We start from the raw sequence: 57671 nt of genomic DNA, 5'->3' as shown, positions 1-57671 counted from the left end.
ATGAACAATGCTGCGACTTCTTTATTGTCTTTTTTCTGGATATACTGGTGGTTGAACCATTTTCCCTTTTCATAGTCGAACTTGGCACCGGCTTTGCTGCAACGGGTAAGATCGAAATAGTTGATCAGTTCGTCCATACTCATGATTTCCTGATCGTTACCGGGATTCCATCCTAACAGGGCCAGGAAGTTAACAACCGCTTCCGGCAGGTAACCGCTTTCACGGTAACCTGAAGAGATATCACCGGTTTTAGGGTCATGCCATTCCAACGGGAATACAGGAAATCCCAGACGGTCACCGTCACGCTTGCTCAGTTTACCGTTTCCTTCCGGTTTCAATAACAAGGCCAGGTGGGCAAACTGCGGCATCGTATCCGCCCAACCCAGATAACGGTACAGCAATACATGAAGGGGAGCGCTCGGCAACCACTCTTCGCCACGGATCACATGAGTGACTTCCATCAAGTGGTCATCGACAATGTTTGCCAGGTGGTATGTAGGCAACTGGTCAGCCGATTTATATAATACCTTATCATCCAGGATAGAAGAGTTGATTACCACTTCACCACGGATAATATCATTCACATGAATATCTTCGTTCGGCTCGATCTTGATACGGACAACATACTGGTTTCCGGCATCGATCAACGCCTTTGTCTCTTCAGCAGAAAGTGTCAGGGAGTTACGCATCTGCAAACGGGTAGAAGCATCATACTGGAAATTCGCAATTTCCTGACGTTTGGCATCCAGTTCGGCCGGTGTATCAAATGCAATATAAGCCAAACCGTCATTCAGCAACTGGTCGACATATTGTCTGTAAATAGCTTTTCGCTCGCTCTGACGATACGGACCGTATTCGCCACCAAAGTTCACACCTTCGTCGAATTTGATACCCAACCAGGTAAGCGCTTCAATAATATAAGCCTCCGCTCCCGGAACAAACCGTTGAGAGTCGGTATCTTCAATACGTAAGATCAAATCTCCGCCATTCTGTTTGGCAAATAAATAGTTGTATAAAGCTGTACGAACACCTCCGATATGCAGCGCCCCTGTCGGGCTGGGTGCAAAACGGACTCTAACTTTCCTTTGAGTCATAATTATTTCATTCTATAATAATGCGGCAAAAGTAGTCCTTTTTTTTCTCTTACTAAACTTTTTTATGTACATTTCGCCCTCAAATGAGAATCTTATGAAACTAAAAAACTATAGCATACATCCAGCCGTATATTTCATCGTGGCATCTTTGCTGATCGCCTACTTTTTTCCTCGCGAGGGAAAGTTCCGTTACCAGTTCTACGAAGGCAAGCCTGGAGGTACGGATTACTGACGGCACCAAGCGATTTTCCTATCTACAAGACTGATGCAGAAGTCGATGCCGAGAAAGATAGCGTTTTGAAAAACTTCGAACCGTATTTCCGTATGGATGCGACTGTCGAGAACACAGAAGTCGACAAATTGCGAGCCGCCTATGCCAATGGCCTGAACCGAAAAGCGACACCAGCCTATATGCATTATATCGAAAATAGTTTGATCAGCCTATATAAAAACGGGATTATCTCATCACAGGAACAGGAAAAACTGAAAATGGATAACTATGAGCGTGTCAATCTGCTGAAGAACAACATCGCCCACTCCCGGTATGCCAGTGACTTTTTCACCATAAAAACGGCTTATGAGTTTATCATAAACAATTGTCCGTCGCGTCTGGACAAATCGGTCCTGCAATCCTGCGATATAAATAACTATCTGAAGGAAAATATATCGTATGATGAAGCGATGTCGGAGAAAGTGAAAGACGATATGCTCCGGAGCGTATCCCTGGCAAACGGTATGGTACAGGCCGGAGAACGTATTGTAGACAGGGGAGAGATTATTGATAACCATACCTATAATGTACTGCGTTCATTGAAGATTGTGCACGAGACCAAGTCGGGCGGTGCACAACGCCAAAGCATTATTCTCGGAGGGCAGTTTGTATTGGTCTGCGGCATCATCTTCTGTTTCTGGTTATACCTGTGGTCTTTCCGGTTAAAGATATTGCACAACAGGCGGAATGCGCTTTTCCTTATTCTATGCATATTTGTCAGTTGCATATTAACGGAGTTATGCGTCACTTATGCGCTGTTCAATGTTTATATCCTGCCTTATGCGATCGTGCCTATTGTTGTCCGGACCTTCTTCGATTCGCGTACAGCCCTATTTACGCATCTGGTCATCGTGCTGATCTGTTCGCTGATGGTACCTTTCCCGCATGAGTTCCTGCTGTTGCAGATCATCGCCGGAATGGTGGTTACATTCAGTCTGAGAGACCTGTCGGAACGTTCGCAACTGATTCGCTGTGCATTCCTGATCTTTATGTCCTATACATTATGTTATATCAGCCTTGCCCTGTATCAGGAGGCAGACTTCAACAAGATCAACTGGTTGATGCTTCTATACTTCGGTATCAATTTCATCCTGCTGATGTTTACTTACATCCTGGTTTATATGCTGGAAAAAACATTCGGATATGTATCGAGCATCACGCTGGTGGAACTATCCAATATCAATACGCCTATTCTTAAAAAGTTGTCGGAAACATCTCCCGGAACATTCCAGCATTCCTTGCAGGTTTCTATCCTGGCATCGGAAGCCGCTGCAAAAATCGGGGCAAATGCCCAACTGGTCCGTACAGGAGCCATGTATCATGATATAGGAAAGATGGCAAACCCGGCTTTCTTCACCGAAAACCAAAGCAGCGTGAATCCGCACGGCCAACTGACTTTCGACCAGAGTGCCAAAGTAATCATAAATCATGTCACCGATGGAGTCAGGATTGCAGAAAAGGCATTGTTGCCCAAGGCCGTCGTTGATTTCATCCGTACACATCACGGATTAGGAAAGGCTAAATATTTCTATAATTCATTCAAAAACCAATATCCGGATAAAGAGATCGATGAAAAGGCGTTTACTTATCCGGGACCTAACCCGTTCTCGAAAGAGACTGCCGTGCTGATGATGGCAGACTCCGTTGAAGCCGCCTCCCGCAGCCTGAAAGAGCATACGGAAGAAAGCATCAGACAGTTGGTGGATAAAATTATTGACGGACAGATAGCAGACGGATTACTGAAAAGTGCCCCGCTGACGTTCCGGGATGTAGAGACGATCAAAAGCGTGTTTGTCGACAAGCTGAAAACAATGTTCCACACCCGTATCAGTTATCCCGACCTGAAGAAATAGTTTCAAGCAATCCTCCACAGGCGTCTTCCAGCAAATCGAGTACCAACTCAAAACCGGAGGCGCCCCCGTAATACGGGTCGGGGACATGATCATACAACTTATTACGGGAATATTCCGTCATCTGATGTATTTTAGCTACAGATTCCAGATCGGGAGCTTTCCGTTTCAGGTCATCTATATTCCGGTCGTCCATTCCGATGATCAGATCAAAATCATAAAAGTCAGTCGTACGAACCGGACGGGAAATAGAATCCAGCACATATCCCCGGCGGGAGGCATGCGCCCTCATCCGCTGATCGGCTCGTTCTCCCTCATGGTATCCCATGATACCTGCCGAATCGACTTCTATATAATTGTCAAGGCCGGCATCTTTTACCAGTTTCTTCATCACCGCCTCAGCCGACGGAGAACGACAAATATTTCCCAAACACACAAATAATAATCTTATCTTTTCCTGTTTCATTACAATGATAAATTAGTTGTTTAAGCCGGGTCCACATCATAATGCACCAGCAATTGCCTGAATGGCAAATAGCGTTGCATCTCTGAATGGACAGCCTCCAGTATTTCCCTGACAGGGGCAATGGCGGCGGCTATCTCTATTTTCAACACAATCTTCTTGATATGCAAAGTCTGCACACGTGTTACCGGAGGGGTGACAGGTCCCAGTACCCGTTCTCCGAGACGGGCATGCAGTTTCTCGGCATAGATCACCGACAGTTCCTGCAAAACCGACTCATTGCGGCTCCGGAGCACCAATACGATCAACCGATAATAAGGAGGATACCGGAACATGCTGCGCTCGCTCAACTGTAAACGAACCATTTCCTTATAAGCAAAATGTTGCACCATCCGTATCAGAGGATGTTCCGGCTGGGAAGTTTGCAAAACAACCATACCACGTTTATCCCTTCTCCCCGCTCGTCCGCTTACCTGCGCCATCAGTTGGAAAGCACGTTCGTGAGCTCGGAAATCGGGATAGTTCATCAGGTTATCGGCATTCAGGATTCCAACAATACTGACATTTCCAAAGTCCAACCCTTTCGACAACATCTGTGTTCCGATCAGTATCTGCGTCTTTCCTTTCTCGAAATCCGAAATAATACGTTCGTAAGCCGTACGGGTACGGGCGGTATCAAAATCCAGCCGCTCTACTTTGGCTGCCGGAAACTGGGAAGCAATCTCCTCTTCCACTTTCTCCGTACCGAATCCCATCATTTTCAACTCCGAACTCTGACATTCCGGACAATGGGGCGGTAACTGGATTGTATATCCGCAATAATGACAAACCAGTTGATTATGGTATTTATGGTAAGTCAGACTGACATCGCAATTCACACAATGAGGCACCCATCCGCAACTCTTACACTCGATCATCGGAGCAAACCCACGCCGGTTCTGAAACAGGATAGCCTGTTCACCACGTGCGATAGCGGCATTCACCTTTTCAACCAGCAAAGGAGAGAAAAGCGTATCCTTCATAATCTTTTTACGCTTCAGTTCCTTTATATCCGCCGTGATAATCTCCGGCATCAGACAGTCGCCGAAACGGGTTGTCAGTTCGACCAGTCCATATTTGCCGGTCGTTGCATTGAAATAGGAATCGATCGAAGGAGTAGCCGATCCCAGTAAAGTCTTTGCCCCATGCATCCCAGCCAATACGATCGCGGCATTACGGGCATGATAGCGTGGTGCCGGATCTTGCTGTTTGTAGGTGTTTTCGTGTTCCTCATCTACGATAATTAGTCCCAGATCCTTAAACGGGAGAAAGAGAGAGGAACGAACACCCAGTACGACCATGGGCTCGCCACCGTGAAGAAGTTTGTTCCAAACCTCCACACGTTCATTATCGGAAAATTTAGAATGATATACCAACAGTTTGTTTCCAAACAATTTAGCCAGCCGTTCCGTGATCTGGGTAGTGATGGCTATCTCCGGAAGCATATATAAAACCTGCCTGCCCATCTTCAGGACCTCGTCGATCAGTCGGACATAGATTTCCGTTTTTCCGCTCGAAGTAACGCCGTGAAGCAGGCAAACCTCTTTAGATGTAAATACATCGTGTATTTCGCCGTACGCTTTTTCCTGTGCCGGACTGAGCGGACTGAGCGATTGCAACCGGCATACCGGCACCTGCAAGCGTCCGACTTCTTTTTCATAGCTTTCCAAAACACCCCGCTTCAGCAGCCCGTCCAATATGGCAGCAGAACAGCCACTGTGTTCCAGCAACTCCTTTCTTGAAACCTCCTTACTCAACGACGGGTTTAAGGCATGACTCAAATCTAGAAAAGAGACCAGCAGAAGTTCCTGTTTCTTTGCCCGCTTAAAATCAGCAAAAACCTCTTGCAAACGCTCCTCGCTGGCATATTCCTGCGACAGCCGGATAAATGTCTGCATCTTCGGCACAAATCCGCGTTTCATCTCTTCGCTGACCTCGACAGCGCCGCGCACCATCAAGGAAGCCACAATCGGCACGACATTACGCAAACCGGTTCTTTTCTCCAGTTCGGATACGGTCAGTTTGAGTACGCCTTTAAAGGCATCCAATACAGCCTGCTCGTTGGGACGCAAAGGACCGTCAGCTACAAAATCGGCTTTATAGGTAACGGCTGTTTCACTTTCCAGCTTCAGCCCGGAAGGCAGGGCGGCTTTATAGACATCGCCCAGCTTACACATGTAGTAAGAGGAAATCCATTTCCAAAAACGAAGCTGCTGCCGGCGAAGCACAGGGGTTGCATCCAGCAGGGCATAAATTTCTTTCGTCTCAAAGTCTGTATCGGGCTTACGCTCGTGCACATCCATTACGATGGCCGTATAATAGCGTTTCTTGCCGAAATGAACGATTACCCGGCAACCGGGAATAACGGCTGTTTCCAGATCGGAAGGAATGCTATAAGTATAGCTATTTTCCAACGGCAGGGGTAGTATGACATCTGCATATTTCATTTACGAGGTCAAAAGTAACAAAAAAAGGGACATTAAAAAACTATTAGGGGACACAGACAACGCTGTCTGCATCCCCCAATACGAGCATATATTCCGGTTAGAACAAGATGGCAGCCGTAATAGACCATCCACGGTTCCTGGCATTCATATCATATTTTTCAGCACTGTAATTATCGGTCAGTCCCAAACCATAGTTTATACCGACCTGCAAATGACTGATCAGTTCCACTCCTGCTCCAAAATTAAGACCGGCACTAAAGTTCTTGGCCTTCACCTGTCCTACTACACTTCCGGGAATCTCCCAGAACTTATCGCCTCCTACACGGAAACCGATATACGGACCGGCAGCCAGATATCCTTTAATGATAGGCAGTCCGAACTTCCATTTCAAATTCACCGGAACATCGATATAATCTGTTTTCACATTCGTGGAAGTTCCTGCCTCCGACTTCACATCCATCCCTTTCTGTGAATAGAGGATCGCCGCATCCAATCCTATGCCTATCAACGGAATGGTTGTCTCGATCATCGGACCGATCTGAAACCCTGTCACATTATCCGCTTTCAGGATATCGGAATTCATATGAACGGATGATATGTTCACCCCACCTTTTATCCCAAACTTCAACTGGGACTTTGCCGGTACAGCTATGAATACCATCAAAATAACCAAAACTAAACCTGTAACCTTCTTCATATTGCCTGTTGTTAATTAATTATGCTTGCAAATAAACATACTTTTCGTAGAATAAACAAGTATAATATGAAAGGGTTTAATTTTATCATTCACCTTCGTTCCAGCCAGGATTCTGTGTCAATGCCGGATTCAAGGCAATCTCATCCGTCGGTACACAATACAAATAATATTTGTCCAACCAACCAAAACCGGAAGAAACAGGATCCTGATAACGATAGATAAACCCAGGTCCCGTACGAGGATCCGTTTCATTCTCTCCTACAGTCTGATATTTTTCCAAATAATCTGCCTTACCCGAAAGATCCGTGCAGGTTTCATCTATCCACATACCTTTCTGTTGACGGTTCACATACCATTTGGCACATTTCCAACGGCGAACATCATAAAAGCCAAAACCTTCTCCCATCAATTCAATCATACGTTCACGACGAATCTCCACAGAACCGGGGCTATCAACTTTCCAGAGTCGTCAGTACCACGTTTCGGATCAAAGCTTTCGTTAATTTCCGAAACCGTCATTCTTCCCACTCCGACACGTTCACGTAATTTATTTATGGTACGATCGGCTATTTGCTGGTCAAACTCGCCCAACTCATACTTACACTCTGCGTAATTCAACAGGATTTCCTCTATTTTAAATATCGGCAAATCCGGACTGTTTAAATTCGCAGATTGATTTCTATCCCAGTTGTTGTAACATTTCCATACGTAATAACCACTATTGCAAGTCTGATAAGCTCCGTTCGTACGGGTTGCATTGTTCAAATGGGGTGCCTCGTTCATGGGAGCATCTCCCCAGTTTTGAGTAGGAAGCCGCTTCATACCACGATTCAAATCACCTCCGAAAGGCAACGTCGCAGTAGAAACAGACTGACCGTGATTGGCTCCGAAAATATCGATAAACTCACGATCTTCCGGTTTATTGGTGAAAAACCAGTTCTTATCAGCCGGAATACCATCTTCCTGATAAGCACCCAACTCCGGATAAGCAGTAGCTTCCGTTTTTGAAAGTACCCTGAAAGGCGGCATTACGACATGCCACAAACGTGGATCACGATTACGGAATACGGCATGTATGCTTCGGTTCTCCGGTCCGAATTGATATTGTTTCGAATTAGATATTGTTTTACCATCCTGACACAAATACATATCCACCGTATATTGCGGCATTTCATAATTATGTGCAGCAATATGTTCATAATCGCTAAAACGGTGAGGATTCACTTCCCCTACAATCCGTTTATAAAAGATAACCCCAGGAACACCTTTCAAGTTCAGGCTTGTCCATAATTCTCCATAACCGGCTCCCGGAACAGGTTCTCCCTTATCATTCTTAGCCACACCCTGGTATAAAGAAGGGTAATCGGCCATCAACAACTCGGAATACTTCGCACAGGCCTGCAAATATTTCTCTGCATCTCCCAATCCATGATATTTACGCCATGTGCCTTCACGCAGGCCGAAACGTGATATCAATACACGGATACAATCCCGGTTTACCGAATTATCGCCATCTTTGGCGGAGCTTCCGATGTTTGCTTCTGCCCAAATCAACCGATCCAAAACCTTTGCAGCAACTTCGTCTCTCGACATCCGTGCCATAAAACGTTCTTCCGAATTATCCGTAATAATTTTATCGACCCAAGGGATATCCCCAAAACGGTCTATCAATTCCATATACCAGAAAGAATGGAAGAAAAAGCCTACTGCTTTCCAATGATCCATTTCTTCAGCAGAAAGCACGCCATCTTCCAAGTGAGAAAGCATAATATTTACACGACGGATATATTGAAAATCCCAACCATTACCGGATGCAGAGCGGGTGACATCCTGAAAAGCATAATTGTTATATCCGTTTTTCTGTCCTAAATAACCGGCCCAGAAATCTCCGCGGTATATCGATTTTGCCCCATAGCCGTTCACTGCCGTCCGAATGGTTACATCTGAGAACATTTCATAACATGGGTACATAAAATACCGATAATTATCATATGATAAAAAGGAGTTTCCTTCCGTTAAATCCGTTTTGGGATACTTTTCGAGAAAGTCATCGTTACACGCAGAAAATATAACTCCCAACATTACTAAAAATCCTATAACTAGTTTTTTCATTGTGATCGTATTTTATAAAATTAAAACGTAACATTCAAACCAAACGATATAGTACGATAAGCAGGATAACTCCAACTTAATGTTTCCGGGTCAAAGCCTTTAGGCAAAGAAGAGAAAGTCAACAAGTTTTCAACATTTGCAAAAAGTTTCAACTGCTGTACCAATATCGGAGTCAACCATTGTTTCGGGAACGTATAAGCCAATGATATGTTTTTCACTCTCAAATAAGCCCCGCTATTCAAATACTTGTCAGAGATACGTGTATTGGATCCCACCGAGTTAGCAACCGTATAATCATAGATACGTGGCAATTGGGCATTCGGATTCACCGGATTATAGTTTCCGCCGGCGGCATCAACCGGTTGCCAGTAATCTGTCTGATTATAATAAACGGGAAGATAAACAGCATCGGTCGGGCCTGCAGCACCAAACGGGAAGATAGCAGATCCCCCTAACCATACATCTCGTTTTCCGACTCCCTGCAATAAAATACTCAAATCAAACCCTGCGTAATTAACTCCCAAACTAGCTCCCAACTGATAGCGGGCACTGCTGTTTCCCAAAACCTTACGGTCTCCCGGGTCTTCCACAGTACCGGCACCGGCTGTAATCGTATTGACAGTACCGTCCGCATCACTCAGGTTTTTAAATTTAATGTCCCCCGGACGTAAGCGGCCATTGTAGCCTTCTATACCGGTCACACCTTCTTTCAATTTCCAGCTGACCGCATCCTCAAAATCATCTATCGTATAAAAGCCGTCCGTTTCATATCCCCAAATTTCACCCATGTACATGCCTTCACGATAGCGTTTTCCATCCTGCGCATCGTTTCTGTCATAGAACAAACCAGAGGTATTCTTATACTTAGTTACTTTCGTACGAGAATCGGATATGTTAAATCCGACAGAGTATCCTACCTTTCCTATCCGATCTCTCCAGGAAACAGCCACTTCCCAACCGTTAGTACGGATATCCGCCGTATTCTGATAAGGAGCAGAAGCCCCGACAATAGCCGGCAATTGTTCTCCGGGTGCCAACATCCCTGTTGTATTACGCTGGTACCAGTCAAATGTTCCACGTAAACGGCCATTCAACAAAGTCCAATCCAAACCGACATCCGTTGTTGCTACATCTTCCCAGGAAAAATTAGAACGGACCAAAGAAGGAACACCGATAACATTTACAGCTACATCATTATTCAACCATACATTCTTGTTTTCCAAAGTCATGGATGGAGTATACAGATAAGGTTTGATATTCTGGTTTCCAATAACGCCCCATGAAGCACGAATCTTCAATTCATCCAACCAACCTTGTGTACTTTCCATAAAAGCCTCCCGTGCGACCTGCCATCCCAAAGAGACCGAAGGGAAAAATCCGAAACGAGAATTTTTAGGAAATTTGGAAGAACCGTCATAACGTCCGTTCACCTCCACCAGATATTTATTCGCATAATTATAATTCAAGCGGAAAAAGGCACCGCGGATCGTATATTCCTGGTACTTGTCTACCAACTTTGTCAAAGTTTTATCGGTAGTACCTCCCAACGAAGGCACTTCAGGCACAGCTTGATTATATACGATAGACTGTACATCTTCGTAATAACTGGACTCCTGATTAAAACCAACCATTACATTCATGTTATGATCTTTAAAAGACTTCGAATAATTGGCATATATATTAAAGGCGTTATAATCCGTAAAATAATGTCGTTTCTCATAACTATCCTGATTAACGTTCCATCGAGGAGTCTCCTGAATATCTATAAATTTTTTCTTCGCATCATAGAATCATACAAAACATCATTCTTATCAAATGTATATTCAAATACTGCTTCCAAATCGGCAATAGGTTTAAATATCGATTTTAAGAAAATACGTGGATTAGCCGTAACCGTCTTCTTCTTATTATTATATAATATACTGTTTAACGGAGTGTTATAAGGTAAATTTTCCTTATCTGCCACACCATAAATATCACCGGATGTTCCATTAGGGGAATAAGATATCAAACGGGTCGTATACAAATTATCGCCGGAAGGCATTGATTTCGTTCCTTTAGCATACTTAATATCTACAACCTGCGTAAACCAACTCGTCACATCCGCAGACATATAAGCCCCGACATTAAGACGCTCATACTTATCGGCAGAAGTCACCAACGGGCCATCCTGGGAAGTATATCCTCCGGAAAAACGATAACGAACCTTATCCGTTCCGCCCGATGCCGACAAGTTATGATTCATAATAAAACTGGTTTCCATAAAAGCTTTATACGGATCTTGTTCATTCAAATAATATACATTTCCGTCATCCCCTTTATACAAGCCGTCATTTACGATATTAAAAGCGCCCGGATTGGCTTTATAGTCCTGCAAATATTGTTTCCATTTAGCTACATTTTGTTTGCCCGCCCAATAAGAATCGCTAAACCCTGCTTCCAGATACATTTTAAAATACTCGTCAAGCATGGCTTGTTCGGGTAAATTCATCGCTGTTTCAAAACCTATATTGTTATTATAGTTCAAATGAAACCGTTCACCCTTTTTCGGTTGCTTGGTGGTAATAATAATTACTCCGCCAGCGGCACGCGCACCGTAAATAGCTGTTGATGCTGCATCTTTCAAAACAGAAATAGCATCGATATCATTCGGATTGATCATATTCAGATCCCCTTCGACATTGTCGATCAAAACCAGAGGACGAATCACCTCGCCTGAGCCTAAAGAAAAGGCATCGCGAATCTGTATTTTTTTATTCGTTCCACCAGGTTCATGATTTCCCGAAACAAACAAACCGGGAACAGCTCCCTGCAAAGCTTGTGTCGTGTTTGCCAATGGGCGGTCACCCAATGCCTCTTCCATTTTCACCTGAGAAATAGCACCTGTCAGATTCTCTTTTTTCTGAACACCGAAACCTACGACCACAACTTCATCCAACGTCTGCGTATCTTCTTTCAGCTGAACATCGACAACAGAAGATGTTACTTTTATGGTCTGCTTTGCATATCCGATATAAGATATCTCTATTATCTTTTCCGTTCCTTGAAACTCCAACGTCATTTTCCCATCCATATCGGTAATGCCGCCATTGGTCGTACCTTTTTCGACAACACTGGCTCCTACTACCGGTCCCAAAGCATCTGTCACCCTAACAGTAATACGCCTCACTTGCTGCTGATCAGATACTCCGTAATTTTTCTGTTTAGAATTTGACTTATAAATGATAATTCGCTTATCATTTATAACAAAATCAGCATGCTGATTTTGCAACGCTTTTCTCAAAAGAGTTTCTACGGAGTTTTTTTCCCAGTCGACAACTACCCGTTCATTCAAATTCAGGTTTTTGTCACGAATTAAAAAAGAGTAATCAAACTTCTCTTCAATCAAATCGAACAGCTCCTGCAAAGTGGTACTCTGGTTCTGAACAGATAAGTAACAAGATTTTAAGTCCGCAGCAAAAACCGCCTCTGTGGTCATCGGCAAGCTTGCGAACATACACAAGGTCATCAAACACCTTCCATTTCTCTTCAAATTGGTTAATTTCATGAATTTCAGATTTAATAAGATTATTATTCAGTCTAATCGTAATGTCCTTTCTCGGATCAATTATTTATCCCGGATTACAAACATATTTCCGGTTTGTTCCCATCGATATTGTTTTTCAACATCAATTTCATTCAAAATATCATATATCGTATGCTCGGAAGTAAAACTCCCCGTAAAAGCCTCTTCCTGCAAAGAGTTGCTCTCTATTACAATCTTTATGTTATATTTTCTCTCTAAATCTCTCGCTAATATGCCAAAGGGAATCTTTGTAAATTTCATTTTCCCATTTACCCAGTCACAAACATCATCCGCATTTACTGTTGTTTTCTTCAGCTCATTATCTATTTTATTATAACTCAACTTCTCATTAGGTTGTAAGCGTATTATTTTTGTATCCGGTTCGTTATTCAACGCCACGTCAACTTTTCCGGTTCGCAACACAACATTCACCAACTCCTCATCCTGATAGGCCCTGACATCAAAAGTCGTTCCCAATACTTTTACACTCAGATTGTCAGAGTTCACTATAAATGGTTTCAAAGAGTCCGGGGTTACTTCAAAATATGCCTCCCCTGTCAGGTAAACATCACGAGACTTTTCTGAAAAATCTTTATTATAGGAAAGAGAAGAACCAGCATTCAGCCAAACCACCGACCCATCGGCCAAAGTTACTTTCGAACGTGATCCCAATGGTACAGAGGTCTGAAAACGAATAATCTCCGAATCCTGTTCATCCGTCAATACACCTGCATAATAAGATAAACCGCCTATAGCCAGCATGATCATTACTGTTGCAACGATTTGTAACCAAGGACGAATAAAGAATATTCTTTTTGAAGAAACCCCCGCCTCTTTAGCCATCAACTCACCAAAATGTTTCTGGAAACCAAGCTCCACCCGGGAAGAAAAATAAGGAACATGGGAGATGGCCCACCAGTCCGACATTTCCGAAAACAACTGCTGATTCTTTTTATCAACCTGCAACCACTGGAAAAGTTCTTTTTTTTCAGTGTCTGACAAATTGCCCAAAAAGTGGCCGATTATCAGTTTACGTATATATTCTGTATCCATAATATTTTCAAATAAATTCATATCTACATAAATAGATACGCCATTTTTCAATAATCCGTTTATACTAAAATGAATTATTTTTGAAAAATATCCAATAATAAGCAGACAACAGGATATAAATTCCCCAATAATACTTTCAACTTAGATAATCCTTGCTTAATTTGTACCCGGACCGTACTGGAAGAAATATTTTTCATCCGGGCTATTTCTTCATAGGTTTATTATAATAAAGGTGTTGAATAAAAATTTCGCGACACTTCGCAGGCAACTGGTCGATAGCCCTACTTATCAGATCGGTTAACTCTTTATTTTCCAAACAAGCCAAAGGTGAAGATTCTAAACAGATCAATTGCTCATGAACATCAATCACATAGCCGTTTATATCAGAGACCGGCACCTCTTCTAAGCGCTTTTTCCTGTAAAAACTCAAACACTGGTTTTGAACGGCACGTATCAAATAAGCTTTGACGGGATAAACTAATGACGACCGATTATTCCATACATTCAAAAAAACATCATTTACAATCTCTTCTGCTATTTCCGGCTTATATACATACTTTACTGCAATCGCGCACAAATAGGTATAATAGGTCGCATACAATAACTTAAAAGCATTTGTATCTCCCTTATTAATACGTAGTATGGTCTCTCTTTTTACATCCATTAATTTAGATTTAAATAAACCCGCCAACAAACTTAAATATTTTATTTCAATACTCGCACAATCTTTAACCTTTTATTCATCACAAAAATAAAAGCATGAACCACCGACGGAGCTCATCCCGTCAAGCGATCCATGCCTCTTTTCCTAATTATTATGGCAAAATAATTAAAAACAGATCTTAAAAGACGGCAAACAGGGAATGGAACAAGAATAGAAAGACATCAGATGTCTTGTTTTTCTCATCCGGCCTTTCCTCGAAGCCGTCGAAAGAATATGCCTTGCAGGTCTTCTGACTTACTTCCGGTTTGAGCGCCTTCCCATTCAAAGAAGAACAGTGGCACTAGTGTTGCCCAATCCGTTATGAAGCTTACAGCAGCGGGACTGTCCGGGATTCACACCCGGTTCCCTTTTAATCCTTACCCGCGGATACAGGCTCGGAACAATGCATGTCGCAAATATAGAGATATTTTTACATCTTATGGTAGCAGATCCTATAAATTTTATTTATTATGTTTACGATATTCGTCTATTGCGTCTTTTACCGAGCCGTACATCAGAAGTAACCGTTGCGACTGACCATAATTCAAGCCCAGTTCCTCAGCGACCATCCGTGTCCCACGGTCGATCAGTTTCTGGTTGGTAAGTTGCATATTTACCATCCGGTTGCCTTTTACACGTCCCAGTTGGATCATTACCGAAGTAGAGATCATGTTCAGGATCATCTTTTGCCCTGTTCCGGATTTCATACGCGAACTGCCGGTAACAAACTCCGGGCCTACGATCATTTCAATGGCTACATCTGCCTCCGCTGCCATCGGAGAATCCGGATTACTGGAAATGGAAGCTGTCAGGATTCCTTGCTCACGTGCCTTGCGCAAAGCTCCTATTACATAGGGAGTCGTCCCGGAAGCGGCAATGCCGATTACTGTATCTTTTGTTGTAATATGGTGCTCCTGCAATTCCTCCCAACCGCGGTTCAGATCATCTTCCGCATTTTCTACCGGATTACGAAGCGCTTTGTCTCCACCCGCGATCAGTCCGATCACCAGGGTTGGCGGCATTCCGAAAGTAGGAGGTATCTCCGAAGCGTCGAGCACGCCCAAACGTCCGCTTGTGCCGGCGCCCAGATAAAAGATACGTCCCCCTTGTTTCATCCGGGGGACGATCTGTAATACAAGTTCTTCAACTTTAGGTATCGTTTTCCGGACTGCTGACGCGACCTTCCGGTCTTCCGTATTTATATCGTCCAGTAATTCCCGGACCGACTTGCTTTCCAGATTATTATATAATGAGTCTTGCTCTGTTATTTTAGTAAACGACATATTAAATATGTATTATGTATGTTGCTAAACAGATACAAAACTAACAAAATTTATGTCTGCGAACCTCTTCTTACTTATACATTTCTTTCAACCATTGGAACCGTGCCATATTTTGTTCCGGATAAGTCCAGTGACCGGTTTCCAGATAAAGATGCAGTTCTTTTGCTCCCGGAATAACATTATAAGCGGAATACATGGAGGTTGGAGGACAAGTCACATCATTATATCCCCAGCTATACCACCCCGGTGCATTTACGCGACGGGCAAAATTAACCACATCGAAATAAGCTAATGTCTCCACCTCATTCGGACCAGGTTTTGCATTCCGGTAATAATGAGGCCAGCCACCGGCACGCTGATGTAAATAACCGGCATAATCACATAAGGCCGGATAGAATGCCGCCAGAAACTTAATACGCGGATCCAATCCTGCCGTAACGATAGAAAGCGCTCCTCCCTGGCTACCACCGGTTACACCGACAGTCGAACCGTCAAATTCAGGCAAAGAGAAAATAAAATCCACCGCTCTCACACAACCGAGATACACCCGTTTGTAATAATGGGCGTCACGATCATTCTTATTGATCCCGGGATATCCGTTCAAAGCACCGGATGCCAGGTTATTATATACTTCCTGGGGCATATTTACCGGAATTCCATGAATACCGATCTCTAATGTGATAACATCATCCCCTAAATTCATGCCGTTATACGGACGGATACCGGCACCCGGAACCTGGAGGATAGCCGGATATACCCCTTCCTTTTTTGGGACAACCAGAATACCATACATACGGGACCCTGGACGCTCATTCTGAAAACTGACATGATAAACGTTTTGCGTAGACGTACATCTTTCCGGCATCAATACCATTTTAGGGTCCAGAGAGGTTTTACGGGCATCTTCAATCGCCTGCTTCCAGAAACTGTCGAAATCTTTCGGATCAGCGGTTGTCGGCCGGATTCTTTCTTCATCTACGGCAACCGTAGCCATTCCCTCATAATTACGACCATCTACTTTTGCTATGACCTTACAACGCAAAAAACCAGGTTCATTCATGGAGCCTTTTAATGTTGTTTTACCATTTTTCAAAAGCACATCCGCTTCTTTCTTTACGGGGAAATACTCCGGCCCCACTTCATAATCAACTACCACGTCTTTCAGGAGATTTTCATTTCTAAAGACTTGAACAGTAAAAGTAACTTCCTCTTTTTGTTTGTATTTCCAGTCTGTCCGATCCGGAGATACCACCACATTGACCAATTTCTGGGCCGGCTGAGCCTCCAGCCCTAACGAACTTCCTACCAGCAATACCAGAAGGAAGCAGAATGAGAATAACACTTTTTTCATCTTGAGAATTTATTAAATATAAGATTACAAACACAACAAAGATAAATACGATCTATCAGATATCAAAGCGTTGATTGGCCATGATATGCAATCAGTCCTTCCATCGGACTTCGAGCGACCATCCCCAGACGGATTCCCAAATCAAACGCCATCTCCTTCAATACATCCTGATAATACCAGGCTACCGAACCTACCAGGTGGACAGGCTGTTCAAAATAATCGTACTGTTTCACATTCCGGGTAAAAAAAGCCAGAAAACTACGGGTAACCAACTCCCAGATAGCCGGTTCATCCAGATGCTCCCGTATAAAAGGAGAAAATCCTGCCAGAAAACGATTAGGGAAAGGCTGCCGGTAAACCTTGTCCATAATCAGGGCCGGGGTCAACTCATATTGTGTCAGGAACTGATCTTTCAGGGCCGGAGGCAACTGGTCTTTCAGGACATCACCAATCAATAATTTCCCCAATACCGCACCACTCCCCTCATCGCCCAGGATAAATCCCAGAGGAGAGACATTCTTTACAATCTCCCTGCCATCATAATAACAGGAGTTGGAACCGGTCCCCATAATGCAGGCAATCCCCGGCTGATCTCCGCACAGGGCACGGGCAGCCGCAAGCAAGTCGCTCCCTACCTCTACCGGAACAGGCAGATACTGGTTGACGGCCCGCCTGATCATATCATTCTTCTCCGGAAAAGCACATCCTGCTCCATAAAAATAAATAGCTGAAGGTTTGAAACCTTTTAGAGAAGGTAACAGGCCGGCTTCTATCTCCTTCCCGATTTCCTCTTCTGTCTGAAAAAAAGGATTCGTGCCCCGTGTTTTGAAACGGAGGATAGATTCACCATTCTCCACCACACACCAATCAGTCTTCGTGGACCCACTATCAGCTATCAATATCATATTTCACTTTATTATAAAATCAATCAATACGTCTGTCTTTTCTGCCAAATGCAGGATCAATCTTCAGGAAAGCCGTCACTGCCAAAGTGATCAGGCAGCATCCCATCACCCACCAGAAAAAGTGCTCATATCCCAACTGCTCCTGCAACCAGCCGGCAATCATCCCCGGCAGCATCATACCTAAAGCCATAAATGCCGTACAGATAGCATAATGAGCCGTCTTATGTTCACCCTCTGAGAAATAAATAAGGAACAGCATATAGGCCGTAAAGCCGAATCCATACCCAAACTGTTCCATAAAGACACATACATTTATAATAAGCAGATTCTCCGGCAAGGCACTGCTCAGGTAAATAAAAACCAGATCCGGCAAAGTAATAGCCAGCGCCATCGGCCAAAGCCATTTCTTCAGTCCGCCTTGTGCCGCAACAATACCTCCGATGATCCCGCCTAAAGTCAGCCCGATGATCCCGATCGTACCATAAACAAGGCCGATCTCTGCCGTTGATAATCCGAGCCCTCCTACATCACGCGGATCGATCAGGAAAGGAGTGACCAGTTTTACCAGTTGTGCTTCCGGGAAACGGTATAACAGCATAAACAGGATCGCAATCAGGGCCTGTTTCTTCTTAAAAAACGAAACAAATGTAGCAAAGAATTCTTTAAACAGGGTAGAAGCCGTCACAGCGACAGCCGGTCTGTCCGATTCGGGTGTCGGCAATATATATTTATGATACAGGCATAGCCCGATAAATAGACCTGCCAGGATCAAAAATGTAACCGACCAGGCCAGCGGTATCTTTCCGGTACTTTCCTCCAAAGCACCTGCCAGCATCACCAACAGACCTTGTCCGGCAATAGTTGCGATACGGTAAAATGTACTTCGTATCCCGACATAAAATGCCTGGTCATGCGAATCCAGCGCTAACATATAGAAACCGTCAGCCGCAATATCATGCGTCGCAGAACTAAACGCCACCAACCAGAATATAGCCAAAGTCAGCTGAAAGGAATAATCCATCGGAATAGTGAAAGCAATACCCGCCAGTCCTGCACCTATCAAAAACTGCATGGTAACCACCCACCAGCGCTTCGTCTTCAGCAAATCGACAAAAGGACTCCAGAAGGGTTTGATCACCCAGGGGAGATAAAGCCAACTGGTGTAGAGGGCAATATCTGTATTACTGATCCCCAAACGTTTATACATGATGACAGAGATCGTCATCACTGCCACATAAGGAAGGGCCTCCGCAAAATAAAGCGTGGGTATCCAACTCCATGGAGACGATACTGTGGATTTTCCGGTTAATAGTTTCATTTTCGCGGGCTAGATTGTATCATTTTACGTACTATTTCATTCTTCTCTTCTTCTGAAATGCTTACTTCCCGCAAAATAGTTTCAAGATCTTCAGACGTCACCTTATCAAAATCCTTCTCTAAAGGGGTGATAAAGAGACCGGCCATCTCAACCGTTGCCGGACTGATCAGGATATTAGCATCTCCTTCTGCATAAAAACAGGACGGACGCAATTCCTTACGAGGGAATATACAGGATATCCAGTTATCCTCATCCTTCCAAGCATCCTCATCCTTCCAAGTAACCACATTCATCATCGGTTCAGAATCTCCTTCTTTTATTTCCAGTTGTGCGTATAATTGTTTAAAAGCATAATCGGCTTCGCGCAAATCACTGGAGATCAGCAGAAATGCAGACGCCATAAAATCGTAAAGTACATAAAGAACCGTATTACGCCCCTCCCAGACTATACCCTTGGGAGCCTTTTTATAGTTTACTTCTATCGGCAAATTTCCCCGTTCCATTGCCTGGAAATGCATATGATCCGGAGCAGAGGCTCCACATTTCGGACCATTGTAAAAGACGGCATAATCCTGAAGATCGTGTGCCAACCACAGCATATCCTCATAATAAGGAAGAATTTGCTGATCTTCATGCCATTTCAATGGTATCGTCAGATGTCCGCTGGAGATTGGATAAGGATTAACCAGTATATCGAAAGCATCATTGTAATCAATACCATATTGTTCTTCCGGCCGGTGACAGAAAAAACACGGTCGTGCTTGCAAAGAAGCAGTGTCTGTTTTAGCAGCAGAGGAACGGATACGCTCCGGATTGAACTGTAATATAACAGGGAAATCCTTTATATAAAGATACCGGGTCTTAAGGCTTGCCAAAGCATAGGTATTCGTGCGAACCAACTCCCAATCTCTTATCTGGTTATCGAGAAGATCTTCTACGCGTTCTCTCAACTCATTCATTTCAGACTTATCAATCATATCATTTTTGATTTAACGTTCTTCGGGTACCCAATTCAATGGCTCGGATACTGTCTTTATAGGCATTATGTTCGTTGGTTTTCCGGATATCCAATGCGGCATCGGTATTGTCCTCCCAACGGCGGCAAAGATAAAGGACATCGTAAATACGTCCGATCCGGTAAATACGCGATATAGCCAATCCTATGGCATAATCTTCGCCATAACTCACATTCGGCATTTTCAACTCGCGAAGAATCGGGGTATAAAAAGCACGGGGTGCTCCCAGTCCATTGATACGCAAAGCATTATTACGCCCATTCTCTTCCGTCCATTCCCGGTGGTCGATAATGCCGGGCGCTATTTCATTCAGGTCGAAATCAGTCATTTTATAGGTTCCGATCACCATTGCACAACTTTCCGCATAAAAAGCATCTACAATCTTTTGCAAAGTATCGGGACCGCTATACACATCATCACTGTCAAGCTGTACACAGAACTTACCGCACGAAGGATGGGCAGCCGCCTCATTCCAGCAACCGCCGATTCCGAGATCGTCACGTTCGGGGATCAGGTGTATCAGACGTTTATCTTCAGCATACCGCTGAATAACCTCTGTTGTCCCATCGGTCGAATGATTGTCGACAATGATCAGGTTGAAGTCAAAATTGGTCTGCTGCCTAAAAACAGAACGGATCGCATCCTCGATCGTACGGACACGGTTGCGGACAGGGATGATCACAGATGCTTCGCAAGGGAAACCTTTCTTCTTGAACTTTACCTTCAAAGGTTTCTTCTTCAAAAAAGCACCCAAATATTTCAGATAGACAGTACAGGCCGATTCCATTTCCTCCTGCACCTCACGATTCTTTGGATCCACATAATCAAACTGTTTCTCGCCGCTTTTCCGATTATCTTCTTCTGTAAAAGAATAAAGATACTCCCGGATATGAACAATAGTCTCCGGCATAAATGAGGCATCGAGCTGGTAAAGATAGAAACCTGCATAGACATACTCCGGAAACATTTTTTTACGAGATTCGAAATAATAGTTCAATTCATCGTAATTAAGCAGCAATAACGGACCGAAATCAAAATCATCCCGTATGCTTCCCTCCTGATAATCGTTCAACGGATGTTCCTGCCGGATACCGTTACATATTTTATAATGATCGGCATAAACGATTTTACAACATCTGTTTTCAGCAACAAAAAGCATCCGCTCCAGTCCGTTTTGTCCGAACCTCAAAGGAGTTGTACCAGTATAAAATAAGACATTCCGTTCGTCAGCATGTTCCCAAATAGTACGCAAAGTATTTGTACCGGTCAGCGTATCGACCTGCAGGATTTCGCAACCGTCACAGGCTTCCGCCTGCAATGAATCAGAAGCTAAAAGATATATTTTATTAACCAGCCCGGTACTCCTGAGTTCGTCTACAGTCAGTTTCACCATGACTGGAGAAACATAAGGCAAAAAACAATTTACTGTTTGCATAATAGCACTTTTAAGATTGTCGGGTAAAGATAACAAAAAGATTAATCCTCCTCCCAGAAAAAGTCATCATAAAGCTCTTCTTCTCTTTGTTTTTTCCGGTATTTTTTCAGAAAAGCTCGCATTCCCGTAAGTGTAGAAACGCTTTGCATATACTCTTCCACTGTTTGCAGCAGGTTTTTCTGCTGAGACAAAAGAATATCCAGGTGAATATCTATCTCTTTCAAAGGAACAGTTCTCAATTGCGTATAAGCATTTTCCACACCAGATAAAGGAGCCTGACAAATCAGGTAAAATTCTTCTTCCAAGCGATTCAACTGTGCACGCAAAATCTTATTATAACGTTTCAAAACCTCATCCGTTTGCGATTGAGGTGTCTTTGCCGATTCTTCCTGCAACCAGTTAATCTGCATCATCAACAAGGAAGCCAAGTCTTTTTGTTTATATGCTTCCGTCAGTTGTTTCATCCGTTCTTCCTTCTGTGCACGCAATGTTTCATCAGTTTCCCGGTCCGGATGAAGTTCCTTCACCAGTTCCAGATATATTTCACGCATTGACTTTAAAGTTTGTTCCTCCTGCAATTTCTGATTCAATTCGGCTTTGGTCATTTTCCTTTCTCTGGACTGCGACGATTTCTGTTCCTCTCTGGCTGCACGCCTCTGTTGTTCTTTTTCTTCCGCCGCCTCCATTTTCTCCATCTCATTCTTCATTAAATCATTAAAAGCGTTGAGCAGTTCCTCTTCCGTCTTTGCGTTTTTCATTTTCTTATTGAGTTTAAAACCCATCATTTGGATAGCGAACAACGTATCCTGTACTGCTTCCATTTCCAGTTCTTCATGAGTCATTCCGGATGAGAGTTCCTCATATTTATGAACGAGGGGAACAATAACGGAGCGTTGCTCTTCATTCATATAGTCAGTCACTCCTTCACTTTCAGCAGCAATAAGATCTATCAGCGTTTTCCGATCCGTTTTACTCAGTTTTCCTTCTTCATATATTCCATCCAGATAAATCAGATAATCATATTTCATTGCTGTCTCTTTCTCAAATAAAGATTTAGCATGCTCCTGATAGAAAGTTCTGATTTTTCGTTCCTTCTCAGGAATAAACGTGATCTCTGCCTTTAGTTCATTTATCTTCCTGTTCAGGCGATTGAACTCAGACTGGGCAGCGGTAAGTTTCGTTCTTCCTTTCTTTTTAATAACAGGAGTCAGGGACAAATCATCATTTGCCACATCCTGATCTTGAAATAGTTTTGCTTGTTTGTTCATATCAATACTTATATGGTAATAAAAAAACTGCGTAACTCTCCACCGAAAGCTACGCAGTCTCCTATTTATAATAAAAACTTTACAGCTATTATTCTTCTCCTAACAGGATTTCCAGGATTTGAACGGCAGCCTTAGCGACTGATGTACCCGGACCGAAGATAGCGGCAACACCTGCCTTGTACAGGAAGTCGTAGTCCTGTGCAGGAATAACACCACCGGCGATAACGATAATGTCTTCGCGGCCTAACTTCTTCAGTTCATCGATAACTTGCGGTACCAATGTCTTGTGTCCGGCAGCCAAAGAAGAAACACCCATTACGTGAACGTCGTTTTCAACAGCCTGGCGGGCAGCTTCAGCCGGAGTCTGGAACAACGGTCCCATATCCACGTCGAAACCACAGTCGGCATAACCGGTAGCTACAACCTTAGCACCACGGTCGTGTCCGTCCTGACCCATCTTAGCGATCATGATACGCGGCTGGCGACCTTCTTTCTTAGCAAACTTTTCTGTCAGCTCGCAAGCCTTCAGGAAGTCGGCATCTTTCTTTGTTTCTGATGAATACACGCCTGATATAGTTCTGATGATTGCTTTATAACGTCCTACAACAACTTCGCAGGCATCAGAGATTTCTCCCAGTGATGCACGCAGGCCGGCAGCCTTAACAGCCAGTTCCAGCAAGTTGCCTTTCTTAGTTTTCACACATTCAGTGATGTCTGCCAATGCTTTCTGAACAGCTTCTTCGTCGCGGTTTTCACGCAACACCTTCAAATTGGCAATCTGTTCATTACGTACGGCTGTGTTGTCGATTTCAAGGATATCGATCGGATCTTCTTTCGGCAGACGGTATTTGTTAACACCAACGATTGTCTGAACGCCTGAGTCAATACGAGCCTGAGTACGCGCAGCAGCTTCTTCGATACGCATCTTCGGAAGACCTGTTTCAATCGCTTTTGCCATACCGCCCATGCTTTCGATTTCCTGGATCAATGCCCAACCTTTGTGTACCAGTTCGTTTGTCAAAGATTCTACATAGTAAGAACCGGCCCACGGGTCGATTTCCTTACAGATCTTTGTTTCTTCCTGGATATAAATCTGTGTATTACGGGCGATACGTGCAGAGAAGTCTGTCGGCAAGGCGATAGCTTCGTCCAACGCATTGGTGTGCAAAGACTGCGTGTGTCCCAGAGCAGCAGCCATCGCTCGATACAAGTACGGCCTACGTTGTTGAATGGGTCCTGTTCGGTCAACGACCATCCTGAAGTCTGGCAGTGAGTACGCAGCGCCAAAGATTTCGGGTTCTTAGCACCGAAACTCTTCACAATCTTCGCCCACAACATACGTGCGGCACGCATCTTGGCGATTTCCATGAAGTGGTTCACACCGATTGCCCAGAAGAATGACAGACGCGGAGCGAATGCATCCACATCAATACCTGCGTTAACACCAGCACGAAGATATTCCATACCGTCGCACAGGGTATAAGCCATTTCAATATCTGCTGTCGCACCGGCTTCCTGCATGTGGTAACCGGAGATAGAGATAGAGTTGAACTTCGGCATCTTCTGTGATGTATATTCGAAGATATCAGCGATAATCTTCATAGAGAATTCGGGCGGATAGATATACGTATTACGCACCATGAATTCTTTCAGGATATCGTTCTGGATAGTACCGGCCATTTCTTCCAACTTAGCGCCTTGTTCCAGACCTGCGTTGATATAGAATGCTAATACCGGAAGAACACCACCATTCATGGTCATGGAAACAGACATTTTGTTCAAAGGAATACCAGCGAACAATACTTTCATGTTTTCCAGCGAACAGATAGATACACCGGCTTTACCAACGTCACCTACAACACGTTCGTTATCGGCATCGTATCCGCGGTGTGTCGGAAGGTCGAATGCAACAGACAAACCTTTCTGGCCGGAAGCCAGGTTACGGCGGTAGAATGCATTTGATTCTTCTGCTGTGGAGAAACCGGCATACTGGCGGATTGTCCAGGGACGCATAGCGTACATACCGCTATACGGGCCACGCAGATAAGGAGGCAGACCAGATGCATAGTGCAGATGCTCCATACCTTCCAGGTCTTCTTTTGTATATACTGGTTTCACCTCGATATGCTCGGGTGTTTTCCAATTGGCTTCGATGCCATTGGCTTTTGCCCATTCGGCAGCATTGGTTGCTGCAAAACCGGCATTCTTTATATCTATATTCTTAAAATTTGGTCTCATAATTGTTTCTACTTAAGCGATTCCTAATTTTGCGTTGAAAGCCTTCAATGTTTCAAGCACGTTGCTCTTCACATTGATAAACTGATCGATACCCTGAGCTTTCAGGTCTTCCATGCATTCAGGAGCACCTGCTACAACGAATTCAGCACGTCCGGCCAACGCCTTATAAGCAGCAGGAGCATATTCTGCATATTCGTCATCACTAGAACAAAGAACAACGATTTGAGCACCGGCTTTCATCGCTGCCTCAACGCCAGCTTCAACAGTTTCGAAACCTAAGTTATCAATTACCTTATATCCGGCGCAAGCAAAGAAGTTGCTTGAGAACTGTGAACGGGCAATACGCATAGACAAGTTACCGATAGTCAGCATAAAGACATTCGGTGTCTTTCCGCTGTTTTCAGTTGCCAGACGCAATGCTTCGAACTGAGATGCACCACGAGAGAAATCAAGAGGAGTAACCGTTGCTTCACCGCAAGAATGACCACCACCGCAGCAGCAGGAAGCAGTTTCTTTAATCTTACCGGCAGCCACTTCCGTAAAGTTCGGGAACTGGTTAGAACCCAGCAGAATTTCACGACGGGTAGCAACCGCTTTCTTACGAGCTGTATTGGAAGCATTCACTGCATTCTGGATATTTCCGTTAGCAACTTCAGCTGCGAAACCGCCTTTGTCTTCTACTTCCAGGAATAGGTTCCAGGCAACTTCAGCCAACGAGTTTGTCAGTACTTCCACATAATAAGAACCGGCAGAAGGATCGACTACCTTGTCCAGGTGACATTCTTCTTTCAGTAACAACTGCTGGTTACGGGCGATACGTTCAGAGAAATCGTCCGGAGTCTGATAAGTCTTATCGAAAGGACGTACAGTAATAGAATCGACACCTGCCAAAGCTGCAGACATCGCTTCAGTCTGAGAACGCAACAAGTTTACATGAGCATCGTAAACAGTCATGTTCCATTCGGAAGTCTGAGCATGTGCGTTCATCTTGCATGCACATTTGCATTCTGGATTGTAAGCAGCAACAATTTCAGCCCACAACCAACGTGCTGCACGGAACTTAGCAATTTCCATGAAGTAGTTAGAACTGATACCCAGATTAAATTTAATCTTTTTGGCAACTTCGTCTGCGCTGAATCCAGCTTCAGTCAATTTAGCCATCAGTTCGTTACCCCAAGCCAGTGCATAACCCAGTTCCTGAGTAATATAAGCACCTGCATTATTGAAGTAGAAAGCGTTTACAGCTAACACTTTATAACCTGGTAGTGCCTGACCTGCTTTGAGCACAGCAGATGCAGCTTCTACCCAGTTTCCATTTTCTTTACCTTTTACCAACGGTTTCTTGAACGGGTCATAGTTTACAGAACCGAAACATTTGTTCAGGTCTACGTCTTTTCCCTTCAGGATATATTCCAGGATACCGATCAGTTTTTCAGCCTTGCAGTTGCAAGTGTTGAAGTTCAGTTCAGTAGCTTCCGGACAGATACCGTTTAATAATGTTGCAATATTTTCAGCATTCACTTCATCACCTTTGATGATGAAACCGAGAGAAGTAACACCTTTAGTCAGCAAATCAAGAGCCTTTTCGTTGGCTTCCTTGAAACAGGTTACTTCAATGTTCTGGCGTACCTTCCAGTCGTTATCCTTCTTTGTTCCGCGAACATAAGGGAATTCACCGGGAAGAGACTCGGTAGTCTTCAAACCTTCGATGTCTTCTGCACGATAGAAAGGATTTACATTAAATCCTTCGCCTGTCTTCCAGACAAGCTTTTTCTCAAACGGAGCACCTTTCAGGTCAGCCGTAATCTTCGCCATCCACTCTTCAGTAGTGACCGGAGCGAATTCTGAGAAAAGTTTTTCTTTTAGTTCTGCCATAATATTAGTTATTTTAATACTGGTATTAGTAATTGTTCAATAGTATATTGTTCAATAACAGATGGCAAAGGTAGAATAAATAAACAGGAAGAACAATGAAAAATAAACGAAATTGCGCTCAGTTTTAACGCCTTTTAGTTGTATGAAGACAATTATAGTATCATAATGACAGGAAGAAACAAAATTCTTTACATTTTTTTCCGTTCCGGAGAACACCGAAACGAAATAATAACTATTTTTGTCCCGTCAAACAATGAAAACTATGACACGAAACGGTGCATTCGTCTAGTGGCCTAGGACGCCGCCCTCTCACGGCGGAAACTCGGGTTCGATCCCCGGACGCACTACGAAAGCCTGCTGAAATGATTTCGGCAGGCTTTTTTATCTTTCACACTTTTGATAAGAAATAATTATATACCTGAAAGTACATTTCATTTAGGTACTCTATCCTCTAACGTACTCTTATTTTTTTGATCACTTCTGAATTGTGTCGGGGTAACTCCTTTTATTTGTTTAAATGCCGTACTGAAATAGCGTTGATATGTAAAACCGACTTCTTCCGATATTTCCGTAATACTTAACTGAGTGTCTGTTAAAAGTTGTACTGCTTTTTCTATACGAATTCGATTTATATAATCATTGGCGCCTATACCGGTCAACGCCTTGATTTTATTATAAAGGGAAGTACGGCTCATTGCCATCTTGTCCGTCAGGAAATCAATATTTAATTCCGGGTTATTCAAATTTTCATTGATCACTTTACTCAATTTGATCAGGAATTCATCATCTATATTATTCTGATGTGAGGATCTCAGTTCTGCGACATAACCGAGATTCATATACTTTTGTTTGATAATCTCCCGGTTCTTCAACTGGTTTCTGATAACAGATATCAGCAAATCAAGTTCAAATGGCTTACCGATATATGCATCAGCTCCTTGATTATAACCTGTTTGAGTACTTTCCGAATCGGTTCGGGCAGTAAGCAAAATAACCGGAATATGGCTAGTATCAATATTTTGTTTGATTCTTTTACATAACTCAAAACCATCCATCCCAGGCATCATTATATCGCTTACTATAATATCCGGTCGCTTGTTTCGGATTACATCTAATGCATTTATACCGTCTTCAGCCGTATAAACAGCCTTGAATCCCCATAACTCATTTTTTAAGAAAAGACGTAATTCCTGCTTATCCTCAACGATCAAAACAGTATAATTTTCAGTCAATATTTGGGTCATTACATTTTCCTCCGGAATAGATATGCAATTTTCGTTATCATAAAGTTGTATAGCCATATCCGAAGTTTCTTCCTGTTCTGTATTTACAGGTAATTCAAAATAAAACGAAGCTCCCTTGTCTTCATTATTAAATGCACCAATCTTACCTCCATGTATTTCTACAAGTGCTTTGGCATACGAAAGACCAATACCACTTCCAGGTTGCTCATGATTTCCTTGATAAAAGGGGGTAAAGAGCTTCCGGATATCTACATTATTCAATCCAATCCCTTGGTCTTTGACTGTTATTCGAACAACATCTTTGATAACCAAGGTAGAAACTGTAACCCTCGTATCCGAAAACGTAAATTTCAATGCATTCATAAGAAGATTCGATAGTACGATTTCACATTTCGGTTTATCAAAGGAAATCATACCTATGGTATTGTCAAGGGAGTAAACCAAAGTTATCTGTTTAGCCTCAAACTCATTCTTGAAATCTTCACAGACAGATTTAACCCAATCGTTCAACAAATAAGGCTTCTTATGCAGAATATTTTTATCCTCCTTTACTTTGTTTACATCCAGAACCATATTAATCAGGTTCTTCATTTGGCAAGCTTGATTGTAAACGCTCGTCAATTGTTTTGTCATAACTTCCGGCTCTATCTTGGAAGAAGTATTCAGTAGACGTTTCAGCGGAGCACAGATTAGAGTAAGCGGAGTACGCAATTCATGACTGATGTTGATCAGAAAGCGAATTCTTTCTTCATTCGATTTCTGCTTATGTTCTTTTATTTGCAAGGTAAGTTCGAATTCTTTTCTTTTAATAATACTCCGAATGGTTATAAAAACGATACCAAGTAACAAGACAGACATTCCTGCGATAATCCAGGTATTTTTATACCAAGGAGGTGTTACTGTAATACGAAGAAGCTCCTGACAGGAACTCCAGTCTCCGTTTTTTGTATTACATGAAACCTGTATTGAATAATCACCTGGCATCAAGGTGCTCAAATTGAGAGTAGGATTGTATGATTCTGTATATGAATTGATGGGACCTACAACACGATACTGGAAAATCCTTTTTCTGAACATATCTTTTTCCTTAGTAATCACTTTGATAGCTATTGAAGAATGATCCGATGGTATTTTAATTGTTTTTGAGGTTCCCAAAAGTTCGGGAGATACAGATTTCCCGTTTACTAATATATCAATAAGTTCAAACACAGGAGGATACTCTTCTTGCATGGATATGTTTTTACTTACTTTGACCAAGCCGTAAACACCCCCTAAATAAATATTTCCAGCGATTGAGGTTGGTGGATAAGCAAAAGGTAATTCATTCGGCAGAAACCCGTCCGATTCCCCATAGATTGTAAACTTGTCTTTTTGAATATGATATGAAAACAACATGTTCTGTGCTCCAATCCACAATCTATCCTCATCATCTAACAATAAAGTAGATACACTATAAAACAATTGTGTCTCTATCTTTTTATAAATATCAGATTCAGGATCATAATATCTTAACCCATTATCGGTTCCCAGCCAGAATTTCCCATTTTTGTCCCTACAGACCGCCCTTATAGTCTCATTATTACTAACTGAGAATATGACACTTAGGCTATCATTCTCTTTATTGACTCCAAACAGTTCTTTCTTATTGAACAGAAATGCTTTATCTTGGGTAAAACCAAGCAATATCAGTCCCCCGAGATAACTCCGGTCTGTCTTGAAAGAGGAGAAGGTTTTCTTTTCCGTATCATAGATATAAGCATGGTTGGATAATATATATATTTTATTTTCACTAACTCGGTTTCCATAAGTAATATAAAGCGAATTATAGATTTCACGTGTGATTTCTGGGGATACAATGACAAAAGGACGATGTCCGCCTGTTTTTTTATTGAATAAATATGGTTCTTTACCATATAAAAAAAGCAACAACTCCTCATTCGAATAATCTGTAATAAAAACTATACTTTCGTTATACGTATCGGGATAATGCCTAAATGTGTCGTTGAACGGATCATAGCGATTAAGTCCGCCGCCGTCGGTACCGATCCATAAGATTCCTTCCTCGTCTTCAAACAGACTGATAACCGTCTTTTCACTCAGCCCGTAGGTCGTGTTCAATGCAGCGTCTTTATATGTTCTAATAAATGCCTCTTTTACTCCAATAACACCACCACGCACACTTCCCATCCACATATTGTTATCATAGTCCTTATATAAGCAAGATATAGAATTTACCGGCAAGGAATTAACGTTTCCCGGAATATGCAGCAGAGTGGATATGTTCATATCCTCGTCAAGAATGTTAATGCCTCCTCCATCAGTTGCGATCCATAATTCACCATCTTTAGACTGTATGTCCAACACTATATTGCTGCTCAGATCAGAATTTCGATCAGTAAGATGCCATTTTTCTTTTCCATCAACAGAATAACAAATGACACCATGCATATAAGGAGCAACATAAATATTTCCTCTATCATCCACAAACAAAGAGGCTATATTTGTTTCTTTGCAGAAAAAGGCTTTCTCCAATAAATGACTGACGGTATTATAACTCCATACCCAGCCACCCCGATCTGAGATAAGCCAGTTATCGTCTTTCCAAGGGATAATCCGATGAAAGCTTTTCCATGAAGTATCCCCTTTTACAGGTAAAACTGAAACAGTTTGCGTCTGATAAGTATATTGGTAAAACAAACCATCCCCACCGAACACGATCCCATCCGGTGTAAAAACGTAGGAATAAAAAGGTTTATCTTGGGTAATCGGAATAAAGATATCTTTTTCCTTGTCATACTTTGCCAATCCGTTATTGGTTCCTACCCACACATTATATAATGAATCCTCTACGACAAAAAAGATATAGTTACCAGGCAGTGTATTCGGATCATCGGGAACCTGATAATAAGATTTCATTTCAGACCAATCAAAACAATTCAGACCGGAAACCGTTCCAATCCACATTAATCCTTTATGATCGACAAAAAGACAATTGACAGAAGATTGGGATAACCCTTTCTCCTATTGTTATTTGCTGAAAGTTGTAATCAGAATTAGCTTTTATTGAAACCGTCAAACAGAAACTTGTTATGACAACAACCAAAAGTACGCGAAAGAATGTCGACATGATATTATAAGTTTAACATCACAAAAATAGTATTTTTCACTTATATCCCCCCATAAAAACTGCCTCAAAAGTACCTCTGTGACAATCCCACAAAAACTTCAACCTATTCTTTTTACTAAGAATGAATATTAGTTGATAAAAAATGATCAATATTTGACAAAAGTAAACAAATGATGATAAAAATCAAATATTCACCCTAGTCATCAACAATAACTCATCCAAACGATATCTGAATGTTTTTTGATATATGATAATTAAAACCGGATCTGTTCTGCCTGATTTATTCAGTCTTTTGCATACGACAAATCTCATCAAATTTAATACACATGGAAGAAAAAAGCATTTTGACTGTCGACTTGTATGAAAACCTCCTCACCGAAAAGGTTGGTGATTACAGTGGAAAGGTCTGCATTACCGGAACCTTACATAATAAAGAAGTTGCCCAACGTTTTGCTAAAGCACGTACGGAGTATCGCCCGGAAACCATTGAAAACATTCTCAACATATCCGACCAGATAAAAGTTGAAATTATATCTGAAGGCAAAAGCCTGGTGGATGGTGTCGGACAATACATGTTAAACATTGCCGGACCGTTCGAAGGGGAAGATCCCAAATTTGACCCAGCCAAGCATACGTTAGGAATCACTTACACGCCGGGGAAGTTGCTCCGAAACGCAATGAAACTGATAACCATTGATCCGCGTGTGGCAAAAACAGGTCCTGTAATCAATAATATCACCGATTCCACAACAGGTTCTGTGAACGACAAGATTACTTCCGGTGGTCCGGCAGTAATTGACGGTTCAACACTTCTGTTAAAAGGCGAAACCGATACTATTGGAGTCTATTTCAACCCAGACGGTAGCGGAGAAGCAAAAAAAGTACAGACAATTGTTATGAACACTAAATCGCAGATCATCATTTCTATTCCTCAATTAGAAGAAGGCCAATATAAGTTGAGTGTCACTACACAGGCCGGTTCCAATTACCAGTTAGTGAAAGAAGCACGCACTTATACATTTCCTATCTTACTAACTGTAGGCGAAGGGGATCGTCCTGAAATAGAGTAGACCGATCATAGTCCCTGTCACCTCACCGATCATAGTCCCTGAGATATGACAGGTAAGGTGACCTAAGACATGAAGGGTAAGAGTAGCTAAGATATAACTGGTGATAGTACCTAAAACATGAAGCATCATACCCAAAAATCATCAACACTTAAATCAAAAAGAATACCATTTGAGTTATTAATCTAAATTACGAAAGTATGAAAACAAACCTAAAAAATGTATGTTTAGTGGGTAGTTGCATTTTGATCTGTACAGGATCTGCAAATGCAAATCTACCAGAAAACATCAAAGGAGAGAATGTCGACATTCAGGGCATTCATCAACAGAAAAAACACACCGTTACCGGTTTGCTGACTGATGCCGACGGTAATCCGATTATCGGCGCTACAGTTTCCATCAAAGGCACAACACACGGTGTAACAACTGACATAGACGGTAGATACGTACTCAATAATGTCAACGAAGATGACATTATTGAGTACCGATATATCGGTTTTAACACAGAAGAAAAAACGTATAAAGGCGAAAAGAGTATCAATATCCGCTTGGTTGAATCTTCCGTTAGTCTGGACGATGTGGTCGTTATCGGTTACGGCCAACAGAAAAAAGAGAGCGTTGTTTCGTCACTGAACACCATTTCTGCAAAAGAATTATCTATGCCAACACGAAGCCTTTCCAATAACATCGCTGGACAAATCGCAGGTGTATTGGCCGTACAACGTACAGGGGAACCAGGAAAGGACAATTCCGAATTCTGGATTCGTGGCATCAGTTCATTTGCTGGCGGAACATCTCCGTTAGTATTGGTCGATGGAGTTCCCAGAAATATGAATGATATTACAGCAGATGAAATCGAATCGTTTACTGTACTGAAAGATGCTTCCGCGACAGCTGTTTATGGAGCCGAAGGTGCCAATGGCGTTGTTTTAATTACGTCCAAACGAGGAACATCCCAAAAACCGACTTTGAACGTTCGTGCTGAATTCGGAGTTTCCCAACCAACCCGGTTACCTCGCACATTAGGTTCATACGATTACCTTACCTTATACAATGAAGCTGTATGGGAAAGCAGTGGTAACCCTACCGACTTTACCGCACCATTCTCTGATGAGGTATTAGAACTATATCGCACAGGGGCAGATCCGGACCTATACCCAAATACCGATTTTTCCAGCTTGCTGCGAGACAATACGTTCAATGAAAGAGTTACCCTCAATTTGCGGGGAGGTTCCGAACGAGTAAAATATTTCGTTTCCGGAGCTTTCTATCATGAAAACGGTATTTTCGACTCAAAGGCAATCGACAAATACGATGCCAATATCGGATTGAGTCGTTACAACCTCCGCTCCAACGTGGATATTGCCGTAACGAAAACAACCGATTTGTCTATTGACATGAGCGGACAATATACAGACACCAGCAACCCGGCATATTCTACTGACGATATTTTCGGACAAATGTATTACTTCGCTCCACACATTTTTCCACTACGATTTTCAGACGGAACATTCTCCGAACCATCCATTTACAATGGAGAAACCGGAAATCCTTACAACAAATTGAATGAATCCGGTTATCAAAAACAGTGGAATGCAAACCTGCAATCCAAAGTAACATTGAACCAAAAACTGGATTTCATTACAGAAGGTTTGAGCTTAAAATTGGCTGGTAGCTTTGATGCAGATTATTACTCTGCAACTAAACGTACCAAAACACCTACCACGTATAGAATGATTCTGAATGAAAACGGAGAAAAAGAATACATCCAAATCAACGAAGGAAATCCGGATTTGACCGACTTCTCTGGTGCTGGGACTGGTGGAGAAAAACGTATCTATCTGGAAGGATCACTAAACTACAAACGAATATTCAATAACATTCACGATGTATCCGGCATGTTGCTTTATATGCAAAAAGAAAAACAATCGCAAGGTGTAGGTCTACCTTATAAAAAACAAAGTGTGGTAGCTCGTGCTTCGTACGGATACGACAACCGTTATATGGTAGAAGGCAGTTTCGGTTTGACCGGTAGTGAAAACTTCGCCAAAGGACATCGTTACGGAATTTTCCCGGCTGTTGGTGTAGCTTGGTATATCAGTAATGAAAAATTTATGAAATCCACCGAAGATGTTATCAGCAAATTAAAACTACGTGCATCATATGGTCTTACCGGTAACGACAATGTGGGTGATACCCGATTCCCATACCGTGGTTCACTGAACAGAGGTGGTGCCGGATATAATTTCGGATTCAATATAGGATCAGGCGGCGGTGGTACCAATAACCCGGGAGGTGTACACGAGTCTACATTTGAAGCCCCTACCCTTGCTTGGGAAGTTGAAGAGAAAAAGAATATCGGTATTGACTTAGGATTGCTGCGTGGACAAATCGATTTAAGTGCCGATATCTTTAAAAACGACCGTCGGGATATATTGATGCAACGCAAGACTGTAAGTGGTATGACTGGATTCAGATCCAATCCCTGGCAAAACTTCGGTAAAATGAGTAATAAAGGTTTTGATGGAAATATCGTTTTCAAACAAAACATACAAGAGGTAGCACTTACTTTCCGAGGAAATGTGACTTATGCTAAAAACAAAATTGTCGAATACGATGAAGTTGAACCTCGTTATGCTTATCAGCGCGTAACAGGAAATAGCTTAAACAAACCGCTCTTATACATCGCTGACGGTTTATACACCGACGATGATTTCAATATTACCGAAGATCCAACCAATGGACAGAAAACATACAGTTTGAAAGAAGGTCTTCCCAAACCTGCCGCAGGTGTATCACCTGGTGATATCAAATACCATGACTTAAATGAAGATGGTAGAATCGACAGCTACGATAGAACCTATGATCACGACCGTTATTCTGAAAACCCGGAATGGGTTTATGGATTCGGTTTGAACATTGATTATAAAGGATTTTATGCTGGTATTTTCTTCCAAGGGGTAGCCAATGCTTCTATGAACATAAGTAACCTTATTCCTTTTAGACAAGGCCAAACAACCTCAGCTCGCAGGGAAGCCATGACTAGCCATTGGAGCAGTCACAATCCTGACAATCAGGATGTATTAGTACCTCGTCTACATAATAATTATTTTGAGCATAACCATTATGCGAGTACATGGTGGTACAAAAACGGAAATTTTATTCGCTTAAAAAATCTGGAATTCGGTTATGTATTCGATAGCAAGATGCTACGTAAAATAGCGATGAAAAACGCCCGCATCTATGTACAGGGAAACAATTTGGCCGTTTGGGATGATATTAAGATGTGGGATCCGGAATTAGGATCGGCCGGTGCTTCCAAATATCCGATCAATATGACTTGGACTGTAGGTCTTGAACTTGGTTTTTAATATAAAATAAACAGAATATGAAAAAAATAATAGCTTCGATAATAGCCGGTACATGTCTAACATTTACTGCATGTAGCGACTTCTTGGATGTTTCCGACGAGTTGGCCAGCAACCTGACCATGGAACAAGCATTCAGCAATGTCAAATATACCAAAGGTTGGCATGCCAATATCTTTAATTGTATTTCTCAATATTCACATATTTGTGACAATGTAACAGGTTTTACCAACCCATGGTATTCTTTAGGTGGAGAAGGAAGCGTCAGCCATGGTACTGTAAAAACAGAAATGCAAAACGGATTCACAGCCAGTACCGCAGGTTTCCACCGTTTTAACGCCCTCTATCAATACATCCGGCAAGCGCATCTATTTTTAGAGAATGCCAAACCCATTGGTGTTTCAACCGACCAAGAGAAACTTACTGAGGAAGATATCAACCGAATGAAATCTGAAGCAAAATTCTTCATTGCTTACTCTTATTTCTCTTTATTTGAATTATACGGTCCTGTTCCTGTCATAGAGGAGGCTGTGGATCCTTCCGGTACTTCTTTCGATTTTCCACGGGCATCGGTTGATGAAATTGTCAATTATATAGATGGCCTTTATCAAGAAGTTTTAGAAGAGAATTATCTACCTCTTACACTTCGGAAAATCAATGATTTCACAGGGGAAGAAACTGAGAATATGAATGAAATGGTTCGTCCTACCCGCGCCGTTGTTTTAGCAATGCGTGCAAAACTATGGGTATATGCTGCCAGCAAATTATTTAACGGCGGATACAAGGAAGCCATGGAACTGACAAATTCCGATGGCTCACGAATCTTCCCGGATTATAATGCCTCCAAATGGGAAACTGCTAAAAAGCATTTGGAAACATTCCTTCAATTCGCAGAAACAAACGGTTACGAACTTTTTAAGGTGTACAACAAAGACGGTAGTGTAAACCCCGGTCAATCCGTTTACCGCTTGTTCCAAGAATGGAATAAAGAAGTAATTTGGGCAACCAGTGTCACTCATATGAATAATGGGAACGGTGATTTCGACAGACGATGCCGTCCTACAGACATTATGGATGGCTGGAGTGGAGCAGGTGTTTCTCAACAATCGGTAGATGCTTTCTTTACTAAAAACGGACTGGACATTCATGAAGATCCGGAGCATGATGAAACAGGATTCACAGATCTAGAAAACCCCTGTGCATACAAAAAACCTCAAATCGACAAACAAATTTTTAACATGTACGTTGATCGGGAACCTCGCTTCTACCAATCAGTGACTTACCAAGGCAGAAGTTGGCATATTCAGCCTCTGAAGGTTGGTCCGTAGACTTCTCTGTCAATGGAAACAACTCCAACAATATCGCTTGGCGTGAACATTTCACAGGCTATCTGTTGTATAAACGATGCAACCAGGAGGTATTCCCGGCCGCAGCTATTTACAGAATTGGGCAAGACCTTCTTATATTCTGCGTTTGGCTGACTTCTACCTGTATTATGCAGAGGCTTGTAATGAAGTCAATCCTTCCGACCCAAATATCATCAAATATCTGGACCTTGTAAGAGATAGAGCCGGTATCCCCGGATATAAAAAATTACACGATACTGGTAAAAAGATAGATGTCATCGGTGATTATGAAGCACAAGCGTATGCTATCAGAAGAGAGCGTCAAGTTGAATTATTCTCCGAAGGTCAACGTTACTTCGATATCCGTCGTTGGATGATTTGTGGCGCAGGAGAAGAAGCGGACCAAACTGTATATTGGGGTATGAACGTAGATGGAGAAGCCAGCCTTCCTCTTTCTGACCCGAACTCATTCTTCCATCGTAAAATGGTACGCAAGCACCAGTGGACAAAAGCAATGTATTTATATCCTATACCACATGACGAAATTGTCAAGTCACCCAATCTGATACAAAATCCTCTGTGGTAAAAGTTTTTAGAAAAGTATTTTACCATAAAAGTTTTCTAAGACGAGAGAAATGTTTCATCTTGTATTCAATTACACAAAGAGGCATTTCTCTCTTTTTTAAACACAGGCAAAACAAATATCTTTTTCAAAATGAAAACAAAATATTTCCTATTCGCTTCGATCGCTTTATCAAGCCTGATTGGTTGCAAAGAGATCGAAGCACCTCATACTTATGGTCCCGTTCCCACAGAAGCCCAACTCAAATGGCAAGAGTTAGAATTCTACGCATTCATTCATTTCAGCATCAACTCTTTCACTGACATCGAATGGGGATATGGGGATAAAAGCCCACAACTTTTCAACCCGACAAACCTTGATTGTAAACAATGGTGCAAAATAATAAAAGACGCAGGGATGAAAGGAGTGATTCTTACCGCGAAACATCACGATGGTTTCTGCTTATGGCCTTCCGCTTACACAGATTACAATATTTCAAAATCTCCTTGGCGCAATGGCAAAGGCGACTTGGTCAGAGAATTGGCTGATGCCTGCAAAGAATACGACTTAAAATTAGGGTTCTATTTATCCCCTTGGGACAGAAACCATAAAGATTATGGCTCAGAAGCATATATCACCTATTTTCGAAATCAGTTGAAAGAACTTCTAACAAACTACGGAGACGTTTTCGAGGTTTGGTTTGATGGAGCTAACGGTGGTTCCGGCTATTACGGCGGAACTAATGAAACTCGTAATGTTAACAGAAAGACATACTATGATTGGCCGGAAACGAACAAGCTAGTCCACGAACTGCAACCTGATGCTGTTATCTTCAGCGATGCCGGTCCCGATGTCCGTTGGTGCGGAAACGAATCCGGATGGGTCGGTGAAACCAACTGGAGTACTCTACGCAGGGAAGAGGTATGGCCGGGTTGGCCCCATTATCAACAGTTACAAAATGGACATGAAGATGGTAAATATTGGGTACCGGCTGAAGTAAATGTTTCAATCCGTCCCAAATGGTTTTATCATCCGGAAGAAGACACACAAGTTAAATCAATTGACCAACTAATAGATATTTACTATAATTCTATTGGAAGGAATGGCTCTTTCAACTTAAATATACCTATTGACCGAGACGGCTTAATCCATTCGGCAGATTCTGCCGCACTGATAGGATTCTGTCGTACTATAAAAAAAGAACTTCAAGATAATCTAGCCAAACATTCTACCATAAGGGCAAGCAACACACGTGGAAGGAAATTCTCCCCCAATAAGATGATTGATGGGGATAAAGAGACCTATTGGGCAACAGAAGACGGCATAACCAATGCCACGATTACTGTCGAACTAGGAAAAGAACCTGTAACATTTAACCGACTGCTACTACAAGAATACATCCGGTTGGGACAGCGTATCCATTCATTTACCGTAGAAGCATTCGTAAACGGAACTTGGCAATTGTTAGATACTCAAACAACAATCGGATATAAAAGGATTTTAAGATTACCGGATACAAAAGCATCCCAAATTCGTATACATTTAGAAGCTAAAGATGCACCGGTCATCAGTAATATAGAAATATACAATGCTCCCAATCAAAAACAAATTCCATCTATCACTAAAGATAATGAAAGTATTGTTTCTAACAATGATAAAAAGAACTGGAAAGTCATCAACATAAAAGATGGTTCTATAAACACCATGTTTGACGGAGACAAAAACACCGTTTGGTTCAGTAAAAAAGATAGTTTTCCTTATGAACTTACCATTGATTTAGGTAAAATACAAAAAGTTGAAGGTTTCAGCTATTTACCAGATCAAAGCAATAATCCGCAAGGACCGTATTCCAATATACATTGGCGGCTTCCGCGGATGGGAAAACATGGAAAGACATTTGTAAGAAAGAATTCGACAATATCGGGAATAATCCTATATTACAAACCGTTCGTTTCAATCCACAAAATATGAGATTTATAAAATTCACGGCAAACTCTACCGTAAAAGACGATTCTGTGTTCGGATGTGCAGAGTTTGACATTTTAACGGTAAAACCATAAAACAACATATATATGAACAAGCTTATTATTTTTAGTCTATTACTTCTTATCAGTACTTCCGGTTACTCTCAAAAAGAGAATAACCACAAATGGAATTTCAACAATCTAAATGGATGGGTCTATGGACATCAAGATGATAATCCTGAAAACCAATGCGATATAAAAGACGGTATTCTGAAAATCTATACACGGGCTCATTCATGGGACCGAAAAAAGATCCGGACTACCGACAAAAAATATACAACCGGCAGATATACATGGAAAACTTATATTCCGCAAATGGGTGAAAAAGACCAGGCTAGTGTCGGTTCATGGATTTATTGCGATGACCATCATGAGTTGGATTTTGAAGTCGGATACGGAAACGAAGAGATCAGAAAAAAACTGAACGCTTCACCAGACGACATGATAGCTTATATGACTTCACAAGATTTTCCATACGCCTCCCTTCCCGTTACAATAAAACCGGGATGGCATCTTTTCGAAATAGATTTGACCATCAAAGATGATAAATATTATGCCACATGGAGTATCGACAAGAAAAAGCAACAAGAAATACAACTAGGATTTGGTAATGAAATTTCATTCTACATCTTCTGTAGTGTAGAAAATCTCAAATTCATAGGAGACCATATTCCTCAACAAGAGAATTATGGCTTATTCGACTTCGTCCAATATAAATATCACAAATGACAATGAGAAAAATAGCTTCACTCTTTTTTATATGCCTGAGCCTTTTCTCCAAGGCTCAGGAAAATACTCAATATGAATATCTCCAGTTAGCATCTTCTCCTTTTTCCGTAGAAGATAGCTACCTCTCCAAACACGACATTGTTTATTTCTCGCCGACCCAACTGGAAGCAGAAGGTTTTCCTATGGGGAACGGGAATATGGGAGGCATGATTTGGAATCATGACAATGGTATTGAATTACAAATTAACAAGAATGATTTATGGACAGACTTAAGAGCTGATGAAGGTAATACCTCCATCTTAAAACATGCAGTCCGTCTAAAAATAGACTTCGGAACTCCTGTTTTTAGTTGGATCCATCTCAAAAACTATGAAGGGAGATTATCGTTACAAAAAGGAGAAACAACCTATAAGGCTGCAACAGCGTATTCTACGACAACGATTAATACATGGCTGGCACACGATAAAAACGTATGGGTTCTTGAATGTGAAAATCTACCAGCGAAGAATTTTTTAGGAGATCATTCAGTTGCCACCATCTCACTTGAACGATTAGGTAGCCGTGCTTTTGCCGGATGGTATTCCGGTTACTTTCCTGAAAACACAGCCGTCGGAATAGGAAAAACACAATCCATCATCGACGCCCATGATATGATTATTGAAGAAAGAGGAGAAAGATTACATTTTGCCGTAGCTTGCAGAATCATAAAAGAGGCGGCTTCTCCCACTATAATCAATGCGCATAGGGCAGAGCAAAAGACAAAAAAGAATAAATTCACAATCCTGATAAGTGTTGTCACAGACAGAGAAAATCCTCAACCGATCACTGCTGCTAAACAATTATTGAATGAAGTTGAATCCTTAGGAATCGACCAGGTCAAAAAAGAGAAAGATCAATGGTACAAGAACTTTTGGTCTAATTCTTTCGTCAAATTAGGCAATGATTATCTTGAAAACATCTACTACCTACGTAGATACCTGATGGCCGCTGGTTCACAAGGCGAGTTTCCTGTTACATTCAATGGTGGTTTATGGCGCTGGAATCGGGATATCATGAATTGGGTCACTCCCCACCATTGGAATACACAACAACAATATTGGGGATTGTGCGCACAAAACGATTGCCAATTAATGATACCTTACTTAAATACTTATTTCAAAATGATACCTTTTGGAAAAGCTCTGGCCAAAGAGAAAGGAGCACCTAATGACGCTTTACTGATAACAGAAGCCCATTGCTTTTCCGGAGAGCAAGTAAGTAAAGACAGAGGTGACATGAAGTATAATTTTACACCGGCCGCCCAAATAGCTTCTCTCTTTTGGGACTACTACACATTTACAGGAGACTATGATTTTCTTCGAAACAAAGCCTATCCATTTATGCAAAAAGCGGCTAACTTTTACTTGGATAAGCTACAATGGGATGAAAATAAAAAAGAATACTTTTTACTCTCTTCCGTCTATGAATCGGCAGATATCGACCATGTCAAAAATGCCATCAGCGATAGGAATTGCATTGAACAACTTTTCAAAAATTGTATTCAAGCTGCCTCTTTATTAAAAACAGATAAAGAGAGAAAAGACAAGTGGAACCATGTATTAAACCATTTATGGAAAAGATCATTCCAACCATTCGAAAACGGCTCCGAAGTAATTGCACCGGCAGGAGAATATTATACAGAACAACAGTACTCTTCCTGGAACTGGGGATGTGGAGGTTCAATCGCCTTTCCTGCTAATTTAATCGGTATTGACGACAAAGATACACGTTTAGGAAAAGCTGTTATCAACCTGGTCAAATTCCGAAACGAAGCAAATGCTCATTATCCAATGCCGGAAATAGCAGCCCGAATGGGATTAGGTGATCTGGCTCTGCAATACTTAATCAATGGTATAAACATTCACCAAATGTATCCTCAGGGATTAATGCATAACGTTACCGGATATCCCGATAATATTTATAATCTCAAATCTATTCATGACCTTTTGAATCATACGTATACAATACGTTCACATGATTTCTTCCAATGCGGTATGGAACCTATCAGTAATTACGGAACAACGATAAACGAAATGATGCTCCAAAGTAACGAAGGAAAAATCAGGGTATTCCCAGCCATACCTTCAGCCTGGGACACGACACGGATAGCCTTTACCCTATTGGCCAGAGGAGCATTTGTTGTATCATCCGAAAGAAATGAACATACCCGGATTACTCAAATCGGAATAAAAAGCTTGAAAGGTAACAGGTGTAGAATTCAAAATCCTTGGAACGACAGTAAAGATATGGTCATCCGGCAGACAAACAATGGAAAGGATATAAAATTCAAAATAGAATCCGGAAATGTTATTTCATTCAATACCCTACCTGATACAGAATATATTATCAGTGTAAATAACGGAACAGCCCATAATAAGACAACTTATTCAGGAAATCCCAATAACAATGTAAAGCATTTAAGAAATCGCATTTTGGGGAAACCTAGCGGATGGAACGATTCCGATAAAAACTGATATACTAAAAAAACAGTACAAAAAAAGCGACCTGTTACCAGATCGCTTTTCCATTTGCTATAATGCGAATTAATATCTTCTTCCGCCGCCGTTACCGTAGCCACCGCCACCGCGATTGCCACCACCGTAGCCACCACCACGATTACCGCCGCCGAAACCACCGCCACGATTACCGCCGAAACCACCGCCACGGTTTCCACCACGGTCTTCTCTCGGACGTGCTTCTGTTACGCTGATTACTTTTTCATCATAAGTAGCCTGGTTTAATTCTTCGATAGCCTTCTTGGCTAAATCGTCATCCTTCAATTCTACAAAACCAAAGCCTCTTGAACGGCCTGTTTCTCTGTCTGTGATAACTCTAGCTGAGAGGATTTCCCCATAGTCAGCAAACAACTCGTTTAAGTCAGCGTCTGTGACGTTATAACTTAAATTTGAAATGTAAAGATTCATTTATAAAAACTTATTTAGTTAATTGTTTATTGAGGGATGAATAGAATAATAGTTGAATGAATGTACTTTACAAATCTAAGTTGCGAGCAAAACTTCAAATACAAGTTTAAATCAATCTCAATAGGCTACAAATGTAAGGTTTAATTCGATACCACCATACTTTATGACAATCTTTTTCAAACATTTTTTTCTCAAAAAACTCTTATAAACAAACAATGATTTATTTTAAGTTCGTGAATCTCCATCCGCCTGATTTACAAAAAAAGTCTTTTGATGGGATCTCTTTTTTATAAAACACACTAAAAAAAACGCCGGAATATATCATTTCTGCTTTAATTTCTGTTTTAACTCAACATACCATAAACATAAAAGAGAATTTGTCATGACGAAAGGAACAATTGGATTAAATGCAGGTACCATCAGGAATCTGTTACTGGATGGTGGATGTTGGAGTTTGGAGGAGTTGAAAAAGGCAACCTCCTTATGTGAAGCTGATTTATGGTCTGCAATCGGATGGCTAGCCCGCGAAAACATGATTCAGATCACTAGTGCCAAAAGTCAGATAGCTTTTTGTCCGGGGATGAATTTCAGCTATTAAAATGAAATATACCCTTTGATATCAAAAAAAGCGACCCTTACAGATCGCTTTTTTTATTTTTACCGGAATAAAGTATTTACAACCACACTATCACCGTCATTCGGAGCGGGTTCCAGATTCAATAACCGGGATATAATCAGATAAAGATTTACATTTGCCATGACAGGCAATTCGACATTCTCTTTAAATGAAGGGCCTGCCGCATAAAATATAGCTTCCATCTCCGGTGAAAAATTATCATAACCATGGGTTGCACCCGGATAAGGATAGGATTTATCACGAAAATGCAGGTAAGTTCCGATATTGGGAAGCACAACCAAATCTCCTATACGGGGATTATTCCCATAAACGTATTCAGCAGGAACATCCTCTTTCCTCCAAACCGTCACATTCGGAACCTTTTTCAGGATATTGTAAGCGGTCTCGGTATAACCATTCTTCGGATAAAGCAAAGTCGGGACACCGTCAAAAATATAATCGAAACTGTCACGTGGCAAATAGTCATTCAGATTGACATATTTCTCAGGCGTATAAGTAGCCATTCCGTGATCGGACAGAACTATAAAATCTATTTTATCGAAAATATCCAGTTTGCGAGCCTCATTAAAGAAATGGTTCAATACACGATCCAGCTCCTCTACTTTCTCTAAAGTTTCCGAAGAGTCAGGCGTACAGATATGACCGATCGCATCCGGCTCTTCGATATACCACATAACCAAATGAGGACGTATATCCTCCGGTAGCTGCAACCAGGCTACAACAGAATCGGCGCGGTCCGAATAAGGGACCTTTTTATCAAAAGGTTTCCAGATGGAAGGCTGCCGACCCTGGATCGGATATTCACTGCCCACCCAAAAGAAAGAGGCCGCATGTACTCCCTGTTTCTCTGCCGTATTCCAGATCGGTTCCCCTCCATAAAAACCCGGAGTGGGGTCCGCCATACGGTAAACACTGTCCAAGTCGGGGGCATAAAAGAAATTATTAACCAAGCCGTGATGATCCGGGTGCAAACCGGTTGCCATACTGTAATGGTTCGGAAATGTTACGCTGGGAAAAGAAGGACGGAAAGCGGCACGAATCCCGACTTTCGCCAAAGAATCCAATGTCGGGGTATAAGCACGATCGGGATAATCGGAACGGAATCCATCCATGGAAAGAACGACTACATAACGGTCATGGCGCTTCGATGAAGAACAGCCGGAAAAAAGTATACCGGCCAGAACGATACATCCTATAAATAAACTTACATATCTTTTCATATACAATCACCTCAAAAAGAAAGAGGTCCACAAAGATAGTGAACCTCTCCCGATTATTTTATTCAAATCGTTAAATACACGGCTAGAAAATATAACGTAAACCAATCTGAGCCTGCCAGCGTGACGTGATTGCCGTATTCGTATACATATCACCCGGATCACGGAACTGATAGGTAAACTGACCATCTTTACCAGTAGAAGCTGTTACAGGCGTCAGATCATACCCGGTAGAAGTCTGGTGATACACCCCCCATTTTTTATTAAAAAGGTTTCCGACATTCAATATATCCAAATTAACCTGAAGCGTATGTCTTCTTCCTGCCACATTCATAAAGAAATTCTGCGCAATATGAAAATCAAAGTGATGTTCAAACGGCATTACCAATTGATTTCGTTTGATATGGTCCCCTTTTGTTTCTCTGATATCTTTATTCCCGTCAATCCACTTAATAAAAGCATCCTTTTGATCTGCTGCGGTAGAAGTAACTTTCCCGTTTGATATAATATCAGTAAAAACCATTTTCTCACGTTCAGCGTCCGTTGGTATATATAATAAGTCATTTCCATAACCATCGCCATTGATATCATTTGAGTAAAGCAAAGAATAACGTCCGCCTGTCTGACCATTATAAAACAGACTTACAGTCGTTGCAAAATGTTTCGCATATTCTTTAGTATAAGAAACAGAAGCAACTATACGGTTACGCACGTCAAACATAGACCAACTCAATTCCGGTGCAACGTCACCTCCATAAACCGCATTATATTTCCAACCGGAATAAGCCTGTGACGAATTTCCATCCGTCAAAGATTTTGCCTGTCCATAAGTATATGCAACCATCGCATTCAAACCGAAATCAAAAGACTTCTCAACCTTGGCCGTTACATTATATGTATATCCTTTATTTGTATTTGTGAGATACATAATTTGCGTAAAATTGTCGTCTGCTTTTTTATAGGTAGGACGATTGTCTCCTCCATTATTTAAATTACCGTCGTGTTGGTAATTGATATTTTCATATAAGATATTATTCAACGTTTTTGAATACAAGCCTTCCAAACTCACACGAATATCATAAGGCAAAGTATGCTCTAATGCCAAATTCGCACGGAAAACAGACGGATATTTAAAATCTTTATCCACCACATTCACTTCCGACGTAGCCGGTGATTCATACTGTTTGGAAGGATCAATACTGAAATGGAAATCATCCGGACCGACATTCGGCATATTTCTAAAGTTTAAAGAAGTACGGCTCACTTCAATTCCCGTATTCGTAAAGCTGTTCGATATCCAAACAAAAGGAATGCGTCCGGTGAAAATACCGACTCCACCACGTATTAAAGTCCTGCGTTCTTCATCCAGATTCCAACGGAAACCGACACGAGGCGACCACAATACCTTTGTAGAAGGCAACTGGTTTGTAGCAACATTGTACTGCTTTGCTATATTTGAATTATTAAATGTTTCATTGGCTAATGGTTTATCAAAAAACAGAGGAATATCCATCCGAAGTCCATAAGTCAATCGAAACAAATTTGTTACATTCCACTCATCCTGTGCATAAAAACCTAATTGTGCCGCACCAAATTCAGGGGCCCAACGGTTTGTTCCGGTTATTTCCGTACGCGCTACAGAATAATCATAATATTTAGGAGCAACTTCATTGGCTGTTCCTACTGACAGAAAATCATCTAATGAGCTATAAGTATAAGAACCATAATTGTTAGCCAGATAAAGATTACTCATATTAAAAAACTCATTATAGGTTCCCACTGTGATAGAGTGGTTTCCTACCATTCTTGTCAGATTATCCGTTAATGTAAAAATATCCTGATTTAATGAGTTTGCCATAGAAAATCTTTCCGTACCAAATTCCAAGGAAGTATTTTCAGACAGTTGTTCTATCTTGACATAAGGCATAGCTTGTCCCAACGGATCACGGTTATCACGTACACGGGTCCATCCCACACGTAACTCATTCGCCAACAAAGAACTTATCTGTGTATTCAATTCAGCGACAATAGAGTGAGTGGAGTTTTTCATATAATACCCATTGTCATTCAAACGAGCTGCCGCCTGTTTATTTGAAAAATTCATACTGCGTGCGTCAAGTAGACTATAGCGGAGCGTAAATTTATTTTTATCATTTGCATTCCAGTCGATACGAGCCAAAAATTTATTCGAATAAGTATCTACATCCAGAGGGCCATAACCTCCTCCATCGTAACCACCTGTCAATTGAGATATTTTATTAATAATCAGGTCTACTTCGTTTTTATCTAATTTGGAACCTTCTGTTCCAATGTTATTTGTTGTAGGAAAAACATCTTTTACTCTTTCAAAGTTGGTGAAAAAGAATAGTTTATTTTTAATAATCGGCCCACCTAAAGTAACTCCGTATGTCTCTGATGATTGATCATCCAAGCGTGTACGTTCCTTTGCATCACCAGGTGTTTTTCCATAAAATTTCTCATTATTATAATATCCATAAACAGATCCATGAAATGTATTTGTTCCTGATTTCGTGATAGCATTAATTCCACCACCTGTAAATCCACTTTGACGCACATCAAATGGAGCTATTACCACCTGAATTTCTTCAATAGCATCCAAAGAGATCGGATTTGCCCCTGCTTGATCACCATTTGTTCCGCTGGCTGACAACCCAAATACATCATTATTTGCCGTTCCATCAATCTGAAAAGAATTATATTTATTACTCGAACCGACAAACGACATTCCGCTGCTCGTATTAATTCCCATAGGGTTCATTTTAGTAATATCAAAGATACTACGATTCACAGTCGGAGTAGAAAGAATCTGTTCCTGATTGAAGTTTTGTGCCGCCCCGGTCTTCTGAGAATTAAACAAGGCTGCTTTCGATGCAGTGACAACCACTTCATCCAATGATAATGATTCTGTCAACTTTACATCCAACAGATAAGTTTCACCTAATTGAAGCGTAATATTTTTATATACTGCTTTCTGAAATCCGACATAAGATACTTCAACTGTATAAGGACCGCCGATACGCATCCCCTGTAGACTGTAACGTCCATCCGCATTAGTAACAGTTCCATAAGTAGTACCAGAAGGCTCATGAACAGCCTGTACTGTAGCGCCGATCAGAAGTTCGCCTTCCGCCGTCACTTTTCCACTGATCCCGGAAGTGGTAACCTGGCCATTCAACGTGAATGTCAGACAAAAAAGAAAAAGAACAAACACAGATAAGTTCTTCATACTAGATAATATTAAAATTAAAACAATCGAAACACTTTTTATACAACGCCACAAAGATATATAATCTATGTTACCAACACATTACGAATCCACTTGATTTTTATGGACTTTCTTAAATATTTCGATTTTCCCGCAAACTATCGGCTATATCCTGATGTTGCTGAGCGAGTTCCTCTTCACCGACAAAACGATAAACTTCAGCCAGATACTCGTGTGCTGATGCGTGTTTGGGCTTAATGGAAACGGCTTTTTGGAGATCAGCGACCGCCTCCTCATAATATTTCATGCGTAGATAACATTTTCCACGATTATAACGGGCCTTAAATGAAAGGGGGCTCAGTTTGACGGCTTCATTCAATGCCACTTGGGCATCGTATGTTTCGCCAATATCCAGCAGCGTGACACCTTTGCGCACCCAGGCATCCACATATTCAGGATACAGTTTCAACGCTTTATCGAATGAGCGGAGAGCTGCATTCGGATCATTGGCTTTGGTTACACATTCATTTCCCATCAAATAATATTCATGGGCATATTCTTTCAGGATTTCACGTTGCGCGTAAAGTTCTTCTTTTAATTTTTTTATTTCCTGGCGTTGCGTATTCATACGCTGAAGTTTGGAACGAAGCAGGCGCTGCACCAACGGTTTATCCATTTCGTTCCGTTTCCCTATTGCAAGAGCAAAAGACTCCACGGCATCCTTCATATTTCCACGGTTAAAATCATGGGCAGCACGAGCATATAAAAGTTCCGCTTCACTTTCCCGAGGCTCTTTTCAATCAGCTCCTTACTATTGAAAATCTGGCTGAACTGAACAATTTCTTTACGTACAAAAATATCGTGAGGAGTCACTTTACTCTTCAGAACCAGTCCTTCGAGGGATGTGCAACGGCTTAGTGCCACGTATGTCTGGCCGCCGGCAAAGACCCCTCCGGTCAAATCCACGACAACCCGGTTAAACGTAAGTCCCTGGCTTTTATGCACGGTAATCGCCCAGGCAAGACGGATCGGTAATTGTTCAAAAGTACCGACAATCTCCTCCTCTATCCTTTTTTCCTTTTCGTTATACTTATATTTATAATTACGCCACGAAGTAGGTTCCACCAGATGTTCGATTCCGTTTTCCAACAGGACATATACATTCCCGTTCTCATCGATGCCCGAAATCATACCGATAGTTCCGTTCACCCACCGGCGTTCATAATCATTATCAATAAAAATCACCTGCGCCTGTTCTTTGATTGCCAGATTCAATTGTGTTGGTAAAGATGATTCCGGAAAATCACCATCTACACGCCCCGCGGATATAAATTCTTCACCGGGCAATTCCGACAACTTCTTTTCATTGATGAAGTCTACTTGATCGCGCCGGGTAGCAAGTGTAATATACATATCTTCGTTATTCGGCGCAAACTCAGGGAAATAACGGGCATTCAAAATTTCCAGTTCCTGTCTTCTCGCCGCATTGCTCCGTATCCGGTCCAATATATTAATAAAGACCGTATCGGTCTGCCGATAAACTTTCTGCAACTCAATAGGCACCAAGTTGATTGACTTGAAAACCCTGGCTGAAAAGAAGAACGGACTGGCATAGAAAAGGCTGAGTATCTCTTTCTGGTCAGACGGCACAACCGGCTCCAACTGAAACACGTCTCCGACAAACAATAACTGTTTCCCTCCAAACGGCAAACGCATATTTCCCGAAAAAACACGTAAAATACGATCTACACAGTCGATAATATCCGCCCGTACCATCGAAATCTCGTCGATAATGATCAGTTCGACCTCCGATATTATTTTCCGGTGCTCTTTCCGGTATTTGAAAAATTCAAAGATCCGCCCGTCTTTCAGGCTCAGATCGGGATCATCCGGTAACATCGGACGGAACGGCAGTTTGAAGAAAGAATGTAAAGTCACCCCTTCAGCATTAATAGCCGCAATACCAGTCGGAGCCAATACAACATGCTTCTTTTTGGTATGCGAACAAATATATTTGAGAAAAGTGGATTTGCCCGTCCCCGCTTTCCCTGTCAGGAAAACAGACTGGCGGGTATGGGTAATCAGTTGCAAGGCATCCTGAAATTCCTTGTTGTCCGTGTCTAGTTGAAATTCCAATCGTGTAAATTTTGAGTAGACAAAGCTAAATAATATTTTAAATATCCCCTTATAAAAAGAGTATATTTTATTTGGTCATGTACAAACAATTGCTTTAATTTGTGATATCAAATTAATATCAAATACAAATTATTATGAAAGCACAAGAAAAGATATTTAACGGCATGATTTCCGGTTTTTTAGCGATATTATTAATCCTAATTATAGCTGGAATGTCTATTTACTTCTTCACACATGGACAAACATGGAGTACAGCGTTGGGAGTGATCGGTATATTATGTGCCGCTTTCATGTGCTCCGGTCTGATGATTATCCAACCGAACAATTCACGGGTCATGACATTTTTCGGAAAATATGTCGGTACTGTCGTTGAAAACGGCTTCTTTTGGGTGAATCCCCTCTTCCTAAAAACGAAAGTAACCTTGCGTATTTTCAATCTGAACCTTGAACCGATCAAGGTAAACGACAAAGTAGGTAATCCGGTAATGATCGGCGCCGTTGTAGTGTGGAGAGTAAAAGACACCTATAAAGCGACTTTCGATATTTCCGGGAATGTTCAATCATTCGTGCAGATTCAAAGCGATGCTGCTTTACGCCAGGTGGCCGGAATGTATGCCTATGACACAAACGAAACGACCGACAAAGTCACATTACGTTCCGACAATGAAGGCGAAGTGACCTCCCGGCTCGAAGAAGAGTTGAACAGCCGGTTGTCGATAGCAGGAATAGAGATTGTTGAAGCACGTATCAACTATCTGGCTTATGCCTCTGAAATCGCAGGTGTAATGCTGCGCCGCCAGCAAGCCGATGCAATTATTGCCGCTCGCGAACGTATCGTTGAAGGCGCAGTCAGCATGGTTCATCTGGCGTTGGAGAAGCTGGAAAAAGACAGTATTGTCGAGCTCGATGAAGAAAGAAAAGCGGCAATGGTCAGCAACCTGTTGGTTGTTCTTTGTGCCGATGAGTCCGCACAGCCTGTTATCAACACAGGTACATTATATCAATGATTCTAAATTTTTAATATTAATATAAGTGATGGCCAAAAAAGAGAATGCAACCAAAAATTTTGTTCTGCGGATCGATGCGGAGATGATGGATGCTATCGAAACCTGGGCTGCGGATGAATTCCGCAGCACCAATGGCCAGATACAGTACATTCTGGATCAGGCACTACGAAAGGCAGGGCGGTTAAAAAAGAAAAAGCAATCCAAACAGGAAAAGGAATAAAAGGAATTCATATAAAATAAAATCAATACGAGAAGGGGACTAATTATCGGCTGATAAACAACCAGGCATCTTTATATTTCTCATTCGTACGCAAAGTTGCCATATAGCTTTCAGCCTGCTCACGATTATCAAATCTATCGGCATAGATACGATACTTACCATCACGAACAACTTTACTCACATGCTTGCAATCTTTACGATCCACCCCGGCAATATATTTATCAGCTTGTTCTTCCGTAGGGAAGCTGGCTATCACGATATGATACATTTTCTGATTCGGCTTGCTGACCGCCGGTTTGGGAGCGACCGCCTGCTTTTTCACTTTCGGGACTGGTGCAATAACTACCGCATCGTTTTTCACCTCCGGTGCCTTAGTTTCAGGAGCCACAGTTTCTACTGATGTGCTCACTTCTTCCGTTTTCATTTCTGGCGCATTTCTGGCAACCATTTCCGTCGGAACAAAACTGGCAGTATAAGCAGCCTGGTTCACATCTTCCACCGGAGTTGAAACCAACAGGAATAAAGCGACAGCAGCAGCCGAAGCAGCTACTACGCGGAGAAACTTCCGGCTGACCGGTATATATAATGTATCTTTTTTCTTCTTTCCGGTAAGCAAAGCGACCTCTTCACGCTCTGCCAAAACAGGTTTAAGCTGAGGAAAATTAAAAGCCGCCAATCCATATGAACAGACACTGAATGCATCCGATTCTCCCGGATGGAAAATCATCTGGCCTTCCTGTCCCAGACTGAAAGAACCTAACAGAGCAAAGGATAATCTCTTTTCTTCCTGCAAAGCAGCTTTCATATCGTCGACATCTTCCTCCAGCATCAATTGCGCCTTCCGGTAATTAACACCATACATTTGCATGTATGACTCTGAAAGTAACCCGTCGTTATGTTGTAGTGTGATATTAAAAACGATTTCTTTGCGCTGCGGACTGAACAGATGTTCCTCTCCGTTGCATACGGCAGAAACTGTTTGCAGTACAAAACCTCCAAATTTCGGTACAATCACACAGTCATGTACCAGTAATAATCGTTCTATATGTGTTATTATCCTAAGCATAAGACAAAGGTAGATATTTATTAGTGAATTTACAAAACAAAAAACGGTACAATTTTCTACCTTTGTCTCTCAAACAAATAATATGTACTGGTTAACTCAATCGATATATTCATTCAAGGTAATCCCCTTTTTGGGTGGATGGCTGGCAGACCGCCTGTTAGGTGATCCGGAAGGCTGGCCTCACCCCATCGTCTGGTTCGGCAAACTCATTTCTTTCGGAGAGAAAAAATTGAATCAGGGTGAGAACCGTTTCTATAAAGGAGGTCTGTTGACACTAATCCTTGTAGCAGGCATTTACTTTATAACCCGGTTAATCCTTTTCTGGGGAGCATTTATAAATACTTATTTATACGTAATTCTTGTCGGAGTAGGTGTATTCTATTGCCTTGCCGGAAAAACATTGATTACGGAAGTAAAAGCCGTTTTTGAAGCAGTAGACCGCAGTGTGGAAGAAGGACGGACACAAGTCGGACGCATCGTCGGACGTGACACCTCCAATCTATCCCCGCAGGAAATCAGGCCGCCGCCCTTGAAACTTTGGCAGAAAACCTGAGTGACGGAGTGATCGCCCCGATGTTCTGGTTTGGCCTTTTAGGATTGCCCGGAATGATGGCTTATAAGATGATTAATACACTCGACTCGATGATCGGCTATAAGAACGAACGATACAAGGAGTTCGGAGAAGCTGCCGCCCGGTTGGACGATGTTGCCAACTACATACCTGCCCGGCTGACAGCTTGCCAGATGTTACTGGTTTCCGGAACTGGCACAAAAGAGATTTTCTGACACGTTTCGGCAGGGCACATCTCAGTCCCAATTCAGGTTATCCGGAAGCAGCATTGGCAGCCATCCTCGATTGTCGTTTCGGAGGTACACACGATTACTTCGGTCAAGCGGTAGAAAAGCCTTATATCGGAGTCAACGGCAGGCCTTTTACAACAGAAGATATGTTAATAGCAACTAAAATAAACAGCAATACAGAACTAGCCATGGGATTGCTTGTTTGTCTTCTATCAATATTATTACAATAAAGAAAATTATACAGACATGGAAATAAGACTAAACAAATTGCTCAGTGACGCAGGACTTTGCTCGCGCCGGGAAGCAGACAAGTTCATCGAAATGGGGCGGGTTACCGTCAACGGAAAACAGCCGGAAGTCGGTCAGAAAGTTAGCAAAGCTGATATCGTCATGCTTGATGATATTAAAGTTAATTTCAGCCAGGCTCAGGAGCATGCACGCACCGGTTCTGGTAAAACTCAAAATCTGATCTTCGGCGACCCTGTTGCCAAAGTGGAGAAAAAAGAAAAGAAAGTGGAAAACAGTGCGCCTGTTGAAAAAAAGAAACCTTCCGGTTCCGGCAGTAAACTGAGACCTGGTAAATATGTCAAATACAACAAATATGCTGCTGCCAGAAAAGCGGCTAAAAACGGAGAAAAACCGAAAGACAAACTGACTCCGGAAGAAAAGGCACTCAAAGATGCCATGCGTCCGAAGTTCGGTAAATCTTTGGGAAAAGCAGCCGTTGCGCAACGCCTTGCCGCTTCTCCCAAATCTGCCAGCTTGCGAAAAACAAGTAAAAACAATCCGATAAACAAAGGGAAACGAGTTGCTACCCGCAACAAGCCTAAAGGAGAATAATACGATGCAGCACAAACATATCGTACTTATTACAGGAGGTCAACGTTCCGGCAAAAGCGGATATGCACAAAAGTTAGCCCTATCATTGAGCACTAACCCGGTTTACCTGGCGACTTCGCGTGTATGGGATGAAGAATTCCGTCAACGGGTTCTCCGTCACCAAGCAGACCGTGGTCCGGAATGGACAAATATAGAAGAAGAAAAATACCTGAGCCATCATAATCTGAATGGCCGGGTAGTCGTTATAGATTGTGTCACGTTATGGGGCACAAACTTCTTTTTCGACAATGACAGTAATGTCGAAAAATCATTGACAGAACTGAAAGAAGAATTCAACCGGCTGACCCAACAGGAGGCTTATCTTATATTCGTAACCAATGAAATTGGGCTGGGCGGAGTCTCGCCAGATCCGGTTCAACGCAAATTCACAGACCTGCAAGGGTGGCTGAACCAGCATATAGCCTCCCGAGCCGACGAAGTCGTACTGATGGTAAGCGGAATACCCATGAAAATAAAAGGATAACAAAATAACAAGACAATGATTACTTTTAATATTGAAAAACCAGATGCTGCTATCGCAGAAACATTACAGGAAAAAATAAACAATCTGACAAAACCTAAAGGTTCATTAGGTAGATTAGAAGAATTAGCTCTTCAGATCGGTTTGATCCAGCAGACACTTACCCCTTCCCTACATCATCCGGTCAATGTCATTTATGCCTCCGACCACGGTATTGCAGATGAAGGAGTAAGTAAATCACCCAAAGAAGTAACCCGCCAGGTAATTCACAATTTCCTGAACGGCGGAGCTGGTGTTTGTTTTCTTGCCCGCCAGCATGGCATCGAACTGAAGATTGTTGATGGTGGCGTAGATTTCGACTTTCCTTCCATTCCACAACTAATCGACCGGAAAATCAGGAAAGGAACCCGTAATTTCCTCCATGAAGCAGCAATGACACAGGAAGAAATGGAATTGGCACTACAATACGGTGCTGAAATTGTGAGTGATTGCTATAAGGAAGGATGCAACGTCATCAGCTTTGGCGAAATGGGAATAGGTAACACGGCAGCTTCCAGCATGTGGATGACTTGCCTGACTGGTATTCCATTGATAGAATGTGTCGGTGCCGGAAGCGGGTTGGACAGTATAGGCGTACAACATAAATATAATGTGTTGAAAGCATCGCTTGAAAACTATAAAGGAGATAATAGCCCATTAGATGTGATCCGTTATTTCGGAGGATACGAAATGGTCATGGCTGTCGGTGGAATGCTCCGGGCAGCAGAACTCAAAATGATCATACTTGTTGACGGGTTTATCATGACCAACTGTGTTCTGGCAGCTTCCCGGTTATATCCTGAAATGTTACCTTATTGCATATTCGGTCATTGCGGAGACGAAGCCGGACACCGGAAAGTACTGGATGTATTACAGGTAAATCCGATTCTAAACCTGGGACTGCGTTTGGGAGAAGGTTCCGGTTCCGTGTGTGCTTATCCGATCGTTGACTCGGCCGTACGCATGATCAACGAGATGCATACTTTCCAACAGGCGGCTGTGACAAAATATTTTTAACCGGATAGTATCCATTCCTAACATTTAAATATATGTTGCGTATACTGGCTGCATTCATATTCTTTACACGTCTGCCTTTTTGGAAACTGGCTGAAGTACCTGCCGAATATTTCAAAAATATAGTGAGCCGATGGGCTTTAGTCGGTTGGTTTACTGCCGGGCTGATGGTGATTGTACTATATGCAGGCTCACTCGTTCTGCCTTCCGGAGTTGCTTTAGCCCTGGCTATGATCACCCGTTTATTAATCACAGGCTGTCTCCACGAAGACGGCCTGGCTGATTTTTTTGACGGATTCGGAGGAGGCACAAACCGGGAACGGATATTGGCTATTATGAAAGACTCGCATATAGGAAGTTATGGGGTCATTGGTTTGATCTGTTATTTTGGCCTGTATTATTTGTTGCTCAGCAATCTCCCGGTCGAACTGGCAGGTTGTGCCATCCTTGCAGGTGATCCTTATAGCAAAGGTATTGCAGGTATGATCATCAATCGCCTCCCATATGCCCGAAAAGAGGAAGAAGCAAAAAGTAAAACTGTTTATAGCCGGATGACAACCGGAGAATACCTGTTCAGTCTTATTTGTCTGTTACTGCCTCTGTGCTGGTTGCCTGAACCCGTATATTTTCTGGCAGGTCTCCTACCCGTTGCTACCTGGTACCTATTGACTACTTTTATGAAAAAGAAAATACAAGGATATACCGGTGACTGCTGCGGAGCTACATTTCTACTATGCGAATTAAGCTTTTATCTGGGTATAGCTGTTATATATACAACAACACTTTAGTTATTTACATATGAATATCTATTTAATCAGACATACGTCTGTCGACGTTCCCGCAGGTTATGCCTACGGACAAACCGACGTACTACTGCGCCCATCTTTTGAGGAAGAAGCCGAAAAAGTAAAAGAATCATTATCCGGACTTACTTTTGACAAAGTCTGGTGTAGTCCGTTAACCCGCTGTGTACGGTTAGCCTCCTATTGTGGTTATCCGGATGCCATTCGGGAAGATCGCGTAAAAGAATTGAATTTTGGGGAATGGGAAATGAAATCCTGGGAAGACTTATCCTCCGACCCACGTTCCGAAGCCTGGTTTGCAGACTGGATCAATATCAGAACACCAAACGGAGAATCGTTAAAAGACCAATACGACCGCGTCAGTTCATTTCTTGATGAGATCAGAAAAAGCGGAATGCAAGATGTCTGTATATTTGCCCATGGAGGTGTTTTAACTTGTGCGCGTGTTTATGCCGGAGAATATGGAATAGAAGAAGCCTTTAAAAACGTGCCATCCTACGGAGAAATAATAAAGCTGAGTTTCGACTGAGTTTTATTATCTTATTTGATATTTATTATTTCTATTTGAACCGTCATATACATAAAACAAAAAGGAGTCCACTCTTTCGAATGAACTCCTTCTATCTAAAACGGCGGCTATCTACTCTCCCACTTTTACGCAGTACCATCGACGTGGTTGGGCTTAACTTCTCTGTTCGGAATGGGAAGAGGTGGATCCCCAACGCTATAACC

At 42.0% G+C, this 57671-nt stretch carries 36 protein-coding genes, 1 tRNA gene, 1 rRNA gene, 7 pseudogenes and 1 riboswitch (1 of these 46 running past the window's edge); of the genes and pseudogenes, 19 read left to right on the top strand and 26 right to left on the bottom strand.

Annotated features, from left to right (window positions below; translation table 11 throughout):
• On the bottom strand, positions 1-1094 hold the 5' portion of the coding sequence (gene gltX, locus DXA15_RS03995; RefSeq protein ID WP_128133204.1) for a glutamate--tRNA ligase. It extends 424 nt beyond the left edge of the window; the window shows 1094 of its 1518 coding nt (coding positions 1-1094); it begins with the start codon at positions 1092-1094; its stop codon lies off the left edge, out of view.
• Positions 1095-1188: 94 nt separating this feature from the next.
• Here gltX and DXA15_RS03990 point away from each other — a divergent pair.
• Positions 1189-3218 (top strand): annotated as a pseudogene (locus tag DXA15_RS03990) (HD family phosphohydrolase).
• Here the strand turns inward: DXA15_RS03990 and DXA15_RS03985 are convergent.
• From DXA15_RS03985 to mutA, 17 genes and pseudogenes are all read right to left on the bottom strand, one after another.
• A complete protein-coding gene (locus DXA15_RS03985; protein ID WP_128133203.1) occupies positions 3193-3681 on the bottom strand; it encodes a low molecular weight protein-tyrosine-phosphatase in 489 nt (162 codons plus the stop codon). The pseudogene DXA15_RS03990 and the gene DXA15_RS03985 overlap by 26 nt on opposite strands.
• A gap of 20 nt (positions 3682-3701) precedes the next feature.
• Positions 3702-6164 (bottom strand): primosomal protein N', encoded by a 2463-nt coding sequence (gene priA / locus DXA15_RS03980; protein WP_128133202.1) that lies wholly within the window; start codon positions 6162-6164, stop codon positions 3702-3704.
• A 97-nt stretch (positions 6165-6261) separates the two neighbouring features.
• The gene (locus DXA15_RS03975) at positions 6262-6861 is read right to left on the bottom strand and encodes a porin family protein (RefSeq protein ID WP_128133201.1); all 600 of its coding nucleotides are present in this window, start codon (positions 6859-6861) and stop codon (positions 6262-6264) included.
• A gap of 85 nt (positions 6862-6946) precedes the next feature.
• Positions 6947-8973, bottom strand: a pseudogene (locus DXA15_RS27525) (RagB/SusD family nutrient uptake outer membrane protein).
• A 20-nt stretch (positions 8974-8993) separates the two neighbouring features.
• Positions 8994-12520, bottom strand: a pseudogene (locus tag DXA15_RS03965) (SusC/RagA family TonB-linked outer membrane protein).
• Between the two features lie 60 nt (positions 12521-12580).
• Positions 12581-13591, bottom strand: coding sequence for a FecR family protein (locus DXA15_RS03960; RefSeq protein ID WP_158579636.1), 1011 nt, complete (start codon positions 13589-13591; stop codon positions 12581-12583).
• Positions 13592-13665: 74 nt separating this feature from the next.
• A complete protein-coding gene (locus DXA15_RS27790) occupies positions 13666-13788 on the bottom strand; it encodes a hypothetical protein (protein ID WP_303645825.1) in 123 nt (40 codons plus the stop codon).
• 5 nt (positions 13789-13793) lie between these two features.
• The gene (locus DXA15_RS03955; RefSeq protein WP_233566791.1) at positions 13794-14255 is read right to left on the bottom strand and encodes a sigma-70 family RNA polymerase sigma factor; all 462 of its coding nucleotides are present in this window, start codon (positions 14253-14255) and stop codon (positions 13794-13796) included.
• A 261-nt stretch (positions 14256-14516) separates the two neighbouring features.
• Positions 14517-14715: riboswitch (cobalamin riboswitch) on the bottom strand.
• A 40-nt stretch (positions 14716-14755) separates the two neighbouring features.
• Positions 14756-15577 carry an N-acetylmuramic acid 6-phosphate etherase gene (murQ, locus tag DXA15_RS03950; RefSeq protein ID WP_128133199.1) on the bottom strand — a complete coding sequence of 274 codons (822 nt, stop codon included), beginning with the start codon at positions 15575-15577 and terminating at the stop codon, positions 14756-14758.
• A 70-nt stretch (positions 15578-15647) separates the two neighbouring features.
• Positions 15648-16928, bottom strand: a complete 1281-nt coding sequence (locus DXA15_RS03945) for an acetylxylan esterase (protein WP_128133198.1) — start codon at positions 16926-16928, stop codon at positions 15648-15650.
• Positions 16929-16990: 62 nt separating this feature from the next.
• Positions 16991-17833, bottom strand: a complete 843-nt coding sequence (locus DXA15_RS03940) for an ATPase (RefSeq protein ID WP_128133197.1) — start codon at positions 17831-17833, stop codon at positions 16991-16993.
• Positions 17834-17852: 19 nt separating this feature from the next.
• Positions 17853-19151, bottom strand: a complete 1299-nt coding sequence (locus DXA15_RS03935) for an MFS transporter (RefSeq protein WP_128133196.1) — start codon at positions 19149-19151, stop codon at positions 17853-17855.
• Entirely contained in the window at positions 19148-20128 is a 981-nt protein-coding gene (locus DXA15_RS03930) for a DUF4922 domain-containing protein (protein ID WP_199676213.1), read from the bottom strand. The genes DXA15_RS03935 and DXA15_RS03930 overlap by 4 nt, the downstream gene beginning before the upstream one ends.
• 1 nt (position 20129) lies before the next feature.
• A complete protein-coding gene (locus DXA15_RS03925; RefSeq protein ID WP_128133195.1) occupies positions 20130-21602 on the bottom strand; it encodes a glycosyltransferase family A protein in 1473 nt (490 codons plus the stop codon).
• A gap of 41 nt (positions 21603-21643) precedes the next feature.
• Entirely contained in the window at positions 21644-22870 is a 1227-nt protein-coding gene (locus tag DXA15_RS03920) for a J domain-containing protein (protein ID WP_128133194.1), read from the bottom strand.
• An 88-nt stretch (positions 22871-22958) separates the two neighbouring features.
• Positions 22959-25108 (bottom strand): annotated as a pseudogene (scpA, locus tag DXA15_RS03915) (methylmalonyl-CoA mutase).
• A gap of 12 nt (positions 25109-25120) precedes the next feature.
• Complete coding sequence (gene mutA / locus DXA15_RS03910) at positions 25121-26983, bottom strand: methylmalonyl-CoA mutase small subunit (RefSeq protein ID WP_128133193.1); 1863 nt, start codon at positions 26981-26983, stop codon at positions 25121-25123.
• A 274-nt stretch (positions 26984-27257) separates the two neighbouring features.
• On the opposite strand from mutA, the gene DXA15_RS03905 reads away from it, so the two are divergent.
• Positions 27258-27330, top strand: a tRNA-Glu gene (locus DXA15_RS03905).
• 84 nt (positions 27331-27414) lie between these two features.
• Here DXA15_RS03905 and DXA15_RS03900 read toward each other — a convergent pair.
• Complete coding sequence (locus DXA15_RS03900) at positions 27415-30759, bottom strand: response regulator (RefSeq protein WP_158579635.1); 3345 nt, start codon at positions 30757-30759, stop codon at positions 27415-27417.
• Between the two features lie 423 nt (positions 30760-31182).
• Positions 31183-31236: pseudogene (locus DXA15_RS27870) on the bottom strand (hypothetical protein); the annotation flags it as partial.
• Positions 31237-31680: 444 nt separating this feature from the next.
• Here DXA15_RS27870 and DXA15_RS03895 point away from each other — a divergent pair.
• The 8 genes from DXA15_RS03895 to DXA15_RS03870 all read left to right on the top strand — a co-directional run bounded on the left by DXA15_RS03895 (position 31681) and on the right by DXA15_RS03870 (position 42963).
• A complete protein-coding gene (locus tag DXA15_RS03895) occupies positions 31681-32424 on the top strand; it encodes a DNA-binding domain-containing protein (protein ID WP_128133191.1) in 744 nt (247 codons plus the stop codon).
• A gap of 197 nt (positions 32425-32621) precedes the next feature.
• Entirely contained in the window at positions 32622-35792 is a 3171-nt protein-coding gene (locus DXA15_RS03890; protein WP_233566790.1) for a TonB-dependent receptor, read from the top strand.
• 17 nt (positions 35793-35809) lie between these two features.
• Entirely contained in the window at positions 35810-37117 is a 1308-nt protein-coding gene (locus DXA15_RS03885) for a RagB/SusD family nutrient uptake outer membrane protein (protein ID WP_233566789.1), read from the top strand.
• A 76-nt stretch (positions 37118-37193) separates the two neighbouring features.
• Positions 37194-37721 carry a RagB/SusD family nutrient uptake outer membrane protein gene (locus DXA15_RS25900; protein ID WP_233566788.1) on the top strand — a complete coding sequence of 176 codons (528 nt, stop codon included), beginning with the start codon at positions 37194-37196 and terminating at the stop codon, positions 37719-37721.
• Between the two features lie 129 nt (positions 37722-37850).
• On the top strand, positions 37851-39668 hold the full coding sequence (locus DXA15_RS03880; protein WP_128133190.1) for an alpha-L-fucosidase: 1818 nt from the start codon (positions 37851-37853) through the stop codon (positions 39666-39668).
• Positions 39593-39757, top strand: coding sequence for a hypothetical protein (locus tag DXA15_RS25895; RefSeq protein ID WP_233566793.1), 165 nt, complete (start codon positions 39593-39595; stop codon positions 39755-39757). The genes DXA15_RS03880 and DXA15_RS25895 overlap by 76 nt, the downstream gene beginning before the upstream one ends.
• A 12-nt stretch (positions 39758-39769) precedes the next feature.
• Entirely contained in the window at positions 39770-40450 is a 681-nt protein-coding gene (locus DXA15_RS03875) for a hypothetical protein (protein ID WP_128133189.1), read from the top strand.
• 2 nt (positions 40451-40452) lie between these two features.
• A complete protein-coding gene (locus DXA15_RS03870; RefSeq protein WP_233566786.1) occupies positions 40453-42963 on the top strand; it encodes a glycoside hydrolase family 95-like protein in 2511 nt (836 codons plus the stop codon).
• 69 nt (positions 42964-43032) lie between these two features.
• Here the strand turns inward: DXA15_RS03870 and DXA15_RS03865 are convergent, their stop codons facing one another.
• Positions 43033-43413, bottom strand: a complete 381-nt coding sequence (locus DXA15_RS03865; RefSeq protein ID WP_128133187.1) for an RNA-binding protein — start codon at positions 43411-43413, stop codon at positions 43033-43035.
• A gap of 382 nt (positions 43414-43795) precedes the next feature.
• Between DXA15_RS03865 and DXA15_RS03860 the strand changes: the two genes are divergently transcribed.
• Positions 43796-44011 (top strand): winged helix-turn-helix domain-containing protein, encoded by a 216-nt coding sequence (locus DXA15_RS03860; RefSeq protein ID WP_128133186.1) that lies wholly within the window; start codon positions 43796-43798, stop codon positions 44009-44011.
• Between the two features lie 59 nt (positions 44012-44070).
• Here DXA15_RS03860 and DXA15_RS03855 read toward each other — a convergent pair whose 3' ends face one another.
• From DXA15_RS03855 to DXA15_RS03845, 3 genes and pseudogenes are all read right to left on the bottom strand, one after another.
• Positions 44071-45270: an ectonucleotide pyrophosphatase/phosphodiesterase gene (locus DXA15_RS03855; protein ID WP_128133185.1), complete on the bottom strand. Its 1200-nt coding sequence runs from the start codon at positions 45268-45270 to the stop codon at positions 44071-44073.
• Between the two features lie 82 nt (positions 45271-45352).
• Positions 45353-48514, bottom strand: a complete 3162-nt coding sequence (locus DXA15_RS03850) for a carboxypeptidase regulatory-like domain-containing protein (RefSeq protein WP_128133184.1) — start codon at positions 48512-48514, stop codon at positions 45353-45355.
• A 112-nt stretch (positions 48515-48626) separates the two neighbouring features.
• Positions 48627-50629 (bottom strand): annotated as a pseudogene (locus DXA15_RS03845) (tetratricopeptide repeat protein).
• 134 nt (positions 50630-50763) lie between these two features.
• Between DXA15_RS03845 and DXA15_RS03840 the strand changes: the two are divergent.
• Both DXA15_RS03840 and DXA15_RS03835 read left to right on the top strand, forming a co-directional pair.
• Positions 50764-51636 (top strand): SPFH domain-containing protein, encoded by an 873-nt coding sequence (locus DXA15_RS03840; protein WP_128133183.1) that lies wholly within the window; start codon positions 50764-50766, stop codon positions 51634-51636.
• A gap of 28 nt (positions 51637-51664) precedes the next feature.
• Positions 51665-51856, top strand: a complete 192-nt coding sequence (locus DXA15_RS03835; RefSeq protein WP_128133217.1) for an Arc family DNA-binding protein — start codon at positions 51665-51667, stop codon at positions 51854-51856.
• 43 nt (positions 51857-51899) lie between these two features.
• On the opposite strand, the gene DXA15_RS03830 is transcribed toward DXA15_RS03835, so the two are convergent.
• Complete coding sequence (locus DXA15_RS03830) at positions 51900-52922, bottom strand: SPOR domain-containing protein (RefSeq protein ID WP_128133182.1); 1023 nt, start codon at positions 52920-52922, stop codon at positions 51900-51902.
• Positions 52923-53004: 82 nt separating this feature from the next.
• Between DXA15_RS03830 and cbiB the strand changes: the two are divergent.
• The 6 genes and pseudogenes from cbiB to cobC all read left to right on the top strand — a co-directional run bounded on the left by cbiB (position 53005) and on the right by cobC (position 57468).
• Positions 53005-53953, top strand: a pseudogene (cbiB, locus tag DXA15_RS03825) (adenosylcobinamide-phosphate synthase CbiB).
• Positions 53954-53969: 16 nt separating this feature from the next.
• On the top strand, positions 53970-54563 hold the full coding sequence (locus DXA15_RS03820) for a S4 domain-containing protein (protein ID WP_128133181.1): 594 nt from the start codon (positions 53970-53972) through the stop codon (positions 54561-54563).
• Between the two features lie 4 nt (positions 54564-54567).
• Positions 54568-55086, top strand: a complete 519-nt coding sequence (locus tag DXA15_RS03815) for a bifunctional adenosylcobinamide kinase/adenosylcobinamide-phosphate guanylyltransferase (RefSeq protein WP_128133180.1) — start codon at positions 54568-54570, stop codon at positions 55084-55086.
• A gap of 15 nt (positions 55087-55101) precedes the next feature.
• Complete coding sequence (gene cobT, locus DXA15_RS03810) at positions 55102-56139, top strand: nicotinate-nucleotide--dimethylbenzimidazole phosphoribosyltransferase (protein ID WP_128133179.1); 1038 nt, start codon at positions 55102-55104, stop codon at positions 56137-56139.
• 32 nt (positions 56140-56171) lie between these two features.
• Complete coding sequence (locus DXA15_RS03805; RefSeq protein ID WP_007654313.1) at positions 56172-56924, top strand: adenosylcobinamide-GDP ribazoletransferase; 753 nt, start codon at positions 56172-56174, stop codon at positions 56922-56924.
• Positions 56925-56934: 10 nt separating this feature from the next.
• A complete protein-coding gene (cobC, locus tag DXA15_RS03800; protein ID WP_046147893.1) occupies positions 56935-57468 on the top strand; it encodes an alpha-ribazole phosphatase in 534 nt (177 codons plus the stop codon).
• 98 nt (positions 57469-57566) lie between these two features.
• Here cobC and rrf read toward each other — a convergent pair.
• Positions 57567-57671 (bottom strand): 5S ribosomal RNA (rrf, locus tag DXA15_RS03795); the annotation flags it as partial.

It is taken from the genome of Parabacteroides sp. AM58-2XD (assembly GCF_003463685.1).
GTDB lineage: Bacteria > Bacteroidota > Bacteroidia > Bacteroidales > Tannerellaceae > Parabacteroides > Parabacteroides segnis.
This window is presented reverse-complemented; position numbering and strand designations above follow the sequence as displayed.

Coding starts and splice junctions, on each gene's coding strand:
- DXA15_RS03985 (WP_128133203.1), bottom strand. CDS start 3,681: ATGAAACAGGAAAAGATAAGATTATTATTTGTGTGTTTGGGAAATATT.
- priA (WP_128133202.1), bottom strand. CDS start 6,164: ATGAAATATGCAGATGTCATACTACCCCTGCCGTTGGAAAATAGCTAT.
- DXA15_RS03975 (WP_128133201.1), bottom strand. CDS start 6,861: ATGAAGAAGGTTACAGGTTTAGTTTTGGTTATTTTGATGGTATTCATA.
- DXA15_RS03960 (WP_158579636.1), bottom strand. CDS start 13,591: ATGGATACAGAATATATACGTAAACTGATAATCGGCCACTTTTTGGGC.
- DXA15_RS27790 (WP_303645825.1), bottom strand. CDS start 13,788: ATGAAAAATATTTCTTCCAGTACGGTCCGGGTACAAATTAAGCAAGGA.
- DXA15_RS03955 (WP_233566791.1), bottom strand. CDS start 14,255: ATGGATGTAAAAAGAGAGACCATACTACGTATTAATAAGGGAGATACA.
- murQ (WP_128133199.1), bottom strand. CDS start 15,577: ATGTCGTTTACTAAAATAACAGAGCAAGACTCATTATATAATAATCTG.
- DXA15_RS03945 (WP_128133198.1), bottom strand. CDS start 16,928: ATGAAAAAAGTGTTATTCTCATTCTGCTTCCTTCTGGTATTGCTGGTA.
- DXA15_RS03940 (WP_128133197.1), bottom strand. CDS start 17,833: ATGATATTGATAGCTGATAGTGGGTCCACGAAGACTGATTGGTGTGTG.
- DXA15_RS03935 (WP_128133196.1), bottom strand. CDS start 19,151: ATGAAACTATTAACCGGAAAATCCACAGTATCGTCTCCATGGAGTTGG.
- DXA15_RS03930 (WP_199676213.1), bottom strand. CDS start 20,128: ATGATTGATAAGTCTGAAATGAATGAGTTGAGAGAACGCGTAGAAGAT.
- DXA15_RS03925 (WP_128133195.1), bottom strand. CDS start 21,602: ATGCAAACAGTAAATTGTTTTTTGCCTTATGTTTCTCCAGTCATGGTG.
- DXA15_RS03920 (WP_128133194.1), bottom strand. CDS start 22,870: ATGAACAAACAAGCAAAACTATTTCAAGATCAGGATGTGGCAAATGAT.
- mutA (WP_128133193.1), bottom strand. CDS start 26,983: ATGGCAGAACTAAAAGAAAAACTTTTCTCAGAATTCGCTCCGGTCACT.
- DXA15_RS03895 (WP_128133191.1), top strand. CDS start 31,681: ATGGAAGAAAAAAGCATTTTGACTGTCGACTTGTATGAAAACCTCCTC.
- DXA15_RS03890 (WP_233566790.1), top strand. CDS start 32,622: ATGAAAACAAACCTAAAAAATGTATGTTTAGTGGGTAGTTGCATTTTG.
- DXA15_RS03885 (WP_233566789.1), top strand. CDS start 35,810: ATGAAAAAAATAATAGCTTCGATAATAGCCGGTACATGTCTAACATTT.
- DXA15_RS25900 (WP_233566788.1), top strand. CDS start 37,194: ATGCAACCAGGAGGTATTCCCGGCCGCAGCTATTTACAGAATTGGGCA.
- DXA15_RS03880 (WP_128133190.1), top strand. CDS start 37,851: ATGAAAACAAAATATTTCCTATTCGCTTCGATCGCTTTATCAAGCCTG.
- DXA15_RS03875 (WP_128133189.1), top strand. CDS start 39,770: ATGAACAAGCTTATTATTTTTAGTCTATTACTTCTTATCAGTACTTCC.
- DXA15_RS03870 (WP_233566786.1), top strand. CDS start 40,453: ATGAGAAAAATAGCTTCACTCTTTTTTATATGCCTGAGCCTTTTCTCC.
- DXA15_RS03865 (WP_128133187.1), bottom strand. CDS start 43,413: ATGAATCTTTACATTTCAAATTTAAGTTATAACGTCACAGACGCTGAC.
- DXA15_RS03860 (WP_128133186.1), top strand. CDS start 43,796: ATGACGAAAGGAACAATTGGATTAAATGCAGGTACCATCAGGAATCTG.
- DXA15_RS03855 (WP_128133185.1), bottom strand. CDS start 45,270: ATGAAAAGATATGTAAGTTTATTTATAGGATGTATCGTTCTGGCCGGT.
- DXA15_RS03850 (WP_128133184.1), bottom strand. CDS start 48,514: ATGAAGAACTTATCTGTGTTTGTTCTTTTTCTTTTTTGTCTGACATTC.
- DXA15_RS03840 (WP_128133183.1), top strand. CDS start 50,764: ATGAAAGCACAAGAAAAGATATTTAACGGCATGATTTCCGGTTTTTTA.
- DXA15_RS03835 (WP_128133217.1), top strand. CDS start 51,665: ATGGCCAAAAAAGAGAATGCAACCAAAAATTTTGTTCTGCGGATCGAT.
- DXA15_RS03830 (WP_128133182.1), bottom strand. CDS start 52,922: ATGCTTAGGATAATAACACATATAGAACGATTATTACTGGTACATGAC.
- DXA15_RS03820 (WP_128133181.1), top strand. CDS start 53,970: ATGGAAATAAGACTAAACAAATTGCTCAGTGACGCAGGACTTTGCTCG.
- DXA15_RS03815 (WP_128133180.1), top strand. CDS start 54,568: ATGCAGCACAAACATATCGTACTTATTACAGGAGGTCAACGTTCCGGC.
- cobT (WP_128133179.1), top strand. CDS start 55,102: ATGATTACTTTTAATATTGAAAAACCAGATGCTGCTATCGCAGAAACA.
- DXA15_RS03805 (WP_007654313.1), top strand. CDS start 56,172: ATGTTGCGTATACTGGCTGCATTCATATTCTTTACACGTCTGCCTTTT.
- cobC (WP_046147893.1), top strand. CDS start 56,935: ATGAATATCTATTTAATCAGACATACGTCTGTCGACGTTCCCGCAGGT.